The organism is Mammaliicoccus sp. C-M13 (assembly GCF_022386845.1).
Classification (GTDB): domain Bacteria; phylum Bacillota; class Bacilli; order Staphylococcales; family Staphylococcaceae; genus Mammaliicoccus; species Mammaliicoccus lentus.
This window is the reverse complement of record NZ_JAJNHQ010000009.1, coordinates 1-57,671: the sequence shown is the minus strand read 5'-3', so window position 1 is coordinate 57,671 and position 57,671 is coordinate 1. Positions and strand designations below refer to the sequence as shown.

The window sequence follows — 57,671 nt, the reverse complement described above, 5'->3', positions numbered from 1 at the left end:
GAGAATGAATAGCCTGTTATTAAATAATTACGCGTTTTCATCTTTTGAACAGTTGGTGAATCGCTTATGAAAATTATATTTAATAATGTAAGTTATGACTATGGTTTAAAAACGCCATTTCAATATAGAGCGTTAAATCATATTTCAACCACATTTAACGAATCGAAATTTTATGCAGTTGTAGGTCAAACTGGGTCGGGGAAATCTACGCTAATCCAACATTTAAACGCAATATTAAAGCCAACTGAAGGGCAGTTAACTATTGATGAAATAGAAATCAATAGAAAGACAAAATCTAAGAAATTATCTCCTGTTCGTAAAAAGGTTGGTATCGTTTTTCAATTTGCAGAACATCAATTATTCGAAGATACAGTCGAAAAAGATATTATATTCGGTCCACTTAATTATGGTATGGATAAAGATAAAGCAGTTAAAAGAGCAGAAGAATTAATGGATTTATTAGGTATGGAACATGCTTTATTAAAGAAGTCGCCATTCGAGCTCTCAGGTGGCCAAAAACGACGTATAGCTATCGCGGGTGTATTAGCTATGGAACCTGAAATATTAGTCCTTGATGAGCCTACAGTGGGCTTAGACCCTAAAGGACAACAAGACATGATGGATTTGTTCAGAAAAATACAAATGGACTTAGGTATTACAGTAATACTTATTTCTCATCAAATGGACATCGTTTTGAAATACGCAGATGAAGTGAAAGTGATTAAAGCAGGAGAATTAATAGCTGAAGATAAACCTATTAATATTTTTACTAATGAAGAATTAGTGAGACAAGCACATTTAGATATTCCAAAAATCATCCAATTACAACAAGCAGTTGAGCGCAAATACAATATGCAATTTGATCAACTTGCAACTTCTGAAGAAATGTTTAAAGATATGTATGATAAGTGGGTGATGAAACATGACAGATAAACTGATAATTGGTCGTTATATTCCTGGTAATACAATTATTCACCAACTTGATTCTCGAATGAAAATGATTTTTGTACTACTTTTTATGGTGTTAATATTCTTTTGTAATTCGTGGTTGAGTTATTGTTTCATGATTTTATCCGTTTTATTCATTATGTATTTATCAAAAATAAAACTTTGGTTTTTAATTAAAGGTCTTACTCCAGTGATGATTCTATTTATCTTTACATTCGTCATGCACTTAATCGTAACAAAAGGTGGTCCTGTACTCATTGATTTTAAAATATTTACAGTTGAACAAAATGGTGTAGTACAAGGAACATTTATTGTATTAAGACTTGTGTTACTTGTTATGATTTCAACTATTATGACCCTTACTACAAGCCCAATTAGTTTAACAGATGCAATAGAATCAATGCTAAGACCCTTAAAAAAAATAAAGTTTCCAGTTCACGAAATGGCTATGATGATGTCTATATCTTTAAGGTTTATCCCAACTTTAATGGATGAATTGGAAAGAATAATAAAGGCTCAAACATCAAGAGGTTCAGATGTTACGTCTGGAAGTATTATGAATAGATTTAAAGCTATTATACCTTTATTAATTCCTATGTTTATTTCGGCTTTTAAGAGAGCAGACGACTTAGCAGTAGCAATGGAAGCAAGAGGATATAATGCATCAAATGTTAGAACAACATATCGTAAGTTAAATTGGCGTATGAGAGATACGTTAGCATTATCAACAATTATTATCATAGCAATTGTTATATATTTATTAAGAAATTGAGGTGCCTATTTTGAGGATGTTAGTGAAAATTTCATATCATGGAGGACAATTCATGGGATTTCAAATACAACACCATGAAAGAACAGTCCAATATGAATTTGAAAGAATTCTAAAAAGAATGCACCGTACATTTGTTAGAATTCATCCTTCTAGTAGAACGGATAAAGGCGTTCACGCTATAGAACAATATTTTCATTTTGATACAGATTTGAATATCGCCCCAGATAAATGGCAGTATGCATTTAATTCTGCTTTACCAAAAGATATATATGTTCAAAGCGTAGAACAAATCAGTGATACATTTCATTGTCGATATCATTGTGTAGGTAAAAAATATCGTTACAAAGTTTATATAGACGAAGCTAGAAAAGTATTTGAACACGATACAAAAGTACAACAAAAGAAACCGGTCGATATAAACGCAATGAACGAAGCAGCTAAATCATTTTTAGGGACACATGATTTTACAAGTTTTTGTTCACAAAAGACAGAAGTAAAAAACAAAGAAAGAACAATTTATCAAAGTGAAGTTGTAGAAACGGAAGAAGGCTTTGAATTTATCGTGACAGGTTCTGGTTTCCTATATAATATGGTACGCGTTATGGTAGCTTATTTAATTCTTGTAGGTGAAGGGAAAAGAAGCGGTCAGGAAATTCATAAATTACTTGAAGAAAGAGATCGTAATAAAGTGCCACATACAGCACCTGCACATGGATTATACTTAGAAAGAATTTATCTTAGCGAAGAAGAACTCAAAGAAGAGTTTGGAGAACACATTCACATTCATAAGAAAAACTCTATATAAATTGTTTGAAATCAATTGACAAAAAGCGAAATAAATTATATTATAGTTAACGGTATTGTTTTATATCACCACCACGATAAGCCCCGGAATCTTATTGTGTTTTAAGATATAGAAGCAGGAATCAGATAACGGAATATAAGATGTATGTATTTTCTTTGGTACAGGCGAATTCATACATCTTGACCAGAACTTTTTTAAAATTTAGGAGGACACTATAATGCGTCAAACATTTATGGCTAATGAAGCAAACATCGATCGCAAATGGTTTGTTGTTGATGCTGAAGGAGAAACGTTAGGTCGTTTATCATCAGAAATCGCATCAATCTTACGCGGTAAACATAAAGCAACTTATACACCACACGTTGATACAGGAGATAATGTTATAATTATCAATGCTGACAAAATCTACTTATCAGGTAACAAAGAACAAGATAAAATTTACTACCGTCACTCAAATCACCCAGGCGGAATCAAATCAATTTCAGCTGGTGAATTAAAAGAGAAAAACCCAGTTCGTTTATTAGAAACATCTATCAAAGGTATGTTACCAAATAATAAACTTGGTGAAAAACAAGGTAAAAAATTATTCGTATATGCTGGTGCAGAGCATCCACATGCTGCACAACAACCTGAAAACTACGAGTTACGTGGTTAATTAAGAGGAGGATACTACATTGGCACAAGTTGAATATCAAGGCACAGGCCGTCGTAAACATTCAGTAGCACGTGTACGTTTAGTACCTGGTGAAGGTAACATAACAATTAACAAACGTGACGTACGTGACTACTTACCATTTGAATCATTAATTTTAGATTTAAACCAACCATTTGAAGTAACTGAAACTAAAGGAAACTATGATGTTTTAGTAAACGTTCAAGGTGGCGGTTTAACAGGACAAGCACAAGCTATCCGTCACGGAATTGCACGTGCATTGTTAGAAGCTGACCCAGAATACCGTGCTTCATTAAAACGCGCAGGATTACTTACTCGTGATCCACGTATGAAAGAACGTATGAAACCTGGTCTTAAAGGCGCTCGTCGTTCACCACAATTCTCAAAACGTTAATATTATTTACCAATATTATTTTGAATCCCATAAGCAAATGCTTATGGGATTTTTTTATACTTAACTAATAAATATTTTTATCATTATATAAAATATATTAAAATCTCTAAACCTCCAAGTTGACTTGTATTATATCTGGTGTTAATATGATTCAATCAAAGATATAAAAAGTCTTTAATATCTTTGAAAGGTGAATTACTGCATTAAATTTAAATTTTGATAAAGTTTTAGTATTTTATTAAAGCACGATATAAGCAAAGAAGCATAATTAAATTTATATATAAATTCTGTTTTATCTATTTGAGGAGGTATTTTAATGAATCAAAAATTAACAAAGAAAATCAATAACTTAGAGACGATACAAAGAATTCCAGTAGAAGATATACTATCATTTATTTCTCTAAATAAAGTGGATAAAGTATTAGATCTTGGAGCTGGAGTAGGGTATATAAGTCTTCCAATATCTAAGTACGTAGATGAAGTAACTGCAATTGATTTTGATGAAGACATTTTAAATTATTTAGATAAAAAATCTAAGGAAAAAGAAATTACGAATATTGAAACACTGGTATCAGATTTTAAAGATATTCAATTAAGTAGCGAAACATTCGATAGAGCAATTGCATCAATATCACTGCATGAAGTAAGTCCACTTTCGCAGGCTTTAAATGAAATATATAGAGTCTTAAAAAATAAAGGCGTATTTCTATGTATTGAATTAGAAAAGCTAGATTTAACAAAAGCTCCAAGAGTCTCGTCAGAAGATATGGTAGAACAAGTTCGAGATGCAGGATTTGATAAAGTAGATGTATTTTATCCAGAAGGTAAAATTGCTAATCAGCCTTTTTATATAGTTGTAGCAGAAAAGAATATATAAGCTAAAAGTTTTCTAGATATATTAGATTGACTATTGGTTAAATAATATACGATAAAATTATACTCACTATACAGTCATGGAATAAAGCCTGTTTCTTGATACATATGCTATAACAAGTTATGTTGTATATAGGATATTAAGATAAAGTAGAAAGTCACTTGATTAACTTCCAAATCATGAGGAGATATTTCATATTAATGAAATAATAATAGGGGGAAGATTTATATGCTAAAAGAACAGTTTGAAATTTCTTATAATATGTTATCAAATATTATAAAAGATATTGATGAGAAAGAGGCAGACTTTCAGTTAGAGTTGGCTAATAATAATATTAAGTGGCAGCTAGGTCATATCATAGTTGCGAATGAAACATTTGTTTTTGGTACGACTGAGGAAGAGAATACTTTAGGGGCTGAATTAGGAAAGTCATTTGCACCTGGTACTTCACCTCAAAGCTTTACTGGCGCTGAACCAACATTTAAAGAACTAAAAGGTATTTTAAATACACAATTAGACAGAATATTAAATATTGTAGATGACCAATTAGATCGTAAACGAAATGAGCCATTAGCTAATATGACAACTTTTGCTGAAACAATACCTTTTGGTGTTACGCATACTAATTACCATACTGGACAAATAAAATTGATGAAAACTATGATGGATAAACTCGATCAAGGTGTATAATTAATTAGGCTGAGACATTTAATTATGTCTCAGCCTGTTTTTTTGTACATTTAAAACAAATTAATGTCTTATCTTCTAAAACAATACCTTCTATAAAACCACTGTTACAATAAATATTCTTTTGACAAATCTTACATTTACCGACAAGTTCTTTTTCCAATATAATCACCTTCATATTAATATTAAATACTAAAAAATGATATGATAATTATAATCAATATTAACATACAATAATGGAGTGATAGAGATGGTATTGGAAATGAAAACAAAATGCGACAATTGCGATTATGTTTTCCATGAAAAAAGTAATGCTTTTATTTGTGTTAAAGAACATACTTTTTGCCGTGATTGTGCAGAAAATCTATATTATGTTTGCCCAGAATGTAGTGGCGAACTTGTAGTAAGACCGAAACTTAAAGCTGATGAAAACACAATTATGAGTGATAGATAAATTTTTATAGATAAACAGGGGGATATACAATTGAATATCGTAAAAATTAACGAAGATGACATTTCACGAATTGTACCAATTTTTAATGCATATCGTGTTCATGCGGGGAAAAAATCTAATAAAGAACAGGCTAATACATTTCTGTATAATAATTTAAAAAATAAAAATGCTACTATATTTATAGCTGAAGAAGAAAATGATGTTATTGGATTTATACAATTATATACGATGCTTTCTTCGATGAAAATGTCACAACTACTTATTATTAATGATTTGTTTGTTACTGAGCAAGCACGTGGTAAACACGTTGGTGAGAAACTCATGAACCAAGCATTTCAATATGGTAAAGAAAATGGGTATGAGATAATGTATTTGGAGACTGAGAAAACAAATGTAGCTGGAAACAAACTATATCAAAAATTAGGTATGGTTTTAGATGAAAATCATAACTATTATAGTAAGCCTTTATAAAATAAAACAAGAGGTGGGGATTAAATGAAAGCAATTGGATTTAAAAATGGCTTTGATTTAAATGAAGAAAACGGTTTTGAAGAATTAGACTTACCTACGCCTAAAGCTGAAGGTAAAGATATACTTGTAAATGTAAAAGCAGCAAGTATTAACCCAGTAGATACAAAGTTACGAACGGCAAACTACGATGATTACAAAGTATTAGGCTATGATGCAGTAGGTGTTGTAGAAGCGGTTGGAAATGATGTTGAATTATTCCATGTTGGAGATGAAGTATACTACTCAGGATCTAACATAAGACAAGGTTCTAATGCAGAATATCAACTCGTTGATGAAAGACTAGTAAGTATTAAACCAGAACATTTATCCAATGTAGAAGCTGCTGCATTACCTTTAACTTCACTTACAGCGTTTGAAGCGCTATGCGAAGGGTTAAATATATCAACAAACCCTGAAGATAATGAAGGGAAGAAATTACTGATTATTAATGGAGCTGGTGGTGTTGGTTCAATAGCAACTCAAATTGGAAAACATCTAGGTTTAACTGTAATCACTACAGCTTCTAGAAAAGAAACAAGAAGATGGTCTGAAAAAATGGGCGCTGATATTGTATTAAATCATAAACACCATTTACCAGATGAATTAAAAGCTCACCGTATCAATGAAGTAGATTATATTTTTGATACGCATAATAGTGATGAATACTTTGCAGTAATGGCAGAAATGATAAAGCCTAGAGGTAAAATTGTAGCGTTAGTTAATTTTATGGATAAAGTAGATTTAAATTTATTAAAAGATAAAAGTGTTTCATTTTCATTTGAATTTATGTTTACAAGACCTAAATATGAAACTGAAGATATGAAACAACATCATAAATATTTAAGTGAATTGATGAAATTAATAGATAGAGGCTCTATTAAAACAACACATTATCAAACATTAAAAGGCTTAACTGTAGAAACAATTACAAAAGCTCATGAAATGATAGAAAAAGGAAATAGTATAGGTAAAATTGTAATAGACTATGAAGAAAAATAAATATAGTTAAGAAATATATTAAAAAAAGAGCTTGAGATATAAATCTCTGGCTCTTTTTTGGATAGAATATATTGTTATTGGATTAATTAAGTCGAAAATCCAAGTAAAGCCCATTTTGTTGGATTAATAAAGTCGAAAATCCAAATAGAGGGCATGTTATTGGATTAATTACGCCGAAAATCCAATAAGAGCCATTTTGTTGGATTAACTAAGCCGAAAATCCAAATAGATCCTCTCTTGTTGGATTTACGATTAAATAGACTCACGAATTTACTTTTTCTAACCTAAAATCAAAAAAGCTGGAACATTTATAATGTTCCAGCTTCTTTTTAAATAGGGATACGTAGCTATATTAATAATCGTTTTCGTTTGCTTTACGTCTAAAGTTTGGATATTTAGAACGTATTGTATAAACAAGCATTGATAGTAATGCAAAAACAATTGCAATACTTCCAATAATCAACATAGATTGTAAGTACGTTACGTCGCTTGTAAAGTTAAATATATTTTCTCTTAATGCTTTAATGACATAGCTCATTGGAGAAAATGGATGTAAGTCTTGGAAGAACTTGCCTGATAATTGAATAGGGAAAGTACCTTCACTTGAACCTAACTGTAAAATTAATAATATGATTGCTAAGAATTTACCGATATTACCTAATACTACAGTTAAGAAAGTAACAATCATATAAGCTGCTAAACTCCATAATAGAAGTGTCAGTGTGAAATATCCATGGTTGGCGATATCCATATCAAATATATATAGACATAGTACTGCTAGTGCGAGTGCTGAACCTACAGATTGTAAGAAATAAATAACAAATTTACTTAACCACCATTTGATTCCTGTTGAATCTCCCATACGTTTATCTATTGGATAAACTGCAGCAAAGGCTACTGCTCCGACATATAAGCTTAATGCAAGAATATATGGTGCGAAACTTTGACCATAATTATCTACTTCAGTTAAGTCGTTTTCACTTGATTTAACTGGTTTATTGATGGAATCTGTATTTTTCTTATTAAAATATTGGCCTTCAGACTGTTTAATAGCTTTATCAATATTATCTTTCAATTTATTATTATTAGCTTGTAGTTCGTTTAGACCTTGTGATACTTGCTTACTACCTTGTAGAAGTTGCTCTCCTTGAGCTCCGGCCATAGGTGCCATTTGTTCTAACCCAGATTCAACTTGTTGATTACCATCTATAAGTTGGGACTCTGCATCAGACATTTGTCCTAAAGCTTTAGAAGTATCTTTATAACCATCTGTAAGTTTATTCATGCCATTAAATACTTCTGTAATGTATTTGTCTCGAATAGAACTACTTAGGTTATCTTCAACTGCTGTTACTGCTTTAGTTGCAATTTGAGAACCAGTATAACTATATCCAGGGTTTGTTTTAATATTTAAATCAATTTTTTCTGGAGATTTATCTAACATGGACCCAGCGTTTTTAGTTGTATTTTCAGGTATTGTTATAACTGCATAAGATTCACCACGTTCTAAATGTTTATCTGCAGTAGATTGTTCTACAAACTCCCATTTGAATTTATCATTATCCTTTAATTTATCAACGACGTCATTACCTATATTCGTCTTCTCACCATTAATTTCGCCGCCTTTATCATAATTGACTATTGATATTTTTAATTCGTCAGTTTTACCATAAGGATCCCACAAAGACCCCACGAATACAGAACTATAAATAAGCGGTAAAAGCATGATTGCTATTAAAGAAATGAGCATAAATTTATGTGTCCATAAGTTTTTTATATCATCAAACATGTTTAGCATTATCCTTTCCAGTTATAAGATTATTTGCTTTTTGGAGCTGTTTAACGAATGTGATGATTTCTTGATCAGAGAAATGAGAAGATAATTTACGACTAAAAGTTTCATAGATTATATCTTCAGTACGACTAACAAGAGATAATCCTTTTTCAGTTAGCAATACAGATTTTTCTCTTTTATCTTCACCTTGTTGGATTGAAATAAGATCTAAATGCTTTAGTTTATTAATTCTGTTCGATATTGCTGTTTTAAAAACACCTTGTCTTTGAGCTATAAAGCTAAATGTACATTTAGGAGATTCTTTAATAATTTTTAGAGTTTGAAATTGTTCTTTAGAGATTACTTCATCTAACCCAGACTTATTTAAAATTTTTGCTACTTCGCTATGAATGTTAACAATAGATTCTTGAAATAGGTTAAATGCTTTTTTTAATTCATTATTTTCCATTAGTACACCTCCTGTACTTATTACTTTTCATATAGTACACCCTATGAACTAAAATTGCAACAATAAAATACATTATTAAAACAAACGTTTGCGCTAGATTATAGATAAGTATTTATAAAGCTAATATATGCATATAAATATAAATGCAAACGTTTGCGTAAAATTCATTGACAAATTGTTAAATTACACATATGATAAGTTTATATTTAAAGATGAAAGCGATTTCAATTAACGGAGGGAATCATATGACCGATTTAAAATTAGAAAATATTAAGAAAACCTATGATAAAGGAAATACGGTGGTTAATGATTTTAATTTACATATTAAAGACAAAGAATTTATAGTGTTTGTCGGTCCGTCAGGGTGTGGCAAATCAACAACATTAAGGATGATAGCAGGGCTAGAAGATATAACGGATGGAGAATTTTCTATTGATGGTTCAAGAATGAACGATGTAGCACCTAAAGATAGAGATATAGCGATGGTATTTCAAAATTATGCTTTATATCCACATATGACAGTATACGATAATATGGCTTTTGGCTTAAAACTTAGAAAAATGAATAAAAAAGAAATAGACAAAAGGGTACAATATGCTGCAGAAATTTTAGGTTTAAAAGAATTTTTACCGAGAAAGCCTAAAGCTTTATCTGGTGGACAAAGACAAAGAGTAGCTTTAGGTAGAGCGATTGTTAGAGATGCTAAAGTATTTTTAATGGATGAACCTTTATCTAATTTAGATGCAAAATTACGTGTTCAAATGAGGACTGAAATTTTGAAATTACATGAACGTCTACAAACGACAACAATTTACGTAACACATGACCAAACTGAAGCATTAACAATGGCAAGTCGCATCGTTGTATTGAAAGATGGAGATATCATGCAAATAGGTACACCAAGAGAAGTGTATGATTCGCCAGAAAATGAGTTTGTTGCTCAATTTATTGGCTCACCTGCAATGAACATTTTCGATGCAAAAATAAATCAAGATAACTTAGAAATAGGCGATCAAGTGATTAAGTTGAATGAGAGACAGACAAGATTATTAACAAATGCTGGTTATGATGGGAAAGACATAAGATTTGGTATAAGACCAGAAGATATTCACGATGAACCAATATTTATATCAGCACATCGGGATACAACATTCAAAACAAAAGTATTAGTAAGTGAATTATTAGGTTCAGAAATAATGATACATGGTTTGTTTAGTGACATTGAATTTTCAGCGAAATTAGATGCAAGAACAGTAGTAAATCCTAATGAAGAAATTGAATTAGCCATCGATTTAAATAAATGTCATTTCTTTGATAAAGAAACCGGAGAAAAAATAAAAAATTAAATCAGTGTCAAATTAACACTTGAAAGAAGGAGAGCATATGAAGCGAATAATAAAATTTTGCTCAGTGATACTAGTTGTTACGTTATTAGTAAGTTGTGGTCCAAAACGTACACAAGAAGATATTGATAAAGCTTTAAATGATGATGAAAAGACTTCAAAACCTGAATCGTTAACAATGTGGGTTGATGGAGATAGGCAAATGTCTTTCTATAAAGAAGTAACGAAAGAATACACTAAAAAAACAGGAATAGAAATTATTCTAAAAAACACTGCACAAGATGACCAAGTTGACAATTTATCTTTAGACGGCCCCTCTGGAAAAGGACCTGATTTATTCTTTCAACCTCAGGATAGAGCAGGAGATGCATACTTACAAGGATTGGCAGCAGAAATTGATTTTACAGAAGAAGAACTTGAAGGATATTCAAAAGATGCATTAGATGCATTAAACTACGAAGGTAAACAATTAGCATTACCAGTAATAGTTGAATCAACGGCTGTTGTTTATAATAAAAAGCTTGTAAAAACACCACCAAAGACTATGGAAGATGTAGAAAAAATTGCTGAAAACATAACTGATAAAGATAAAAAACAATATGGTTTCATGTTTGATGCTAAAAACTTTTACTTTAATTACCCATTTTTATTTTCACAAGGCGGATACATTTTTAAAGAAAAAGATAACGGGTTTGATACTACAGATGTAGCAGTAAATGATAAAGCTGTAGTAGAAAGTGGCAAAAGACTGCAATCATGGTATGAAAAAGGTTATATCACAAAGTCAGCAGATCAAGATGTCATTGTTGGTTTATTTAAAGAAGGAAAAGTTGGCATGTTTGTGACTGGTCCATGGCAAACTTCAGAGTTTAAAGAAGAATTAGGTGACGATTTTGGTACAGCGATTTTACCTAAAGATAATGGCAAACAAATGAAACCATTTTTAGGTGTTCGTGGTTGGTTTATATCAGAGTACAGTAAGGAGAAATATTGGGCTAAAGATTTATTATTATTTCTAACAAATCAAAAGAACATGCAGAAATATACTGACGATATGCAAGAAATTACAGGACGTACAGATGTTTCATCTAAAAATGAACTTCTAAGACCATATGAGCAACAAGCACAAAATGCTGTTCCAATGCCTAATATTCCAGAAATGAGTCAGGTCTGGGATCCTATGGGAAATGCAGCGATATTTATGTCAAATGGGAAAGATTCAAAAGAAGCATTAGATGAAGCAAAAAGTAATATAGACGAACAGGTGAAAATTATGAATGCATCTAAAAAATAAAAGAAGGTGTCAAATATGAAGAATAGAAATCCTAAATTAGCTGGGATATTGTCCGTTATTCCAGGTGTTGGACAATTTTATAATAAAAGATACATAAAAGGCAGTATTTTTATTATATTTTTTATTAGTTTTATAAGTGTTTTTTATCAGTTTATGAACATTGGATTTTGGGGGTTATTTACGCTTGGTACAGTGCCAAAACTAGATGATTCAAGAGTATTGTTAGCGCAAGGGATTATATCCCTCATACTTATAGCATTTGCTATCACACTTTACGTTGTAAATATAATCGATGCATATAGAAACGCCGAACAATATAACCGAGGTCACGAAATTAAAGATAGTAAAGGACGTATGGTTGCAACATGGGATAAAACATTCCCTTATTTATTGATTTCACCAGGTATTTTTTTATTAATTTTTGTTGTAGTATTTCCATTACTATTTATGTGTTTTTTAGCTTTCACGAATTATAATTTATATAATGCACCTCCTAGAAATTTATTAGAATGGGTTGGCTTTGATAATTTTAAATCGTTATTAACTGTTCCTATTTGGAAGACAACTTTTTTTAATGTATTAACTTGGACAATTGTATGGACACTAGTAGCTACAACTTTACAAATTGTGTTGGCATTATTGTTGGCTATAATTGTAAATCACCCGTTGGTAAAGTTTAAAAAATTAATTAGAACAGTATTGATTCTTCCATGGGCAGTACCATCATTTGTTACTATTTTAATATTTGCAGCAATATTTAACGATGATTTTGGTTCAATAAATAATGATATATTGCAACCCTTATTAGGTATAGCACCAGCGTGGTTAAACGATCCATTTTGGGCGAAAATAGCTTTGATATTCATTCAAGTTTGGTTAGGTTTTCCTTTTGTATTTGCTTTATTTACTGGTGTATTACAAAGTATTTCATCAGATTGGTATGAAGCGGCTGATATGGATGGCGCTTCAAGTTGGCAGAAATTTAGAAACATAACATTTCCTCATATTTTGTTTGCAACTGCTCCGTTATTGATTATGCAATATGCAGGTAATTTTAATAACTTTAACCTTATATATTTATTTAATAAAGGTGGACCGCCAGTATCAGGCCAAAACGCAGGAAGTACAGATATATTAATATCATGGGTTTATCGCTTAACATTCGATATGCAAAACTATAATATGGCAGCTACTATTTCATTAATTATTGGGATATTTATCGCAATAATTGCATTTATACAATTTAGAAAAACAAGTACGTTTAAAGATGAGGGGGATATTTAATGAATAAGAAAAACAAAAATATATTAAGAGCTATTTTGATGTATAGTATTTTGGCTGTTATGTTTATTATCATTATTTATCCGTTATTATGGACATTAGGATTATCTTTAAACTCGGGTTCAAATTTATATGGATCAAGTATGATACCTAAAGATGCTTCGCTAAAAAACTATATATTTTTATTAACAGATCCTTCTAGTGATTATTTAACTTGGTATAAAAACACATTAATCGTTGCGACTGCAAATGCATTATTTTCAGTTATATTTGTAGGTTTAACGTCTTATGCTTTTTCAAGATATAGATTTGTAGGTAGAAAATATGGGTTAATAGCATTTTTAATACTTCAAATGTTTCCTGTTTTAATGGCGATGGTAGCTATTTATATCTTGTTAAATACTATCGGTCTTTTAGATTCATTATTTGGGCTAACTTTGATCTATATCGGTGGATCAATACCGATGAATGCGTTTTTAGTGAAAGGGTATTTTGATACAATACCAAAAGAATTAGATGAGTCAGCCAAAATGGATGGTGCTGGGCATATGAGAATATTCTTCACAATTATGTTGCCTTTAGCTAAACCGATATTAGCAGTAGTAGCACTGTTTAATTTTATGGGACCATTCATGGACTTTATATTACCTAGAATCTTATTAAGAAGTCCCGAAAAATATACATTGGCAGTTGGATTATTTAATTTTATAAATGACCAGTTCGGTAATAATTTCACAGTTTTTGCTGCAGGTGCTATGATGATAGCAATCCCAATTTCAATCGTATTTTTACTTTTACAAAGATATTTAGTCACTGGATTAACTGCAGGTGCAACTAAAGGATAATAAGGAGTGGTTTTGTGGTTACAATTAAAGATGTCGCAAAAGAGGCTAATGTAGCCCCTTCAACAGTTTCAAGAGTAATAAGCGGTCATAAAAGCATCAGTGAAAATACATCGAAAAAAGTAAAAGCTGTTATGCGAAAATTAGGTTATGAACCTAATGTAGCTGCAAGAACACTTGTAACTCAAAAAACAAAAACAATAGGATTAATTTTAAAGACAGCATCTAAAGAAATGACTCAAAATCCGTTCTTTACCGATGTATTGATGGGCATATCTATCGCATGTAAAAAAAGAGCGTATTCTACGATTATGACCACTGCGATTGAGTCAGAAGAATTAATCGCAGAAGTAGAAAGTTTAATGAAATCTAAATCTATTGATGGATTTATCATGCTGTATTCAAAAGAAAATGATCCAATTATAAAATTACTTAAAAAAAATAAATTCCCGTTTGTTGTTATAGGCAAGCAACTACAAGAACGAGATATTATTCATATTGATAACGATAATATTGAAGCGAGCGAATTAATGACGCAGTTTATGATAGATAAGGGACATAACCATTTAGCTTTTATTGCTGAACCAGATTCGTATGCAGTGGCAATAGATCGAATTGAAGGGTTTAAAAGGGTTTGCTTAAAAAATAATGTTAATGAATTTCATATTTTTAATGCACGACCTGAAAGAAATGAAATTATGGAAGTCGTTAAGAAAATGAAGGAACAAGAAGTATTTCCAAGCGCAATTATTACATCAGATAGCATGTTAAATATAAATTTATTAAGTGTTTTGTATCACTACAACATAAGAATTCCTGATGATGTAATGACTGCAACATTTAATGATTCTTTCATTAATGAATCTGCTTCGCCACCCCAAACAGTTGTAAATATTCATCCTGAATATTTAGGGGAAGAAGCAGGTATAGCCATGATTAAATTAATAGAAGATCCACATATAATTAAGAAAAACACTATTATACCGACTGAGATTATAGAAAGAGCATCTACAAAAAGACAGGAGAATGTTTAAATATGGAAGAGCGTATTTGGTGGAAAGAAGCTGTATGTTATCAAATTTATCCAAGAAGTTTTAAAGATTCTAATGACGATGGGATAGGTGATATTAACGGCATAAGAGAGAAATTAAGTTATTTAAAAGATTTAGGAATTGATGTAATTTGGGTTTCTCCAATTTTTACGTCACCTAATGATGATAATGGCTACGATATAAGTGACTATCAAGATATAATGGAAGAATTCGGTACGATGGAGGACTTTGATTTATTACTAGAAGAAACGCATGATCTCGGTATGAAATTAATTTTAGATTTAGTTATAAATCATACTTCAGATGAACATCCATGGTTTATAGAATCAAAATCCAGTAAAAAAAATTCTAAGAGAGATTGGTATATTTGGAAAGAAGGAAATAATAATAAAGATCCCAATAACTGGGGAAGTATTTTTAATGGTTCTGCATGGGCAAAAACAAATGAAACTGATGAATATTATTTGCATATATTTAGTAAAAAACAGCCAGACCTTAACTGGGAAAATGCAGATGTTAGAAAAGAATTATATAAGATGATTAATTGGTGGTTTGATAAAGGAATTGATGGATTTAGAGTAGATGCCATTACACATATTCAAAAATCATTTGAAGATGGTGATATTGAATATGCTGAAAATGAAACGAATTTTAAACCTGCGTTCGAGCGATATACAAATAGGCCAGGTATTTTAGAACATTTAAGAGAGCTAAGAGACGAAACTTTTAATAAGTATGATATCATGACAGTCGGTGAAGCGAACGGTGTTTCTCCATATGATGCTGAAAATTGGGTCGGGTTTGAAAATGGAATATTTAATATGATATTTCAATTTGAGCACTTAGGATTATGGAATACTGAAGATGCAGGGTTCGACATTCAAAGATATAAAGAAGTTATGACCAAATGGCAAAACCAATTAGAAGGTAAGGGTTGGAATGCTTTATTTATTGAAAACCACGATCAACCAAGACTTGTTTCAACGTGGGGAGACGATCAACATTATTGGTATGAAAGTGCGACAAGTCATGCGACGAATTATTTCTTACAAAAAGGGACGCCATTTATATATCAAGGACAAGAAATAGGTATGACTAACTATCCATTCCAATCATTAGAAGAATTTAATGATGTATCAGTCAAAAATGAAGTTAGATTAAAAAAAGAAAATGGAGAAAACGTAGAGCAATTATTACATGATTTCAGTAAAGTAAATCGAGATAATTCGAGAACAATGATGCAATGGAATCAAACTGATTATGCAGGATTTTCAAAAGAAAGACCTTGGTTCCATGTAAATCCTAATTATAAAAGTATAAATGTTGAACAACAATTAGAAGATGAAGATTCAATTTTAAGTTACTATAAAAAGCTAATTAAACTTAAAAAATCTAATAATGTATTTAATTATGGTGTTTATGAATTAGTAGATGAATATCATCCACAAATTTATACTTATAAGAGAAAGCTTGATAACAATCAAGTTATTATAATGTGTAATTTAACTAGTGAAGAAGCAGATATATCTAAAGCTTTTAAAATTGAATATTATGATTTATTACTGAATAATTATAGAGATATTGAAAAAACACAAAAGTTAAAACCTTTTGAAACAAGAGTGTATCAAATAAAATAAATAACTTAGTATAAAATCCATGCATAACATGACTTTTATAGATTAACGTATTATTAAATGCAGCTAATACGAATTCTTGATAATGTCTCTTGTGTATGGATTTTATATATATCCATATTGTTAACGCTTACTACCTTAAACGTTTTATAATAGTATTGAGGTAATAGAATTCAATCGGGAGGTCATAGTATGAAGAAATTAATGAAAGAAAAAACAAATTTTGTTGCTGATATGTTAAAAGGCATTGAAATAATGGATGATGCGGTTGAAATAATAAGTGAAAATGTAGTAGTAAGAAAAAAACTAAAAACAAAAGGTGTTGCTTTAGTTTCTGGAGGAGGTTCAGGCCACGAACCTGCTCATGCTGGTTATGTGGCAGAGGGTATGTTAGATGCAGCTGTATGTGGTGAAGTGTTTACATCTCCTACTCCTGATAAAATTTTAGAAGCAATCAAACATGTAGCTACAGATGAAGGTGTTCTTTTAATAGTGAAAAATTATGCAGGGGATGTAATGAATTTTGAGATGGCGCAAGAAATGGCTGAGATGGAAGGTATCTCTTGTGAGTCAATCGTGGTGAGAGATGATATATCTATCGAAAACATAGAAGATAGAAGAGGTGTGGCCGGAACAGTCTTAGTCCATAAGTATGCAGGTTTCTTATCTGATAATGGATTCAATCTCGCTGATATAAAGAGTAGAACAGAAACATTTATCGAAAAGATAAGAACAATTGGTATGGCTATTTATCCTTGTTTAGTACCAACTACTGGTCAATACGGTTTTGATTTAAAAGAGAATCAAATGGAAATAGGAATCGGTATTCATGGTGAACGTGGTATATATCAAGAGAATATCGAACCAATCGATGAAATAATTAAAAGGTTAATGCACGAATTAGAGAAAGAAATATCAGATAAAACATTAATCGTAATGATTAATGGCATGGGTGCAACTCCAGATTCTGAATTAGCGATTGTTTCACATTACTTTAATGAATATGCTAAAAAAAATGAATTAAATATCGAAAAATATTTAATCGGTAATTATATGACAGCTTTAGATATGCAAGGTTTTTCTATTACTTTAGTACCTTATGATGATGAATATCGCGATGCTTTTGATGCACCGACAGAAAGTAAATATTTCGTATAGGAGGATTTATCCATGGATGCAGATTTATTAACTAAAAAATTAAAAGATTTAAGAAATACTTTTGAACAAGAAGAACAACTTTTAACAGACTTAGACAGAGCAATTGGTGACGGGGATCATGGCGTTAATATGCTGAGAGGTTTCAAAGCAGTTGACGAGAAAATTTCTGGGGATACGTTAAGTGAAGTTTTGAAATCAACAGGTATGACATTAATGAGTTCTGTAGGAGGGGCGTCTGGTCCACTCTATGGATTTAGTTTTGTAAAAATGGCTTCTCTTAACTATGATGAAATTAATCAAGATAATTTGAAAGAATACATTGATGAATTTAAAAATGCTGTAGCAACACGAGGTAAAGTTTCTGGTGGCGAAAAAACGATGTATGATGTGCTACAAAAAACATCTGAGTACTTAGAAAACAATCAATCTATAAGTAAAGAACAATTACAACAATTTGCAGATGATACGAAAGATTTAGAAGCTACTAAAGGTAGAGCAGCATATTTCAAAAAGGATTCAATTGGACATATCGATCCAGGTGCACAGAGTATGGTATTTGTATTGAATGCTTTAAGTGAGGATGTGTAGAAAATGGCGACAATAGGAATTATTAGTCATAGTAAAGATATAGCACAAGGTGTGAAAGATTTGTTAGCACAAATGTCACCAGATGTAACAGTAATTGCTAAAGGCGGAAATAATGAAGGTGAGATAGGAACAAGTATCGATACAGTTAACGAAATCATCGATGAACTGACAGAAGATGCATTGTTATTTTACGATATTGGGTCAGCAGAAATGAACTTGGAAATGGCTATTGATTTATACGAAGGTGATTATAAATTATATAAAGTTGACGGGCCTATTGTTGAAGGCGCATTTCTAGCGAGCGTATCATTATCAACAGGAGCAACATTAGAAGAAGCAATTTCAAGCATTGAAAGGGAATTTTCTAAAAAATCTTAAAATGTGATCAAGTCAAAAATATAAAATGATATAATTGCTCTACTAATGATTTTACAAGGTGGAGAAATAAAAAATGAAAATATCGAATCAGAAATTATATGAAAAAGTTGCAGATGTCATCATATTTGATATTAACGAAGGTCGTATAAATCCTGGTGATCGATTACCGTCAATCAAAGCATTATCTGAGAGTTTTGGTGTTGGTCAAGCTACTATTAGAGAAGCATTGAATGCTTTACGAGCAATGGGATATGTCGATATTAAACATGGACAAGGAACTTTTGTTATAAATAGAGAAGAAACAAAATTTAATCTTGAAGCAATTAATGCTAATGTGGAAGACATCGAAAATTTATTAGAAGTACGTAATATAGTTGAAGTTGGTGTAGCAAGATTGGCAGCATCTAATCGTGATGAAAATAATCTTAAGGAAATTGAAGCGGCACTTTTTGATATGAAAGTAGCAATTAAAAAAAATGAATTAGGAGAAGCTTCAGATTTAAGATTCCATCTTGCTATTGCTGATGCTTCAAATAATTACATGTTAAAACAGCTATTGCGCAATGTATCAGAATTAATGCAACATACTATGAAAGAAACAAGAAGAATATATTTATATACAAAAAGCAAATCGATTGAGAAGCTCTATAATGAACATAAAGATATATACGAAGCTATAAAAAGTCAAAATAGTAAATTAGCTGAAGAAAAAATGGCATTTCATTTGTCTGAAGTTGAAAACGCAGTATTAAAACACATTAGATGATGATTAATGATATTAAATAAAGCTTGAGGCGAAACACTTGCTCAATAAACCGAAAGAGGCCGAGACATTTGTCTCGGCCTCTATTCGTTATAAACTATTTATAAAAATAAAAAGCGATAAGCTTCAGGATGCTTATCGCTTTGGGTATGTATAACCCATCCGTTCCATTTCATAATCATATATAAAGACTTCTCACAGTAAAATAATAAACTGTAACTTATCATTGCAATAATGAAAAAGCTTATTACAATTTAATATTTGTATCTTAAGTATAAGGTCCCTTCAAGAGTTTAGCAATATTAATTATTAAAAAAATAATATCCAAATTACACCGAATAAATAGATTTTATATAAATAATAAAATCATACATTACAAATCGTCAGAAAATTCAAAATATATAGATATTTTATGATATAATATTTCTAATTTCTTATATTAAGGGGGCTATTATGAATCAGACAAAGAGAAAAGTTTCTATTATTAATAGATTCTTAAACTTCATAGAAAAAGCAGGAAACCGATTGCCAGATCCAAGTATATTATTTTTCCTTTTATGTGTAGGATTAATTGTACTATCTTGGTTTGTATCTTTGTTCAATATAAAAGTAGAAAACCCAGGTACAGGAAAAACAGTAGAAGTAACAAATCTAATTTCTAGAGAAGGTTTTTCTAAAATATTAAGTGAATCTATAACAAACTTTTCCGAATTCCCAGCATTAGGCCTTGTACTTGCAGTTATGCTCGGAATAGGTGTAGCAGAAAAAACAGGATATTTTGATAAATTAATGATAATGATAGTTAATAAAGCGCCTAAGAAAATTATAGTACCCATTATTATATTTGTAGGTATTATTGGGAATGCTGCTGGAGATGCAGCTCCAGTAGTTTTACCACCTTTGACGGCATTAGTTTTTATTAAACTTGGTTATCATCCGATAGCTGGTTTAGCGATGGCATATGCTTCTGCCTTAGGGGCGTTTGCAGCTAATTTAACTTTAGGTATGAGTGATGCGCTTGTTTATGCATTTACCAAACCAGCAGCTGAAATTATTAGCAAAGATATTTCGTTGAACGTAGCTATGAACTGGTATTTTATAGCAGCATCTTCTATCATTTTATTACCAGCAATTTATTTTGTAAGTATGAAAATTGTTATACCACGTCTAGGTACATATAAAGAAGAAACAGATAGTTCAAGTGATGATAATGAAATAACATCTAAAGAAAACAAAGCATTAAAGTTTGCTAATTGGAGTTTCTTTGCGGTTATAGTTATTTTATTAGCTTTATCAATACCTGAAAATGGCTGGCTAAGAAACGCTAAAACTGGAAGCTTAATCGAAGAATCGCCATTAATGGATGGTGTTGGTATAATCATTCTTGTTGTTTTCTTTGTTCCCGGTTTTGTTTATGGAATTATGTCAGGTAAACTTAAAAATACAAAAGATTTAGGGAAAATGTTAACTGATTCAATGGCGACAATGGGAAGTTTTATCGTAATTGTATTTTTTGCTTCACAATTATTAGCGTATTTAAATTGGAGCAACCTAGGTGTTGTTATATCAGTTAAAGGCGCAGAATTATTACAAGGTCAAAATGGTGTAGTGTTAATAATAGGATTAATATTATTAAGTTGTTTAATTAACTTGCTAATAGGTAGCGCATCCGCAAAATGGGCGATATTAGCACCAATATTTATACCTATGTTTATGTTATTAGGATATCATCCCGCGTTTACACAGATGGTTTATCGTATAGGAGATTCAATCACAAATCCAATAACACCGATGATGCCTTACTTACCACTATTACTATCATATGCTCAAAAATATGATAAGAATATGAAACTTGGAACATTAATTTCTAGTTTAATGCCATATTCGATTGTATTGGCGATTGTTTGGCCTATATTTATGATTATATGGTTCTTACTAGGTTTACCATTAGGACCTGGTGGAGATATATATTGGAGTAAATAATAAGTTAAAATGTAGTCTCATTCTTTCTAGGATGAGGCTATGAAGTCTTTTTAGAAAAATGAGATTTCCTTCCCACTGCCATTTCAGTATTTCATAAGTAAAGCACTATATGGTACAATCACGAAGGGTATATATTTAATTTAATTAATTGAACTTACATATATTTTTAACGACAAAAAAGAAAAGGATGATTAAATGTCTCCATTAGTATTGAAACCCGTATTTAAAGAGCGTATTTGGGGAGGACGTAATTTAGAAAAAATGGGCTACGACATTCCTGATGGTAATATTGGGGAATGTTGGGGTATATCAGCGCATCAAAATGGACCTAATGTTATTGCCAATGGAGCTTACGAAGGTCAAACATTGGATAAGGTTTGGAAAGACCATCCTGAATTATTTGGAAATCCTTCAGAAAAGAAATTTCCATTGCTTACGAAAATATTAGATGCAAACCAAAAATTATCTGTACAAGTTCATCCAGATGATGAATATGCACACGAACATGAAAATGGTGAGTTTGGTAAAACTGAGTGCTGGTATGTTCTTGACGCAAAAGAAGACGCAGAAATTATATACGGAACTTATGCAAATTCGAAAGAACAGCTTGAAGAATATATTCAAAATGAAGATTGGGATCATTTATTCAAGCGCGTTAAAGTTGAAAAGGGAGACTTTTTCTATGTGCCAAGTGGTACAGTGCATGCAATCGGAGAAGGTATTATGATACTAGAAACGCAACAAAACTCAGATACTACTTACAGAATTTATGATTACGATAGAATTGAGCAAGATGGTAAGAAACGTGAATTACATCTTGATAAAAGTATTGATGTTATCAATATAGGACCAACAAGCCCAAATGTAGCACCTGTGAGAATAGATTCTGATGAACAAAAAGGTCAAATGCTTGTAGAAAGCGACTTTTTCACTGTTACGAAATGGCAAATAGAAGGTACATTTAACTTCAGAAAACCTAGAGATTATTGCTTAGTGAGTATTATTTCTGGGGAAGGTGAAATCATAACAGACGGAAATGTATATGAAGTGTCAACGGGAAGTCACCTCATATTAACGGCTGATGATTTAGATAATCACATTAACGGGCAACTAGAAGTTATAGTAAGTTACGTCTAGATAGGAGTTATACTAATATGAAAAAATTCTTATATTTATCACTTGTTTGTGCCGTTATAGCTGGTCTAGGAATATTTTTTGAACAGCCAAAATATCCAAATCCAGTGATACCATTTATTATTGCTTTAATTGGGCTAATATTAGCTATTAGTACTTTTAAAGATAAAGAAATAACAATGGGGTTGAAAATCGGAGGCGTTCTAGTTAATTTAATGCCAACATTAGCCGGTTTATCGTTAATACTTCAATAAATAGATTATTAGTTTTGTAATATACATTTAAACTGTCGTAAAGTTAATAACTTTGACGACAGTTTTTTTGTGGGGACTTAAATTGTTATATTGTCATTTATTTCAATTTTACAGTGTATTCTCATCATATAAATAAAAAAATTAATTGTCTTTAAAAGAATTTTTCTATAATTCTATTAATATAAATGAAATAAAACTGTAATATAAAATTGCGCCATAACAGTGTATAATTAGGAAGAATTAATATCTTTATATAAAAATGTAAGATAATGGAGGTAACTAATTTTGAAGAAGAAGACATTAACAGCATTTGTAGGTGCTTCTGTAGCAGTAGCTTTAACATCACAAAGTGCTGAAGCTGCATCATATAAAGTTAAGAGCGGAGACTCACTTTGGTTAATTGCTGAAAAACATAATACAACTATCGCAAAAATTAAAAGCTTAAACAAATTAAGCTCTAATCTAATTTTTCCGAATCAAATCATTCAAGTACCTGGTTCTTCTAGTTCGTCTAATACGAATACAGGATCGACTTCAACGTCATCAACGACGTACTATACGGTTAAATCAGGGGATTCGTTATCAGTAATTGCTGGTAAATATGGCACAACATATCAAAAAATAATGTCTTTAAACGGGTTGAATAATACAATTATTTATCCTGGCCAAAAATTAAAAGTAAAAGGGACTTCTAGTAGTTCAAGTTCAAATAATACGGGTTCATCAAACACATCTACTAGTACAACTACTTATACGGTTAAATCAGGAGATTCATTATCAGTAATTGCTGCTCGATATGGTACAACATATCAAAAAATAATGTCTTTAAATGGTTTATCAAATTTCATTATTTATCCGGGACAAAAATTAAAAGTAAGTGGTTCAGTGTCAACAGGTGGTGGACAATCAAGCTCTAATAACACTGGTAGCTATACACCTCCTATGTTCTACCACCAAAATTTATATGATTGGGGTCAATGTACTTGGCACGTATTTAATCGACGTAAAGCAATCGGTAAACCAATAAGCACTTATTGGTGGAATGCGAACAACTGGGCTAGCGCTGCAGCTAAAGATGGATATAGAGTAAATCATAAACCTGCTGTAGGTTCGATTTTACAATCTTCTGCTGGTTATTACGGTCATGTTTCGTTTGTTGAACGCATTAATAATGACGGTAGTATTCAAGTATCAGAAATGAATTTTACATCTTCACCTGGTGTATTAACATACAGAACTGTACCAGCTTCACTCGTACCAAGTTATAATTTTATACATTAATCTTGAACTGAGGCATATATAATGTCTCAGTTTTTACTTGTGTAAACATAGACACGGATGCTAATGTCTTATACAATGTTAATATTAATGTCATGTAAAAAATATGATTAGTATAATAAACGTCATATTTACATAGTAAATCGTTTAAAATTGATAATTATTTATAACAAGGAGTATACATATGTCTGAAGAAACAAACTACTTTTGGCTAAATTGTGGATATAATAGGTGGAATCATACAGAACCTCTAGAAGGACAAGTTGCAGTATTTGAATCGGGTGCAAGTTTTAATCCTACTCAAGGTTACCATGCCTTTAAGACGGCAAAACCTGGTGATAAAGTAATTTATTATCAAGTCCAAAATCAAGTGGGATTATTAGGATATGGGGAAATTATTGATGTTCAGACAGGCGGCAACCAAAAAGTAAGCATTCATTTTAAATTTGAAACTTCTTTAACAATGCTTTCAGTTGAATACTTAAAGAGAAGTGAACATTTAGAATTGCGTATTAAGCAACTAACGGATCAATTATTCAATCGTATATCTAAAGAAGAATTTGAATTAATTATTGGCCTAGGACAAGGAGAAGTTAAAATACCTAGATATTTCTTACTTTCAGAAGAAATACAGTTTGAAGAAGATGAAACATATACTATTTTCACACATACAGTGAATGGTATTAAAAGAAATGGTTATATTTATTATACACAACTTGAAATCGGGGATCAGCTTGTATTCTTAAATAAAAACGCGAATCATTCAATTATTGGTGTTGGTGAAGTTACAGATAGTATACATAAACTTCCACCACAACCAGGACGAACTGATTCAACTTGCATAACTATTAGATATGAAAAGGATATTAATCCTATAAGTGTAGCAGAACTAAATAGACATCAAACATTAAAAAAATTATATTTCTTACAAGAAAATTCTAAGCAATCTATAGCTAATTTAACAAAAGCTCAATATGATGCAATGATGGATATGAGTAGAGGTGAGTTTTCTCAAAATAATTCACAACAATATCAAGTCTCGATTCCACAAGAACAAGAAGATAAAAAAGATAAGCCAATTATATTAATGTTATGTGATAGTAAAGAAGAAGGTATAAAAAAAGCAAAACATTACGTAGAGCGCGAGCTTGCTAAAGGTATTTATACAACAGGACATCCAGATTTTTCTGAAGAAATGTTATACGGAAGGTATTTACCTAACGAAAGTGGAGCTCTATATTATCGTGAAGGATTTATCACGGGGCATATCACAAATTCAGAAAGAGAATGGCTTGTAATCGATCAATTTGAGCGAATAGACCCTGAAATATTCCAACTATTCCTAAATGTTTTAGATGGTCATGAAATGACACTACCTAGATATAATCATGATGGAAAAATGGTAAAATGGAGTTTAGAAAAAGACTCATTCTACCGCCATAATCCAAAATGGAGAATGATAGGTTTATGTTATGGGACAGTTGAAGATATAAAAAAACAATATTCACATCAATTTTTAAAACATTGTCGTGTAATACACGTTGGATAAATAAAATAAATTTTCATTGAAAAACACTATTTGTTTAATATCAAATGGTGTTTTTAATTTATAAGTGAAAAATTATCTTTTAAATTGATAGAATTTTCTGTAATATGATATATATAATTAAAATTGCTCTTATCAATAAACAACAAAGGGGACGTGTTTATGGACAAAATAGTAGCATTTTCAGATTGGTTATGGGGATATCCACTCGTAACTCTATTATTAGTATCTAGTTTATTTTTAACAATTTATTTAGGGTTTATACAGTTTAGACATTTTGGCTATATGATGAAACAAACATTTGGCAGTATTAATAAAAAACCTAAAGGTGAAGGAACGATTACACCGAGGCAAGCATTAACTTCTGCTTTATCTTCTACTGTTGGTGCAGCAAATATCGTAGGGGTACCTACAGCAATCATGATGGGTGGACCTGGTGCAGTATTTTGGATGATGGTTATTGCATTTTTAGGGATGGCTCTAAAGTATAGTGAAAACGTACTTGGTATACATTATCGAGAAAAGAATAGTAAAGGCGAATTTGTAGGGGGACCTACATACTATATGAAAAAAGGAATGAAAAATAAAAAAGTTGGAATAGTATTCGCTTTTATTTTTGCATTGGCGCTTATGTTGGAACTCATTCCGAGTATTATGGTGCAAGGAAATTCAGCAGCAAGCACGGTAGAAGATACATTCAATATCGATATGGGTTATACAGGAATCATTTTAGCTGTGTTAGCTGCTTTAGTTGTGTTTGGAGGTATTAAAAGAATTGCAACATTCACTGAAATGATTGTGCCGGTTATGGTTGGATTATATTGTATTATGGGTTTTATTATCATTTTAATGAACATTCAACATTTACCGGGAGTCATAGCGTTAGTAGTTGAAAAAGCTTTTAATCCTGATGCAGCATTAGGAGGTAGTTTTGGAGCTGCTTTAGCTACAACGGTTAGATGGGGGTTTGCTCGAGGCATCTATTCAAACGAAGCAGGTTTAGGTACTTCTCCAATTGCTCACGCTGCTGCTAAGACAGATCATCCAGTGAGACAAGCTTTTTGGAGTGTAAGTGAAATAGTTGTTGATACTTTAATTATATGTAGTACAACAGCGTTTGTTGTATTGGTTTCAGACGTTTGGAAAGCAGATGATGCAAAAGAACAATCGGCTGCACTGACAGCTAGAGCTTTTAATGATGCATTTGGTACATTTGGAAGCTGGATTGTTTCTATATCAATGGTATTCTTTGTATTCTCTACTATAATTGTAGTTATTTATTATGGTTCAAGAATGGCAGAATATTTATTTGGATTAACAGCTGGATTTATTATGAAAATAGTATATGTTTTATCTATAGCGCTCGGTGCGTTTGGGGCAGGTACACAATTGTGGAATTTATTAGATATAGCGTTAGCATGCATTCTTATTCCCAATATTATAGCTGTTATTATGTTATCACCTAAAGTTAAAGACTTGACACGAGAATTTTTCACAAGCAAAGAATTTTATTTGAAAGATAAAAATAATAAAAACTGAAATAGTTTATTCCTTTTAGATTATAACGTTATCGTTATAATCTTTTTTTGTATTTAAAAAAATTGTAGATGTCTTCAAAAATAAACCTCTTTTGTATGTAGTCATATAAATTATTCTAATTTACACAAAATGTCAAATATTTTATTAAATTCCATATTGATGTTATTTAATTTTATGGTAAAATTATTTTAAGATAATTTAATTAACTAATTTTTAGGAGGTTACAACAATGAGCACTCAATCTTATTCAGAAGCAATTACTTCATGTTCTGAATTCTTTGATTACCAAAATAAAATTGACAATATCTTTGTAGTAATTGAACAAAAGTATGGCTTAAAGAAACATGAATTTTTCTTCTTAATGAAATTAAATGAAGTGAAAGAAGTACACCTTAAAGATGCAATTGAAAAAGGATACATAAAGCAAAACAAATCTGCTCGTGCCATTAAGAGACTATTCGAAAAGAAATATATATTAAAAAACCGCTTAAAAACAGATGAAAGAGCAGTTATATTACGCTTTAACGATGATTATAAAGATGATTTTGAAGTGATAATGCAAGAAGTATTGGATATGTTAAATGTAGCTTAGATTATAAATCTTTTTAATATTAATGAAATGCATTGTAAAAGTTAGTCAAAGGCTAACTTTTACAATGCATTTTTGTATTTATAATCAAATTATATTTTAAAATTTAATTTGTAAATTATGGTGGAAAGTTATACAATTTTAAATGTAAGCGCTTTATTATAGGGGGATTAGTCATTATGGTAAAAGAATCTACAACAAAGAATATAAGTTTTGTATGGGCTATTGTTCCGTTTCTATTTATGATAGTAAGCATGCTCTATACTGTTGTTGTTTTAGAATTAGCACCTCATATTCCTTTAATGATAGGGACAGCTATAGCAGCCATAGTTGCCTATTATCATGGGCATACGTGGAAAGATATAGAAGAAATGATGTATAAGGGGATAAAATTAGCACTACCTGCGATTGTTATTATTATACTAGTCGGTTTAATCATTGGGGCATGGATAGGTGGCGGTATAGTTGCCACGATGATTTATTACGGTTTAAAGCTTATTACGCCTTCATTATTTTTAGTGACCATTGCTATTATATGCGCCATTGTATCTTTAGCAATTGGTAGTAGTTGGTCTACGATGGCCACAGTAGGCGTAGCCGGAATGGGTATAGGACTGAGTATGGATATTCCAGCGGGAATGATTGCTGGTGCTATCATATCAGGTTCTTATTTTGGTGATAAAATGAGCCCTTTATCTGACACCACAAATTTAGCAGCTGGTTTAACTGGTACAAATCTATTCGATCATATTAAGCATATGTTCTATACAACTGTACCTGCTATTGTAATTTCGTTAATTGCTTTCTTTATACTCGGTAGACAATTTTCCGCAGGTGACATTAATCAAGGTAAAATTGATGCAATTAATAATGAAATGATTGATAAATTTGTCATTTCACCTTGGTTACTATTAGTACCACTGATTGTTATTATTTTAGTAGCCTTAAAAGTACCTGCAATACCTGCATTGGTAGTTGGTATTATTTTAGGATTTTTATCACAAATTTTTGTTCAAGGTGGAAGTATTCATGATAGCGTTCAAGCTTTACAAACAGGATATGTGTTAGAAACAAAGAATGAACTCGTAAAAGAACTATTTAATAGGGGTGGTTTGGAGTCAATGTTTTATACCATTTCTATGACAATTGTTGCGATGACATTTGGTGGAATACTCGAATATTCAGGTATGTTGAAGGCAATTATTACACAAGTTTTGAAAGTAGCTAAAGGTACTGGTGGACTAATCGCTTCTGTTATTATTTCATGTATTGGTACAAACGCTTCATGCTCAGAACAATATATTTCAATTGTTGTACCATCAAGAATGTATATTAATACGTTTTTAGAAAAGAGGTTACACCCTAAAAATTTATCTAGAGCTCTAGAAGATGGTGGAACAGTGACTTCAGTATTTTTCTTATGGAATACTTGTGGTGTGTTTATAGCTCAGACCTTAAATGTAAACGTATTGGAGTATGGGATGTATGCAGTATTTAATTATACGGTCCCAATCATATCTATAATATTTGGATACATAGGATTTAAAATTATAACAATTAACGAACAAGAATATAAACAATTTAAAGAAGCTCAATAACAATAATAACAGTCCAGGACATATATAAATGTCTCGGACTGTTTCATTATATAGGGATGGTATTATGAAGTCTTTTTAGCAAAATGATATTTCTGGTTCACTCCCTTATTAATTTAATGTTTCTTATAATCGTGTTATCTTAAAACTAAAGAAAGGAATAAGGTGATATTTATGGCTATAGTATACTATGACGGTGATTGTGGTTATTGTAATAGAGTAGTAATGTGGTTGATTCATCATAATATTCCAACGAGATTCCAATTTGCACAATTAGAAGGGCAATATGGAGAGAACTTAATTAAAGCTCAACCTGAATTGAAAAATATAGACACAATTGTTGTAGTTGATAAATCACAAGTATTTACTAAAACAGATGCTATTATTCACTTATTGAATCAAATTAAGAAATATAAAATTTTTGCATTCCTATTGAAAATAGTGCCTCGTTTTCTTAGAAATCTAGGTTACGATTCATTTGCAAAAATAAGACATCGCATCCAATTTAAGCAAGCATGTAAACTACCAACTAAAGAAGAACGTCAGTATTTTTTAGATTAGTATTGCAATAGTTTTAGAGTGGTGGTATCCTTTTATGTAAACGGTTACACAAAAGGAAGTTGAACGAATGGCTACGATTAAAGAAGTTGCTAAATACGCTGGTGTCTCAGTGGCGACAGTTTCAAGAGCTCTTAATAGAAGTGGGTATGTCAAAGAAGAAACAAGAAAGAAGATTAATAAAGCGATCAAAGATTTAAATTACAGACCAAATGAAACAGCTCGGACATTGTATAAACGTAAATCTAAAATGATAGGTTTATTATTACCTGATATTAGCAATCCATTTTTCACGGTTGTCGCTAGAGGTGTTGAAGATGAAGCGATGGCTAAGGGTTATCACATCATTTTAGGTAATGGTGATGGAAATGAAGAAAAAGAATTAGCGTATATAAACACATTCAATGTGCATAATTGTAGTGGGATTATTGCATCACAATTATCTACTCAAGAAACATTTGATTCTTTTAAATCATATAATATGCCATTTGTTTTATTAGATAGAGTGTATGCCGACCATGAATTTGTTGAAACAAATCATTATAAAGGTGGACAGTTACAAGCTCAAGCCGTCATTAAAGGTTCGACAAAATCTGTTTTAATTATGCAACAAAACTTACAATATAAATCATTTAACGAAAGACTATCCGGTGCTAAATCTATTTTTGATGAAAAGAACATCCCTTACATTACTGTAGATGAACGTTTTCTCATTGAAGAAGATTTAGTATCGATGATTCATAAGCACAATATTGATAGTATTATTTGTAGTAATGATGTGAGCGCATTTGCTGTTATGCGTACTTTGTTACATCATGAATTTAAAGTTCCTTCTGATGTTCAAGTTGTAGGTTATGATGATATACCATTATCTCGTATGTATACACCAAGTTTAACTACAATTCATCAACCAGCATATTTAATAGGCAAAAAGGCTTGTCAACAGCTTATCAATCAACTAGAAGGTAAAGAAAGAGAACATCATCAAATATTAGACGTTAGTTTAATAGAACGACAATCGACGAGGAGAGAGTAAAATGAAAAAGATTATGGTTATAGGAAGTATGTCTATAGATTTAGTAGTTTCAGCTTCAAAAAGACCTGAAAAAGGTGAAACAATATTAGGAGATAGTTTTTTCACTACACCAGGTGGAAAAGGCGCTAATCAAGCTGTGGCAGCAGCAAGATTAGGGGAAGAAGTATATTTAGTAGGGCGCATAGGAGATGATGATTTCGGTAAAGAAATTTATCAAAATCTACAAAATAACTACGTTTTAGTAGATGGTGTGGAACCCGTTACACAAATGCCGTCAGGTACTGCTCACATAACATTAGCTGAACAAGATAATAGTATCATTTTTGTTCCATCTGCCAATAACGAAGTAACACCTGAATATGTTGAGAAACATTTAGCACATCTTAATAAAGGTGACATCGTTCTTCTTCAACAAGAAATACCTAGTGAAACAGTTGAACATGTAATTGATTACTGTAAGGAAAATGAAATTACATCTATATTAAATCCAGCTCCTTTTAGAGAAGTTAGTGATAATGTTATTGAAAAAGCTGATTACTTAACTCCTAATGAAACAGAAAGTGACGGAATGTTTAAAGGAAATATGGATGAAGCGTTAGCAAAATATCCGAATAAATTGATTGTTACTTTAGGAGATAAAGGGGCAGTTTATCACGATGGTAACAAAAAGGTAGAAGTACCAGGTTATAAACGAGAAGTTAAAGATACTACTGGCGCAGGTGATACATTTAACGGTGCATTTGCAGTAGCGTTACAGAAAGAATTCAATCTAGAAAAAGCGTTAGATTTTGCAAACTTAGCAGCAAGTTATTCAGTAACAGGTATGGGTGCACAAGGTGGTATGCCTAAACTTTCAGAAATAGAGGGAGAATGGCATGTATAAAACAGGGATTTTAAACAGTGAAATATCTAAAGTATTAAGTGATCTTGGTCATACAGACAGAATAGTAATAGCAGATTGTGGTCTACCAATCCCAAAAGAAGTGAAGAAGATTGATTTAGCACTGTCTTTTGGTGTACCAAATTTTGAAAGCGTTTACGAAGAAGTGATGAAGCATATGTCGGTTCAAAAAATGATCGTTGCGGAAGAAATAAAAGAAGATAATGTTTCGCTTTTTGAAAATATTACTCAATCTAATATTGATACAGAATATGTATCACATGAACGATTTAAAGAATTAACAAATGATACAGTCGCGATTATTAGAACTGGAGAAGCAACACCATTTGCAAATGTCATATTGGAAAGTGATGTTTTATTCTAAAGGAGGGTTACCATGTTACAGATGAAGAATATACATAAAGCTTTTGGACAAAATAAAGTATTAACTGGGGTAGATTTTATTTTAAAGGAAGCTTCTGTACATGCATTGATGGGAGAAAACGGGGCAGGTAAATCTACGTTAATGAAAATTTTAGTAGGTATACACGGCAAAGATGAGGGTCAGATAATATACAAAGATGAAAATATTGAATATAAAGATGCACAAATGGCTGAAGAAGCAGGCATAACTTTTATACACCAAGAATTAAATATTTGGTCAGAATTAACAGTGTTAGAAAATTTGTTTATTGGTAAAGAAATTAGAAATAAATTTGGAATCTTAAACGAGAGACAAATGAAGAAAGAAGCAATGAAAGTATTTGAAAAGTTAAATTTTAAAATACCACTTAAAAAAGTTGCAGGAAAATGTTCTATTGGTGAACAACAAATGATAGAAATTGCTAAAGCATTGATGACGAACGCTAAAATAATCGTTATGGATGAACCAACAGCTGCTTTAACGGATAAAGAAATTAATCAATTGTTTAAGCTTATTAAAAGCTTGCAAAAACAAGGCGTTGCATTTGTGTATATTTCACATAGAATGGCAGAAATCTTTGAGATATCTGATGAGATAACTGTAATGAGAGATGGTAAAACAGTGTTATATAAAGAAACGAATGATACTAATTATGATGAGATAGTTAAATCAATGGTAGGTAGAGATTTAACAGAACAATTCCCGAAAAGAACTGTTTCACCTGGTAATATCATCATGGACGTTAAATCGTTAAATAATGATGAACATCAAATTAAAGATATATCATTTTCATTAAGAAAAGGAGAAATTCTTGGTGTTAGTGGACTAATGGGGGCTGGCAGAACTGAAATAATGCGAAGTTTATTCGGCATAGATAAAGGCAGTAAAGACATTACGATTAACGATAAAAAAGTTTCCATTAATTCACCTGAAGACGCTATGAAAAACGGAATTGGGCTTATTACTGAGAACAGAAAGGACGAAGGTCTGATATTAGATTTCTCTATTGAAGATAATATGGTTTTACCTTCTTTAGAAAGCTTTTCCAATAAAGGCTTTACGAAAGAAAAGTCTGTTCATATATTTGCTGATCAAATGAGTAAACGACTAAATATTAAAACAAATAGAAAAGCACTTGTTTCTTCACTTTCCGGTGGTAATCAACAGAAAGTAGTTTTAGCTAAATGGATTGGTACGGGTGCACAAGTTTTAATACTAGATGAACCGACTAGAGGTATTGATGTTGGAGCAAAGAGAGAAATTTACCAATTAATGAACGAATTAACTGAGCGCGGTGTTTCTATTATAATGATTTCTTCAGAATTACCAGAAGTTATCGGTATGAGTGATAGAGTCTTAGTTGTACAAGAAGGAGAAATAAAGGGACAAGTTGAAGCGGAACAAATTACAGAAGAAAATATTATGACATTGGCTACAGGAGGGGAATTAAATGCAACAGTTAACAGCTAAATCATCATTGTTAGAAAAAATTATACCATTTATAGGATTGATTCTTTTAGTGGTTGTTATAAGTGTTTTAAATACTGCATTTTTAGATTTATCGAATTTACTTAACTTATTGAGACAAGTATCTATTAACGGTTTAATTGCTTTTGGTATGACGTTTGTTATTTTGACAGGTGGTATAGATTTATCAGTAGGGTCTATATTAGCTTTATCAAGTGCATTTACAGCAATTTTAATTACGAGTGGTCTTGATCCAATTGTAGCTTTAATTGTTGGTGTATTAGGAGGATTTTTACTAGGAGTATTTAACGGTGTTTTGGTTACTTTCGGTAGCATGGCGCCATTTATTGCAACATTGGCAACTATGACAATTTTTAGAGGATTAACGTTAGTTATTACAGATGGTAATCCTATAACAGACTTAGGTGATAGTTATTTATTCCAATTGTTTGGTAAAGGTTATTTCTTTGGTATACCAGTACCGGCAGTAACGATGATTATCGTATTTATTGTATTGGCAATTATTCTACAGAAGACAACTTTTGGTAGACATACATATGCCATCGGGGGAAATGAAGTAGCTTCTAAAATTTCAGGAATCAAAGTTAATAAAGTAAAAATCTTAATTTATGGTATATCTGGTTTAATGTCAGCTTTAGCTGGAGCAATATTAACATCACGTCTAAATTCAGCTCAACCGACTGCTGGTACTTCATATGAACTAGATGCCATAGCAGCAGTAGTGTTAGGTGGAACGTCTTTAACAGGTGGTAAAGGGCGTATCGTTGGTACACTAATTGGTGTACTTATTATCGGCGTGTTGAATAACGGATTGAACTTATTAGGTGTATCTTCATTCTATCAACAAGTAGTAAAAGGTATTGTTATATTAATTGCTGTTCTTATAGATCGTAAAAAATAATTAACAAAGTGAGGGATAAATGATGAAGAAATTTTTAATACTTTTTCTTTCGTTGGTAGTGTTTTTATCAGCATGTTCGTTAGAATCTCCATTAAAAAAAGACAATGGTAGTAAAACGAATAAAAAGAAATCAGATATTACAATAGGGGTTAGTGTTTCGACTTTAAATAATCCATTTTTTGTTTCAATTAAAGAAGGACTTCAAAAAGAGGCTAAAAAGCAAGGTATGAATGTTAAAGTAGTAGATGCGAGGGATGATTCTGCTAAACAAACAAATGATATAGAAGACTTAGTTCAACAACAGGTTGATTATTTAGTTGTGAATCCAACTGATTCAAGTGCCATTTCTAGTGCAGTTCAATCTGCTAACAATGAAGGTATTCCAGTTATTACTTTAGATAGATCAGTTGATAAAGGTGATGTCGCTACATTTATTGCTTCGGATAATATAGAAGGCGGTAAGATGGGTGGCAAATTTATCTTAGATGAATTAGGTGAAAATGCTAAAGTCGCTGAATTAGAAGGTGTACCTGGCGCAAGTGCTACTAGAGAAAGAGGAAAAGGATTCCATGAAGTAGCAGATAAATCATTAGATGTTATCGCAAAGCAAAGCGCTAAATTTGATCGTGCAGAAGGGCTCAATGTCACTCAAAACATATTACAAGCTCATCCAGGTGTTAAAGCAATATTCTCTCATAACGATGAGATGGCTTTAGGAGCAATAGAAGCGGTAGGCGATAAAGATATACTCGTTGTAGGATTTGACGGAAATGAAGATGCGATGCAATCTATTAAAGAAGGTAAGTTAGATGCAACAATCGCTCAGCAACCTGAAAAAATGGGACAAGAATCAGTAAATTCAGTGTTGAAACTGATGGAAGGTAAAAAAGTAGATAAAGAAATTAAAGTACCACTTAAACTCGAAAAATCTAAATAAATGTTTATTTTATGGTGAATAAGGTAAAAGACTAATGTAGTCTTTTACCTTAATTTATTTGAGAAAAAAACTTTTAGAATTTGCAACTTATTTATAATGATTCTAAATAATTGTGTAAATAGCGTTGACAGATTAGAATGATTATAATATAATAGTTATTGTAATCAAAAGAGACCAAATAACAAACAAATCTTAGAGGAGTGTAATAAATGAATAACAATAAAGAAGTAATTGAAGTATTAAACAAACAAGTAGCAGAATGGACAGTACTTTTCACTAAACTACACAATTATCATTGGTATGTAAAAGGACCAAACTTCTTCTCACTACACGAAAAATTTGAAGAATTATACAATGAAGCAAGTGTATATATCGACGACATTGCTGAACGTATTTTAGCAATCGATGGTAACCCAATCGCTACTTTACAAGAAGCTTTAGAATGGTCAGAAGTTAAAGAAGCAGAGAAAAATCTATCAGCTAACCAAATGGTAGAACAATTATCAAAAGACTTCACAACTGTAATTGGACAATTAGAAGAAGGTATACAATTAGCGGAAAAATTAGATGACGAAATGACAGGAGACATGTTATTAGGTATGGTAACAAGTCTTGAAAAACACAACTGGATGCTTAAATCATTCTTAGGATAATAAAATATAAATGAGGTAGTTTAAATAAATCTATCTCATTATCAAGCACCGGCTTATTGAGAATTCTCAATAAGCCGGTGCTTTTTTATTATTAAAGAATATAGAATATTTGATGTATATAGTTTTGCTTGTTGACACGTTTGGTAAGAAGTGACAATAAGAGCACTGTTGTTGACACGTTTGATGAGAAATGACAATAAGGGACCTGTTGTTGACACGTTTGATGAGAAATGACAATAAAGGTACTGTTATTGACACGTTTGGTAAGAAGTGACAATAAGGGACCTGAATATTGCAAGACGAGGTTCACGTGTAACATAGCGCCCTTGAATGTAACAACGTTATAAAAAAACCTGGGACATAAATAATTGTCCCAGGCTCTCTTTTTGTATTGGCAGTAGCTGACTGGTACGAAAATGCGCTTATATCAAGCTTTTTTCATACCTAGTCATCTTTGCCGGGGTGGGACTACGAAATCTTTTTAATAAAATGAGATTTCTGTCCCACTCCCTACTAATATATTCTCTTTATTATTCAGCGATTTCTAAAGCAATTTCCATCATTTGAGTAAATGAATTTTGTCTTTCTTCTGCTGTTGTTGCTTCGTCTCTTAATAAGTGGTCACTAACTGTAAAGATACCTAGTGCTTTTTTACCGGCAGCAGCAGCATTTACGTATAAACCTGCTGATTCCATTTCAACACCTAAAATACCTAATCTTGCCCATTTACTTGTTACTTCTGTGTCTGCATTATAGAAAATATCACTTGAGAAGATATTACCTACATGAGTAGTTGCTCCAATTTCGTCTGCTTTATTTTTAGCGCTTGATACTAAACCGAAGTCAGCAATTGGTGCGAAGTAACCTGGTACGTTGAATTGGTCAACATAGCGAGAATTAGTAGATGCACCTTGTGCAATAATAATATCATATAAATTGATATTCTCTTGCATAGCACCGCATGATCCAATTCGGATAATCGTTTCTACATCAAAGAAATTATATAGTTCATAAGAATAAATACCGATTGAAGCGATACCCATACCTGAGCCCATAACCGATACTTCTTTTCCTTTATATGTACCTGTGTATCCTAACATATTTCTTACATCGTTGAATTGTTCAACATTTTCTAAAAAGTTTTCAGCAATAAATTTAGCACGTAATGGATCCCCAGGCATTAGTACAGTTTTTGCAATTTTTACACCATTTGGTTGAATATGCGGTGTCCCTTGTGTCATAACTATCTTCTCCTTTAAAAATAAAAGTTTTTTCAATTTAAAGATAACATTTGTTTCAATTTTTTGCGAATTTTTGTACGATTAAGTTGAAAGAAAGTGGTGAATGGAGATGGATTTACAAAAAAATAAAGACAGCATACGCGTAGCAAAACTATATTATGAAGATAGTTTAAGTCAAGAAGCAATAGCTCAAAAGCTTAATATCTCTAGACCAACTGTATCGAGATTATTGAATCACGCGAAAGAACATGGGTTTGTCAAAGTAACAATTGAAGATCCATATCAAGATGCTGAAAGTTTAGCTTCACTATTAAAAGCTAAATACCAATTGAAAGATTGTATTGTTGAACATGCATCGCATAATGATTATTTAAACGTACAAAGTGCTATTGGAAAGCGTACCGCGGAATATTTAAATACTATTGTTAAAGATGGAGATAATATTGGCATTAGTTGGGGTAAAACAATGTATCAAGTGTCTCAATTTTTACAGTCTACACATTTAAAGGATATTGGTGTAATACAACTTAAAGGTGGTATTAGTTTTTCTCATATAGACACAAGAAGCCATCAAATCCTTGAAAGGTTTGCACAAGCTTATAATGCGACACCTAGAGATTTGCCTCTACCAGTTATATTTGATGTGAAAGAAGTTAAGCAAATGGTAGAAAAAGATAGACACATCCAATCTATTTTAGAACAAGGAAGACAAGTTAATATCGCTTTGTTTACAGTAGGAACAGTTAGAGATTCTTCTTTATTATTTAAATTAGGATTTTTTAACGATGAAGAAAAAGAGAGAATTAAACACTCAGCTGTAGGAGATATTTGCTCACGCTTTTATAACGAGCAAGGGGAAGTTGCAGATCAAGCTATAAATGACCGAACGATAGGTATTGAATTAGATGCTCTAAAAGAAATAGAAAATTCTATTTTAGTAGCTGGAGGAGACCACAAAATTTCTGCTATACGTGGTGCTTTAGAAGGTCATTTAAGTAATATATTGATCACTGATCAATATACAGCACAAGCATTACTAGATTTATGAACAAAATTTCTTATATCATTTTACATTTGTTCAAAGCTTGTTTATAATATAGTTAAAGATAGAATATACGAGGAGGATTCACTATGACATTAGCAAAATATATCGATCACACAGCTTTAAAACCAGACACAACACTGGAACAAATTGATGCTTTATTAGAAGAAGCGAAAGAATATGGATTTAAATCTGTATGTATTAATCCAACACATGTTGCACATGCACGAAAAGCATTAGAAGGTACAGATGTATTAGTTTGTACAGTAATTGGGTTCCCTTTAGGGGCAACAACAAGTGAAGTGAAGGCTTTTGAAACAGAAGACGCTATTAAAAAAGGTGCACAAGAAGTAGACATGGTCATCAATATTGGTGCGCTTAAAGACGGTCGTGATGAAGAAGTTAAACGTGATATTGAAAGTGTTGTAGCAGCAGCAAATGGTGTAACAACTAAAGTAATTATTGAAACTTGTTTATTAACAGAAGATGAGAAAGTTAGAGCATGTGAATTAGCGCTTGCTGCAGGTGCAGATTTCGTTAAAACATCAACTGGATTCTCATCAGGTGGCGCAACTGCAGAAGATATCAAATTAATGAGAGAAACAGTTGGTCCTGATTTAGGCGTTAAAGCTTCAGGTGGTATCCGTTCATACGAAGATGTTAAGACGATGATTGATAATGGTGCAACTCGTATTGGTGCTTCAGCAGGTGTAAAAATATTAAAAGGTGAATCATCTGATTCAGATTATTAAAATTAAAGGTACGTTTATGTACCTTTAATCTTTTGAAATGCAAGTAAGCGTATTCATAAACAGGAGGGTTTCATTATGAGAATGGTAGATGTTATAGCTAAGAAACGAGACGGGAAAGAATTAACGAAAGAAGAAATTGAATTTTTCATTAAAGGGTATACCGATGGAGAAATACCTGATTATCAAGCTTCAAGCTTTGCAATGGCGACATATTTCCAAGACATGACTGATAACGAACGTGCATATTTAACGATGGCAATGGTTGAATCAGGTGATCAAATTGATTTATCTGAAATTGAAGGCATTAAAGTGGATAAACATTCAACAGGTGGTGTGGGAGATACAACTACTTTAGTATTGGCTCCTTTAGTAGCCGCATTAGATATACCTGTAGCAAAAATGAGTGGCCGAGGATTAGGCCACACTGGCGGTACAATAGATAAATTAGAAGCGGTTGAAGGTTTTCATGTAGAAATATCAGAACAAGAATTTATTGATTTAGTAAATAGAGATAAAGTAGCTGTTATTGGTCAAACTGGAAACTTAACACCAGCAGATAAAAAGCTTTATGGTCTACGTGATGTTACTGGAACAGTTAACTCTATCCCACTTATTGCGTCATCTATAATGAGTAAGAAAATTGCAGCTGGAGCAGATGCGATTGTTTTAGATGTGAAGACGGGTGCTGGTGCGTTTATGAAAACGCTAGAAGACTCAGAATTATTAGCGCATGCAATGGTGAAAATAGGGAATAATGTAGGGCGAAATACTATGGCTATTATTTCTGATATGAGTCAACCATTAGGAAGAGCAATTGGCAATGGACTTGAAGTGAAAGAAGCAATAGAAACGTTAAGAGGTGAAGGTCCTGAAGATTTAACAGAACTTGTATTAACTTTAGGATCTCAAATGGTTGTATTAGCTAAAAAAGCTGAGAATTTAGATGAGGCACGAGAAAAATTACAAGAAGTTATCCAAAACGGTAAAGCACTTGAGAAGTTTAAAGTATTCCTTGAAAACCAAGGCGGAGATGGTTCGGTAGTTGATGATGTTTCTAAATTACCTCAAGCTCAACATACGTTTGAAGTAAAGGCGAAAAAATCTGGATATGTATCTAACATTGTAGCTGATGAGATTGGTGTTGCTTCAATGCTTTTAGGGGCAGGAAGAGCTACAAAAGATGATATAATTGACTTAGCCGTTGGTTTAGTATTAAATAAAAAAGTTGGAGATAAAGTTGAAGAAGGAGAATCACTTGTAACAATCTATGCAAATCAAGAAGATATTAAAGATGTTGAAGAGAAAATTTTAAATAACATTGATATTTCTGATGAACAAGTGAAGCCGACTTTAATCCATAAAGTGATTACAGATTAGGAGTGTGTCAAATGACAAACCGATTTAAACGTATTCATTTAATTGTAATGGATTCAGTAGGAATAGGCGAAGCACCAGACGCTAAAGATTTTGGTGACGAAGGTTCACATACATTAAAGCATACGCTAGAAGGTTTCAAAGAATCCTTACCAAACCTAGAAAAATTAGGACTTGGAAATATAGAATCTTTACCAGTTATCAATAATGTAGAAAAACCTAAAGCATTTTATACAAAATTAAGTGAAGCGTCTGTAGGAAAAGATACAATGACAGGACATTGGGAAATCATGGGATTAAATATTGATAAACCATTCAAAGTATATCCTGAAGGTTTCCCTGAAGAACTTGTTAAAGAAATAGAAGATTTAACAGGTAGAAAAGTTGTGGCAAATAAACCAGCATCAGGTACTGAAATTATAGAAGAATACGGTAAACATCAAATGGAAACAGGCGATTTAATCGTTTATACGTCAGCAGACCCAGTATTACAGATTGCTGCACACGAAGATATCATTCCATTAGAGGAATTATATGATATTTGTGAAAAAGTTAGAGAACTAACTAAAGACCCTAAATATTTAATCGGGCGTATTATTGCACGACCATATTTAGGAGAACCAGGTAATTTCACAAGAACATCTAATAGACACGATTATGCATTGAAACCATTTGGTAAAACTGTCATGAACACGCTAAAAGATGCAGATTACGATGTAATTGCAATTGGTAAAATTAATGATATTTATGACGGAGAAGGTGTAACAAAAGCAATACGTACGAAAGATAATATGGACGGCATGGACCAACTTCTTAAAGTTGTAGATACAGACTTTACAGGAATTAGTTTCTTAAATTTAGTTGATTTTGATGCGTTATATGGTCATAGAAGAGATAAAGAAGGTTACGCTCAAGCAATTAAAGATTTCGATAATCGTTTAGGTGAATTGTTAGAAAATGTTCGCGAAGATGATTTAGTTATTATTACAGCAGATCACGGTAATGATCCAACAGCTGATGGTACTGACCATACTCGTGAATATGTTCCATTATTAATGTTTAGCCCAAGCATTACGGAATACCACGAACTTTCAGGGGATACAACGTTTAGTTCAATTGGTGCAACAATTGCAGATAACTTTAATGTAGAATTACCGCAGTTCGGTAAGAGCTATTTAAGTGAAATGGGGATTAAATAATGAACGCAGTAAGACGTATTTTTGGTCTTGCATTTAGTTTTGCAGGCCTTATGCATTTTATGAGATCAGAAGGTTTTGAAGCTATCGTACCTAATTTCTTACCCTTTAAAAAAGGAATTGTATGGATTTCAGGCGTGATGGAAATTATTTTCGGTATTTTATTACTCGTTAGAAAACCAAGTAGTATGACTAAGAAATTAATTGAATGGTTCTTAGTTGCTGTATTTCCAGCAAACGTATATATGGCACAAAAAAATATACCGTTAAATGGGAAACAATTACCTACATGGGCTTTATGGGGTAGATTACCATTACAATATGTACTTATTAAAATCGTTAGAAAAATGTAATTAAAAAGGAGTGAAACAGAGATTTTTTGAAAAATTAAATCTCCGTTTCACTCCTTTTTTCTATTTTAAACATAATAGTGTATTTTATTAATCTTCTTTAAATATTACATTCCATCCATCTTTTTTCGATAAGAATTCAGTTGCAAGTCGTTGAGCACCTTCTAATGAGTGGCTCGCTGCCCAACCACATTGTACTTCATTACATGCTGGAACTTCTGTAGCTTGCTCAACATCTTTTAACGTTTTTTCTATAATATTTAAGACATCATCATAATCGTCATGATTTATAAATGAAGCGTAAAAGCCTGTTTGACAACCCATTGGGCTTACATCTACAACATTATCAGTATGGTTTCTAATGTTTTCAGCCATTAAATGTTCTAAAGAGTGTAAAGCGGGCATTTCCATATGTTCTTTATTTGGTTGTTTAAAACGAATATCATATTTGTGAATAACATCTCCATTTAAACCTTCTTTAATTCCCGCAAGTCTTACAAATGGTGCATCTACTTTAGTGTGATCTAAATTAAAACTTTCTACATTCATCTTTGTCATGAAGATTCCTCCTTTGATTTCGGCATCATTATATCAAGTAAATTTTGAAAAAACAATAAATTCAGATTTCAATTACTTTCTTTATGTGTTACTTTATAAGATAATAAAATAAATTATTCTGAAAATGGAGTGATGTGTATGGAGAGATTAAGAGTCGTCCCATACGATAGTATATGGCAACATCTTTTTTTAGAAGAAAAGAAATATTTACAATCGTTATTAAAAGAACATAGCATAAATATAGAACACATTGGATCTACAGCTATCCCAGGGTTATCAGCTAAACCTATCATTGATATTTTAATGGTGGTAAAAGATAGTGAAACGATAGATGATTATACAAAGGAATTATCTGCACTAGGTTACGAGTCTAAAGGTGAACGAGGCGTTATTGGAAATCGTTATTTTAAAAAATATAATCATAACGGTGATGTCTCTCATCATTTACATATCTATGATGAAGACAGCCCACACATATTGAGACTTATTTCTTTTAGAGATTATTTGAGAACATTTAACGGCGAGAGAGAACGATATAGTCGCCTTAAACATGACTTATCTATAGATTTTCCAGCGGATAGTGAAGAGTATTATCAAGGTAAAGATAGTATGATTAAAGAATTTGAGAAAAAGGCTGAAAAATGGTACTTAAACTCAAATGATGCGCTCGCAAAACATTGACATATCCGAGTGTTAAAGTTAGAATTAAAACAATTTCATACGTATTATCAAGAGTGACTGAGGGAAAGGCCCTTTGACGTCCAGCAACCTACCTACATGGAAAGGTGCCAAATCCTGCAGTGTTCAACTGAGAGATAAAATTTCGATTGGCGCATTTCCTAACTAAGGAGTGCGCTTTTATATTGGAAAGGTTGTATAGTGAATGAGCAATTTATCGCAAAATATTTTAAATTATATTGAACAAAATAAACACTTATATTTGTCTATGAGCCATCAAATACACGAACGTCCAGAACTAGGTAATGAAGAAGTTTTTGCTTCAAGATTGTTAAGTGATCAACTGAAAAATCATCATTTTAAGATAGAGAAAAATATAGCAAAGCATCCGACTGGATTTATAGCTACATATGACACGAAAATAGAAGGTCCAACGATATGTTTTTTAGCGGAATATGATGCATTGCCAGGCTTAGGGCATGCATGTGGACACAATATAATCGGTACTTCGAGCGTTTTAGCAGGTATTAGTTTATCAAAAGTTATTGACCAAGTGGGCGGTAAAATAGTCGTGCTTGGTTGTCCAGCAGAAGAAGGCGGGGTTAATGGTAGCGCTAAAGCTAGTTATGTTAAAGCGGGTATTATAGACGATTTAGACATTGCACTTATGGTACACCCTGGCCATGAGACGTATGTCACAGTGCCATCATTAGCAGTAGATGTATTCGACGTAAAGTTTTATGGAAGGAGTGCTCACGCGTCTGAGAATGCTTTTGAAGCGATTAATGCTTTAGACGCTATGTTGTCCTTCTTTAACGGTGTAAGTATGTTGAGACAACAAATTAAGAAAACAGATAAAGTGCATGGTGTAATATTAAATGGAGGTGAAGCGGCAAATATTATTCCTGATTTTACACATGCAAGATTTTATACTAGAGCAACCTCACGTAAACATTTAGATGAACTGACTGATAGAGTTCGAAAAATCGCTGAAGGAGCTGCATTGCAAACTGGTTGTAAGTCAGAAGTAAGACCAATACAAAATGGTGTAAATGAATTTGTTATTAATAGACCTTTAGATGAATTGTTTAGAAAACATGCAGAATCTTTAGGAGAAGATGTTATAGAAGATGATTTTGGTTTTGGATCAACAGATACGGGGAATGTAAGTCATATCATACCTACTATACATCCACATATTAAAATCGGACCATCTAATTTAGTTGGTCATACGAAAGAATTTTGCCAAGCTGCAGCAAGTACAATGGGAGATAAAGCATTGATAAGCGGTGCTAAAATATTAGCATCGATGGGATTAGAATTAATAGAGAACGTACCCCTTAGAAATGAGATTATCGAGCATCATCAAACATTAAGGGAGAACTTATTATGACAAAAGCCTATCATAAACCTTTATTATTAACACTTAAAGATTTATATGAAGATAATATTATCTATAATTCGAGGCCATCCTATGAAGATAATCCTTGGTTAAAAGCCGAAGAAGATCAATCTAATTTTTTAACAGCTAGAGAATTGGTTATTAGTAAAATGCCAATGATTATTCATGAAGCATGTTTAACAAAAAGGATAGAAGATTTGTTAAATCTAGTTGGAGAAAAAGTGCCAGACAATATACATCGTTTTAAAGATAAAGAAAGTTACGAACAATTGATACAGCAATTAACAAATAAACGTAATAAAATATTCTTTCAATATATTCATGGAGAACATTTATGTGATAAGGACGATTATGCTATATATAAACCAAAGTTTATAGACTTAAATAACAAATCGAAATTATCACAGTGGACTAAAGGAAAGTATTTACCTAGACGTGAATGTGTTAGTGTTAAAGAATATGAAGAAGAAATTAAAAATTGGGAACTACCTCTTGTATTAAAGCCGGGAGATGAATTACCGACAGCAGGTGGGTATGGGGTTATGATATGTTATACTGAAGATGATCTAAAGAAAGCAAATCAAAGAATTAAAGAAGCTACTGAAACAGAACATATTATTATAGAACAATTTATCGAAGAGGTAGACAATTATTGTGTACAATATGTATATAGTGAAGATACTGGTATCCAATATATAGGGGCAGTTAAACAATTAACAGATGACTATGGATTTTATAATGGTAATGTTAATTCAGACGAAGTACCACAAAGCGTTATAGATGCAGGATATGAAATTATGCAAAATGGTGTTGATTATGGTTATAAAGGTGTTTCAGGCTTTGATTTACTGATAGATAAAGAAGGAAAAATATATGCCATAGATTTAAACTTTAGACAAAATGGTTCAACGAGTATGCTTTTACTTAAAAATAGATTAAAAGATGGTTTTCATAAATTTTTAAGTTACCATGCAAAAGGAGATAACGAACACTTTTATAAAGTGATTGAAAAATATGTTGAAGATGGCCATCTTTATCCACTCTCATTCTTCGATGGGGATTGGTTTGGAAAGAATAAAGTAAATGCAAGATTTGCTGGCATATGGCATGCTGAAACAGAATCTAAAGCACTTCAATTAGAACAAAAATTCCTTTCTGAACTATACGATGAATAGCGTTTAAAATAATTATGGAAATTAAAGCAAATTTTCATTGACTTATAGCTTTTAAATATACTATATTTTATTGGTATTAAATATAAAGAAGAGGGTGGTATAACAATGGCTATCCAGGATATGTCTATGTTCAAACAAATATTAACGAAAGAAAAATTTTACGTTGTTCTAACAGATAAAAGAATTTTAAGAGATGCAGATACAAATACTCGTTTAATTTGGTCAAAACAAGAATACGCAGAAAAGTATTTAAAAGAAACTAACATTACAACATACGAAAAAGTGATGGAATTAGATCTAGACCGCTTTGTAACTTATGAAATGGACGATATATTAGACGAAGGTGACCGATTCATAGTAGACCGTTATGAAGAATTTTCAGGTACAGAAGTCGAAGCGATAAGATTTATCGAACAAATCATGAGTGAGTTAGATGATATTCGTATTGAAGAATTTGCTGAAGATATTTGCAATGAAGATTACGTATACGGGTTAACAGTAAAAGGGCAAAAACAATTCATTATTGTTTCAGAAGAAGATAGCAGCTTACCAAATATGATGACAGTATGGAGTACAAGAAAACTTGTAGAAAAAGTACATCACAATGACTTTGAAGAATATGACATCATCGAAGTAGAAACTGAAGTATTTGAAGAATGGTTAGAAGATTTAAAACAAGATAATATTGCATTAGGTGTGAACTTAAAACCAGGAATGATTGGTACAGTTACAGATCCTAAAGTAGTATTAAATGCGATGCCTTGTTAAGAGAATAAAATATTAATTTCAGACTTTTGCTAAATAGCAAAAGTCTTTTTTTATGCCTTGAATAAGTTGGTAATAATTAAATTAAATAAATTAAAGCATTGTTGTAAAAGAGCTTTAATTAGATTAAAATGTAAAATAATGTAAAAAAAGTTTAAGATTGAAATAGTAGAAAATTATGCGACTAAAGAGCTTCTACATAAGGTGATAATAATGTTTAAATATATGAAATTACGCATATTAAGGTTACAACTATTTATAGCATTTATCCTTTTAACGATAATTGCTCTATTGCATTTATACAATGCTTATCAAACTTATGGTATCTATGTACTATTAGAAAACACACCATATACACGATCCTTATTATTTGATGGGTTTAGTGCTTTACAAACGGTTTATCTATTGATTATGCCTTTAGCTGTATCCATAGGTGTAAGTGATATTTTTATACAAGATCGTAAGCAACATTTATTACATCATGCTTATATGTATCATGTGAATAAGTCAGTAGATATAAAGGTGATTTTATACTCAAGTATTATTGCTTCGCTTCTTGTAATAATCCCTTTATTAATGAATCTTATAGGTGAATTTTTAATATTACCTAATATATCGCCAGAAAGATATACTAATAATCTAATAGGAATTCATAGCTCAAATACATTAAGTGTACCTTTATACTATACAATGCCATTATTATATATCTTATTATATATTTTATTGGCTGGTATTTGGGGGGCAATAATGAATATATTTGGGATAACTCTTTCTATATATACGAATAATAGAATTTTGGCAATGATTGGTCCATTTATTTTTCAAATTTTATTGATTATATTAACAAATTTATCATATAAACCATATGTAGTTCCTCCAATATATTTCTTAACGGGACGAACGGAATTCATGTATTTCGAATTTTTACCGATTGTCTTGACTTTCATATTGTTTATCAGTTTATCAATTTATTTCTATATAAGAGGTATGCGCAAATATGAACTTGATTAAATATCGATTTACATCATTGATTAATACAAAATTTCTAGCGTGGCATATTTTATTCTTTGGATTAATGATTATCTATCAGAAGGGAAACGTCGGGTATTTTCCTTCTGATGATTTTCAATTTACAAATTTATTATTAAGTAAGTTTACGCTTACTTATGTTGTTCTACCAATATTAACCATTATGACGATTGTGTTTTACCGAAATGAACTTGTTCATAAAGTGTTTATTGGATATAGAAATTATTTAAAGATAGATGTGTTGTTATATGTCGGTTTTATATCTTTGCTAATAAGTATCGAAATGATGTTGGCAAGTATGGTTGCTATGAACTTTCAACTTCAATTTAATATAGTGTTTATTGTAACAGCTTGCTTGATGATAGTAGGGAATTTTACGATTTCATTATTGTCACTTACTTTATATTTAAGGTTTTTTAATCGTGCAATATCATTATTACTTGTAAATGTGCTTGTGCTTTTAGATTTTGTCATAATGCAAAGTGGAAAATGGAATTGGTTAATTCTTGATTCAAAGAAATTATTTTCAATTTCTTGGTCGTGGATGATATATCAATTGTTATTTATAGTGTTTGTCTATTTAATTGTTGAATGGACTATTATGAAAAAGGAAATAATGTGATGAATATTCTAAAATTTACTGTTGGTATTATACAAAGTTTATGGAAAACGTTCATGATTATAAACGGAATATTTATTTTGGTACTAATGCTATTCAGACCATATTTAAGAGATGGTTTATGGAATTTTATTTTTCGTGGTAATAATGAAGCTGAGTTAAGTGTGCATTTATATAGGATACCTGGGTTGTACATAATGATTATGTTTCTTGCCATATTTTTCATTTATCGCTTTATACATGTTCTTTATCAATATTACATTGTAGAGTGGCAAATGCTATTAAATATTAAGGGAAGATGGATGGTTCTTATCATCATATCATTCATTATGAGTTTAATTTATATTCTAGGTATATGGTTTACCATTTCTGCTATTGACGGAGAATTTTCGCATAATGTAACTCACTTATTGAACTTAATAATAAGTGTTTATTTCTTAATGATTGTATTTATTTGGAGTTACATTGCTTATAAATTTTATATAAGCTTTTTAATATCGTTGATGTGGATTATCGCCACAACAAGATTTGATTTAGATTTTAACATTTTAAATACATCTTTATTTTCAAGAATACAAGGCGTTTCTTACATAAATTTTATATGTTGTGTGCTATCTATTGTTGTGGTGAATATGTTATTGGTCTTTGAATTAGGACGTGATCATCACATGAAATTTCAAAGAGGTGATGATGAAGTATGATTAAATTAATAGATGTATCAAAAGAACACCAACGCAATCAATTGCTTAAAAATATTAATTTAGAAATTGAGCGTGGAAAAGTTTATGGATTTAAAGGACGTAACGGGTCTGGCAAGACAATGCTTTTAAGGGCGATATTAGGATTGATTAAAGTTGATGGGCAAGTAATGATTAATAATGAACCGCTTAAATTTGGCTCAAAATACCCTCTTAAAGTCGGTGTATTTATAGAAAAACCAAGCATTATAACTGAATTTACGGCTTTAAAAAATCTTAAATTAGTAGCTGCATTAAAAGGAATAACAGATATCAATGAAATGACTAAATATTTAATAGAACTTGGATTAGATTATAAAGATAAAAGAAAAGTTCGAAAATATTCATTAGGGATGAAACAGAAAGTTGGCATTGCTCAAACTTTAATGGGTGATCCTGAATTAATTGTTTTAGATGAACCTACCAATGCTTTGGATAGAAAGAGTATTGAGAAACTTGTTCAAATCCTTGAAAAATTAAAACAGCAAGGATGTACAATACTGATTGCTTCACATCAATTTGAAGACATAGAAAGTGTTGTAGATGAGGTTGTTCATATAGAAGCAGGTGCATTAGAATGAAAAATAAAGTAATTCTATTATCTTCTTTAATTGTATTTGTAGTTCTCGTTATATTAGGATTCATTCAGTATCGTAAAGTAAACGCAGAATTTCAAGATTATGAATTTAAGGAAGAGAAAATTAAACTTAATCAAACGCATAATATAACTTTTGGAACAATGAAATTTAGTAATTTGAGTTATAAAGTTAAAGATAAAGAGATATTTTTAAGTGCTGATATCAAAGTAGTTAAAAAGGATGACTATCCAGATAAATATTATAATAATATTGATGCAAGTTTATTTTTACGTGTTAATGATGAAATCTTACAACAGTCTGATGAATTTAAAACGAAAAAAGGTAAAAGACTTGTGCCGGATAGACCATACTTTGATAAGCATAATGTTTATGAGGGACACGTTACATTTAGATATACACCAATAGATCCTGATGGAGAAAATGATTTAGAACTAGCTTACCTCGACCGTAATGGTCATAAATTAAAAAAATTATATTTACCAGTAATAATTGACGATGGTAGAATAGTTTGATACATTATTACTAACTACTTAGGTAGTTACTACATCCCAACGTAGTAAAATAATTTTTCCATTAAAATAACCCTTAAGAGAAAAATCTTTTTCTCTTAAGGGTTATTTCGTCTTCTATATTTTCTTCGAACTTGCTTATATATAAATTCACAAGAACGTCGTGCCAAATGTAATCTTTCATCATTTTAATTTGCGTACTATCTCGACTGATATACGCACGCATATCATCATCTGGTGTTTGACCGTAAATCATATATTGATTATCGATGATTACGATAAATGGTTTAAGGGTCAATGAGCTTTGAACATAATTGGTATATCTGTGATTGATTAAATCGTGTCCTGGTTTATCTACTTGAAAAGTCATTCCTTGGATATGAATATCTTTATGCGCATTTTTGTCTATGACTTCATATATATCTGGCCAAATAGAAACAGTTATTTGCTTTTTTGCAGTTTTAACCGCTTCTGAAATATTACTATATATGTTTGATGCGTTTGTTAAAACTTCTATTTGTATTGCGTCATTTTGATTTGCGATATTTAATTTATCCATTTCTTCTTCTAATTGAATCAATGCATTATTTTGTTTCTTCTCAAATAATTCTACTGTTTGTTTAGGTGAAATAGCATAATAAAACTTTTTTTGATTTTGTAAATTATAGTATACAAGTCCTTGTTCTTCTAATTTATTTAATGATTCATAAATTTTTGAATTGGGTACGCTTGATAGTTCGCTTAATTTGTATGCAGTAATACCTGGGTTTTGTACTAAATAAATATAAGCTTTTGATCCATATTCACTTAAACCAAATTGCTTTAATAAATCTATCATTTTATTCATGCTGATCATCCTTTAACTTTAAGTTACCTTGACTCCAAATAAAGGGAGTATGTCATAGGCTTGGTATTCCGAAACAGTAGCGCCTTTTAAATCTGTAGGCTGTATTACAAGTTCTTCTATTTCATTTGATGATAAATCAATGCCATTTAAAGATGTTTCTACTACTTCTAATGAAGTTAAACTACAATCTTTAATTTCAAGAGCTTTTTGCTTACAGAATGATATGTAAGTTTCAGACATTTGATTATCATTAAATAAAACGTGGTCAAATTGGCAATTAACAAATTGGCTCATCTTTAACTGACAATTTGAAAATTGGACATGTTTAAGTGTTAAGTCAGTAAATGTCGCACCAATCATACGGCAATCTTTAAATTGTATTCTATTTAATGAAGCGTCTTCAAACTGGCAATTTGATAAGTCACAGCCATGAAACACAAGGTCAAGCCCATGTATTTTTGTAAAATCAATAGATTCAAACGTACATTGGTTAAAATATAGTGTATCCATTTGCGTTGTGTCTTCATCGAATTCAATATGCGCTTTGTTAAAATATAAATCATAAGAAGATTGTAATAGTGTATAGTGTTCTTCAGGTTCATATTCAAATTCTTTCTTTATTTTTGGTTGAATAATTTTCATGAATGTACTCCTTATTATAATATGCGTTTGTACCTTAATAATATAACGACATAAATTATTATTCATTATACTATAAATATAATGATAAGAAAGTTAAGTATAAATTAAAACACTTTCACATAGAAATTCAAATTTTCTATGTGAAAGTGTATATATATTTTATATTTTATTTTTTATTTTCTTCGTCTTCACGTTCTTCTAATGATTTAGAAAAATCTGTGTCGTCATCGATATAAGTCATTTTGAAATGCTTAGTAGGCTCTCTTCGCAATGCTTTCATGATAGAGAATATCATCATAAAGAGTATGAATGCGAATGGAAGACCGGCGACGATGGAAGCAGTTTGTAAGCTTTCTAAACCACCTGCTAACGTCATAGCGACTGATATAGCACCAATCAGTATACCCCAAACTAATTTGTATTTGAATGGTGGTGTAATTGAGCCTCTGTCCGACATACTTGAAAGAATAAACGTAGTTGAATCAGCGCTCGTAACTAAGAATAAGAATATTAAAATAATCGCTAGTATACTTGTGAACTCGTATAGTGGGAAGTGTGATAACAATGAGAAAAGAGCTACTGTGTAATCACCTTTAACATCTTCTGCTATACTTGCACCTTTATTGATAACAAGATACATTGCTGTTCCACCGAATGTCGCAATCCAACTCATTGAGATAAGTGGTGGTATAATTAGAACACCGATTACAAATTCGCGTATTGTTCTACCACGAGAAACACGAGCTACAAATCCACCTATAAATGGAGACCATGCAATCACCCATGCCCAATAGAACACTGTCCATTGTTGTATCCAAGAATTATCTCCTTCATATGGATTTAATCTTAAACTATATTGAACAAAATTCGTGATATAATCGCCAATTGCAACTGTGAATGTTTCAAATATAAATTGTGTTGGTCCTAAAATTAGAATGAATACTAGTAATGCAAAACATATAAAAATGTTTGAATTACTTAACCATTTTACGCCTTTGTTCAAGCCTGAAGCGGCAGATCCTAGGAATATTAATGTCATAATGATGGTAATAATAATTTTAGTCCAATTATTGTTAGGTATATCAAATACATGATTAAGCCCTCCACCGATTTGCATAATACCTAAACCGATTGAAGTAGCAATACCCATAACAGTAGCTACAATCGCTAACACATCAATGACATTTCTATATGGCTTTTTATAAGCTTCACCAAATACTGGTTCCATAGCAGTAGAAATTAGGCCATTTCTTCTTTTTCTAAATTGGAAGAATGCTACGATTAGCCCAGCCATAGCAAAGATTGACCATTGAGATATACCCCAATGGAAAAATGTATATCCCATTGCTAATCTTGCTGATTCTAATGTACTACCGTCTACTTCATTAGGAAGAGGTGATTTTAAATAATGTGTCATCGGTTCGGCAACGCCCCAAAAGACGATACCTACACCTAAGCCTGCAGAAAACAGCATACCAACCCAGGATATGAATGAGAATTCTGGCTCTTCGTCATCTCTACCTAACTTAAAACGTCCAAATCTAGTTATAGCTAACCCTATTAAAAATATATCTAAAACAAATACAATAATAAGGAATAACCATCCCGTACTATTGGATATCCATCCATATAAAATATTGGCGTACTTTCCAAAGCCTGAAGGAAATACTCCGGCTAATAAAGTGATTAATATGATTATAGACATGGATACCCAGAACACTAACGTTGTTTTGTTACTCTGATTATCTGGTTGTTCATTCGACTGACTCATTGTTTTCCCCCTTTTTAAACTTTAACAGTCTATATTCAAGTACCCTAAAAATTATAGAGATAACATACATATTTTATAAATAAAAGGTTCTTAATTGCGGAAGTAACTTATAATTGGTTATGATATATTTAAATCAACGGGGGGATCGTAAATGATTAAAGAAAAACAGTTCGGTGATATTTTTATTAAACCATTTGAAGAAAGTATGAGAACAGCACTATCTGAATTTCAATTAAATGAGCGTCAACAAATATATTCTTCACTACCTAAAGAAGTTCTAGATGAAGCGATACAAGATTCTGATAGAAGACCAAATGTCGTAGTTAATCGAGACAATGAAATAGTTGGTTTCTTCGTTTTACATAAATATTATCAGCATGAAGGTTATGAAACACCAGAAAATGTTGTGTATATTCGTTCACTTTCAATCAATGAAAAATATCAAGGTAATGGTTATGGCACGACAATCATGATGAATTTGCCTGAATATGTACAATTAGTGTTTCCTGATTTTGATCATTTATTTTTAGTAGTAGATGCTGAAAATGAGGCAGCATGGAACTTGTATGAAAGAGCAGGCTTCATGCATACCGCAACTAAAGAAGAAGGACCACTTGGCAAAGAACGATTGTATTATTTAGATTTAGATTCTAAGTATGTATCTTCGTTAAAACTAGAATTACATGATGATGACTACGATAATGAATTTATAAACATACATTTAATGAAAGATAATAAAAAAGTGGGCATTATTGTTTTAGAACATAAAAGTGATAACTTTGATATTCGAAGTATAGAAGTTGAAGAGAGCGAAAGAAAAGAAGGTATAGCTGAAAGTGCATTAAGACAACTTAGTACTTTCGTAAGAAGGAAGTTCCCAGACAAGAAAGAGTTGCACATATCTCTGTTTGGTTCAAACAATAAATTAAAAGCATTATGTTACAAAGCGAACTTTGTTGAAATACAAAAAGCTGACGATTATATTAAGTTGATGAAATATATTAACTATTAACAAACATTTGCTAAAAATCAGCTTGTCAATTATAATCGTAAACTGTTATGATTATAAATATTAATGCGCGACAATAGTACGATTGTTGAAAGGAAGAGTAAAGCATGAAATTAAAAGATTTTACTAAAGAAATGGTCGATGAACATTCATTTATAGAAATGGCTTATATTTACTTAAGTGAGAATAGCAAAGAAACAAATTTATATGACATGGTTGATGAGTTTAAACGTATCGGTAATTATAAAGATTCTGAAATTGAAAACCGTATCCTACAATTTTATACAGATTTAAATACAGATGGACGCTTTTTAAGTGTAGGCGAGAACATTTGGGGTCTTCGTGACTGGTATTCAGTTGAAGATATCGAAGAGAAGATAGCACCAACTATTCAAAAATTCAACGTGTTAGATGAAGATGATGAAGAAGATACAGGCATCACATTATTAGGTGAAGAAGATAAAACTAAAGATGTTGATATAACAATCGCTCAAGATGATGAAGAAGGATTAAATGATCCTGCAGATCCAGAAGATGAAGAAGTTGAAGATGAATTAGATGAAGCTGGGTTAGTCGTTGACGAAGAAGAGGAAGAAGACGACGACGAGGAAGAAGAGGAAGAAGAAGAATTATAATTGACTTTTCATTAAAAGATGGTAATATTTTATTTGGGCTCCTTTAAATAGGACAAACGTATAAACTATAGCTCCCATCTTACATTTTAATTAATGTAAGTGGGAGCTTTTTTATTTTTTAATTATCAAATGGAGGTAAGGACATGACAAAGTTCATATTTGTTACAGGTGGCGTAGTTTCGTCTCTTGGTAAAGGTATTACAGCAGCATCACTAGGAAGATTACTTAAAAATAGAGGACTTAATGTAACGATACAAAAATTCGATCCATATTTAAATGTCGATCCAGGGACAATGAGTCCTTATCAACATGGTGAAGTTTTCGTAACAGAAGATGGCGCTGAAACAGATTTAGACTTAGGACATTATGAAAGATTTATAGATATTAATCTAAATAAATATTCAAACGTAACAGCTGGGAAAGTATATTCACACGTACTTAAAAAAGAAAGACGTGGGGATTTCTTAGGTGGTACTGTTCAAGTTATACCGCATATTACAAATGAAATTAAATCAAGATTGTTAATGGCGGGTGAGAGTACAAATGCTGATGTTGTTATTACAGAAATTGGTGGTACAACAGGTGACATAGAGTCATTACCATTCTTAGAAGCAATTAGACAAATTAAAAGTGATCTTGGAAGAGAAAACGTTATGTATATTCACTGTACTTTACTTCCATACATTAAAGCTGCTGGTGAAATGAAGACAAAACCAACTCAACATAGTGTTAAAGAACTAAGAGGCTTAGGAATACAGCCAGATCTAATTGTTGTTCGTACTGAGTATGAAATGACGGAAGATTTAAGAGATAAAATTGCATTGTTCTGTGATATTAAGAAACAATCAGTAATAGAATGTAGAGATGCAGATACACTTTATCAAATCCCACTTGCATTACAAGAACAACATATGGATGATATCGTTATTAATCGTTTATCATTAGATGCAGCACCAGAAGCAGAATTAACTGAATGGAATCAATTACTAGAAACAGTACGTAATCTAGATGGTTCTGTAAAAATAGGATTAGTTGGTAAATATGTTAGTTTACAAGACGCTTATTTATCAGTAGCTGAGTCTTTAAAACATGCAGGTTATGACTTCAAAAAAGATATTGAAATTAAATGGATTAACTCTGAAAATTTAGATTCAACTAATTATAAAGAAGAATTAGCAGATGTTGATGGTATTTTAGTACCTGGTGGTTTTGGAGATAGAGGTGTTGAAGGAAAGATTTTAGCAATTCAATATGCTCGTGAAAACAATGTACCTTATTTAGGTATTTGTTTAGGTATGCAATTAGCAACAGTTGAATTTGCAAGGAACGTAGTAGGTTTACAAGATGCACATTCAGCAGAATTAAATCCAAATACACCTTATCCAATCATCGACTTATTACCAGAACAAAAAGACATTGAAGATTTAGGTGGTACTTTAAGATTAGGCATTTATCCATGTAAAATCGAAGAAGGGACAATTGCACATAAAGTATATGGCGAAACAGAAGTAGAAGAGAGACACCGTCATCGTTATGAGTTCAATAACGATTACCGTGAAAAATTAGAAGCAAACGGTATGAGATTCTCTGGTACAAGCCCAGATGGAAGATTAGTAGAAATTGTAGAATTAGAAAATCATCCATGGTTTGTAGCATGTCAATTCCACCCAGAATTTATATCTCGTCCTACACGTCCACAAAAATTATTCCATGGATTTGTAGAAGCAAGTATTAATCATCAACAATAATTATAGGTTTTAAATTAAAGAGAGTCTGGGACAAGTATTTATGTCCCAGACTCTTCTTTTTTAAGGATTCTCAGTTTTAGGTTGTATCGGGCAAGTTATTGTCTTTTCTCACCAAACGTGTCAATAACGAGGGCCTTATTGACTTTTTTCGATAGTTTTGTCAATAAGGAGAATTTATGTTGCACGTGGACCTCGTCTAGCAACATTCTGGTCTTCTATGTTGCACGTGACACTTGTCTAGCAACATTCTGACGCTCTATGTTGCACGTGACACTTGTCTAGCAACATTCTGACGCTCTATGTTGCACGTGACGTTTGTCTAGCAACATTCTGAGGCTCTATGTTGCACGTGACGCTTGTCTAGCAACATTCTGACGCTCTATGTTGCACGTGGACCTCGTCTAGCAACATTCCGAGAATATGTCCATATAATTGTGTAATAAAAAAAGAGCCAAATATAGCTCACTTTAGTACAATGTAATCGACTAAGAAAATATTGTAGAGGT

The 57,671-nt window shown here is 31.6% G+C and carries 61 protein-coding genes and 1 riboswitch (1 of these 62 running past the window's edge); of the genes, 54 read left to right on the top strand and 7 right to left on the bottom strand.

The genetic code is table 11. From position 1 onward, the window contains the following. The 11 genes from LQ615_RS08410 to LQ615_RS08360 all read left to right on the top strand — a co-directional run. A protein-coding gene (locus LQ615_RS08410) for an energy-coupling factor transporter ATPase (protein WP_016998825.1) crosses the window boundary here: on the top strand, nucleotides 1-70 show its 3' end. The gene continues 737 nt to the left of window position 1, outside the view; only the last 70 of its 807 coding nucleotides appear in the window; the start codon falls outside the window, past its left edge; the stop codon is at nucleotides 68-70. After that, on the top strand, nucleotides 67-933 hold the full coding sequence (locus LQ615_RS08405) for an energy-coupling factor transporter ATPase (protein ID WP_016998826.1): 867 nt from the start codon (nucleotides 67-69) through the stop codon (nucleotides 931-933). Before LQ615_RS08410 ends, LQ615_RS08405 begins: the two co-directional genes overlap by 4 nt. Beyond that, a complete protein-coding gene (locus LQ615_RS08400; protein ID WP_064204190.1) occupies nucleotides 923-1,720 on the top strand; it encodes an energy-coupling factor transporter transmembrane component T family protein in 798 nt (265 codons plus the stop codon). The genes LQ615_RS08405 and LQ615_RS08400 overlap by 11 nt, the downstream gene beginning before the upstream one ends. Nucleotides 1,721-1,730: 10 nt before the next feature. Then, entirely contained in the window at nucleotides 1,731-2,525 is a 795-nt protein-coding gene (truA, locus tag LQ615_RS08395; protein ID WP_070044888.1) for a tRNA pseudouridine(38-40) synthase TruA, read from the top strand. A 217-nt stretch (nucleotides 2,526-2,742) separates the two neighbouring features. Continuing rightward, nucleotides 2,743-3,180: a 50S ribosomal protein L13 gene (gene rplM, locus LQ615_RS08390; protein WP_016998829.1), complete on the top strand. Its 438-nt coding sequence runs from the start codon at nucleotides 2,743-2,745 to the stop codon at nucleotides 3,178-3,180. A gap of 19 nt (nucleotides 3,181-3,199) precedes the next feature. Then, the gene (gene rpsI / locus LQ615_RS08385; RefSeq protein WP_016998830.1) at nucleotides 3,200-3,592 is read left to right on the top strand and encodes a 30S ribosomal protein S9; all 393 of its coding nucleotides are present in this window, start codon (nucleotides 3,200-3,202) and stop codon (nucleotides 3,590-3,592) included. A 316-nt stretch (nucleotides 3,593-3,908) separates the two neighbouring features. Next, nucleotides 3,909-4,469 (top strand): class I SAM-dependent methyltransferase, encoded by a 561-nt coding sequence (locus LQ615_RS08380; RefSeq protein WP_239703976.1) that lies wholly within the window; start codon nucleotides 3,909-3,911, stop codon nucleotides 4,467-4,469. Between the two features lie 225 nt (nucleotides 4,470-4,694). Further along, on the top strand, nucleotides 4,695-5,156 hold the full coding sequence (locus tag LQ615_RS08375) for a DinB family protein (RefSeq protein WP_016998832.1): 462 nt from the start codon (nucleotides 4,695-4,697) through the stop codon (nucleotides 5,154-5,156). A gap of 259 nt (nucleotides 5,157-5,415) precedes the next feature. Next, nucleotides 5,416-5,607, top strand: coding sequence for a DUF1272 domain-containing protein (locus LQ615_RS08370; RefSeq protein ID WP_369917425.1), 192 nt, complete (start codon nucleotides 5,416-5,418; stop codon nucleotides 5,605-5,607). Nucleotides 5,608-5,637: 30 nt separating this feature from the next. Then, nucleotides 5,638-6,078 (top strand): GNAT family N-acetyltransferase, encoded by a 441-nt coding sequence (locus tag LQ615_RS08365; RefSeq protein WP_239703975.1) that lies wholly within the window; start codon nucleotides 5,638-5,640, stop codon nucleotides 6,076-6,078. Between the two features lie 24 nt (nucleotides 6,079-6,102). After that, nucleotides 6,103-7,116, top strand: a complete 1,014-nt coding sequence (locus LQ615_RS08360) for a zinc-binding alcohol dehydrogenase family protein (RefSeq protein WP_016998836.1) — start codon at nucleotides 6,103-6,105, stop codon at nucleotides 7,114-7,116. Nucleotides 7,117-7,468: 352 nt separating this feature from the next. Here LQ615_RS08360 and LQ615_RS08355 read toward each other — a convergent pair whose 3' ends face one another. Together LQ615_RS08355 and LQ615_RS08350 are read right to left on the bottom strand one after the other, a co-directional pair. Then, on the bottom strand, nucleotides 7,469-8,905 hold the full coding sequence (locus tag LQ615_RS08355) for a YhgE/Pip domain-containing protein (RefSeq protein ID WP_016998837.1): 1,437 nt from the start codon (nucleotides 8,903-8,905) through the stop codon (nucleotides 7,469-7,471). Further along, nucleotides 8,898-9,359, bottom strand: a complete 462-nt coding sequence (locus LQ615_RS08350; RefSeq protein WP_016998838.1) for a MarR family winged helix-turn-helix transcriptional regulator — start codon at nucleotides 9,357-9,359, stop codon at nucleotides 8,898-8,900. The genes LQ615_RS08355 and LQ615_RS08350 overlap by 8 nt, the downstream gene beginning before the upstream one ends. 245 nt (nucleotides 9,360-9,604) lie before the next feature. Between LQ615_RS08350 and LQ615_RS08345 the strand changes: the two genes are divergently transcribed. The 26 genes from LQ615_RS08345 to LQ615_RS08220 all read left to right on the top strand — a co-directional run bounded on the left by LQ615_RS08345 (nucleotide 9,605) and on the right by LQ615_RS08220 (nucleotide 36,487). Next, on the top strand, nucleotides 9,605-10,705 hold the full coding sequence (locus LQ615_RS08345) for an ABC transporter ATP-binding protein (protein ID WP_016998839.1): 1,101 nt from the start codon (nucleotides 9,605-9,607) through the stop codon (nucleotides 10,703-10,705). 37 nt (nucleotides 10,706-10,742) lie between these two features. Then, entirely contained in the window at nucleotides 10,743-11,996 is a 1,254-nt protein-coding gene (locus tag LQ615_RS08340) for an extracellular solute-binding protein (protein WP_016998840.1), read from the top strand. Nucleotides 11,997-12,011: 15 nt separating this feature from the next. After that, nucleotides 12,012-13,280, top strand: coding sequence for a sugar ABC transporter permease (locus LQ615_RS08335; RefSeq protein ID WP_016998841.1), 1,269 nt, complete (start codon nucleotides 12,012-12,014; stop codon nucleotides 13,278-13,280). Beyond that, on the top strand, nucleotides 13,280-14,122 hold the full coding sequence (locus LQ615_RS08330) for a sugar ABC transporter permease (protein ID WP_064204182.1): 843 nt from the start codon (nucleotides 13,280-13,282) through the stop codon (nucleotides 14,120-14,122). The genes LQ615_RS08335 and LQ615_RS08330 overlap by 1 nt, the downstream gene beginning before the upstream one ends. A 14-nt stretch (nucleotides 14,123-14,136) precedes the next feature. Beyond that, nucleotides 14,137-15,153, top strand: coding sequence for a LacI family DNA-binding transcriptional regulator (locus tag LQ615_RS08325; RefSeq protein ID WP_016998843.1), 1,017 nt, complete (start codon nucleotides 14,137-14,139; stop codon nucleotides 15,151-15,153). A gap of 2 nt (nucleotides 15,154-15,155) precedes the next feature. Further along, the gene (locus tag LQ615_RS08320; RefSeq protein WP_239704107.1) at nucleotides 15,156-16,808 is read left to right on the top strand and encodes a glycoside hydrolase family 13 protein; all 1,653 of its coding nucleotides are present in this window, start codon (nucleotides 15,156-15,158) and stop codon (nucleotides 16,806-16,808) included. 189 nt (nucleotides 16,809-16,997) lie between these two features. After that, nucleotides 16,998-17,963, top strand: a complete 966-nt coding sequence (dhaK, locus tag LQ615_RS08315; protein WP_239704108.1) for a dihydroxyacetone kinase subunit DhaK — start codon at nucleotides 16,998-17,000, stop codon at nucleotides 17,961-17,963. A 12-nt stretch (nucleotides 17,964-17,975) separates the two neighbouring features. Beyond that, nucleotides 17,976-18,551 carry a dihydroxyacetone kinase subunit DhaL gene (gene dhaL, locus LQ615_RS08310; RefSeq protein ID WP_239704109.1) on the top strand — a complete coding sequence of 192 codons (576 nt, stop codon included), beginning with the start codon at nucleotides 17,976-17,978 and terminating at the stop codon, nucleotides 18,549-18,551. A gap of 3 nt (nucleotides 18,552-18,554) precedes the next feature. Beyond that, nucleotides 18,555-18,929 (top strand): dihydroxyacetone kinase phosphoryl donor subunit DhaM, encoded by a 375-nt coding sequence (dhaM, locus tag LQ615_RS08305; RefSeq protein WP_016998848.1) that lies wholly within the window; start codon nucleotides 18,555-18,557, stop codon nucleotides 18,927-18,929. Nucleotides 18,930-19,002: 73 nt separating this feature from the next. Continuing rightward, a complete protein-coding gene (locus tag LQ615_RS08300; RefSeq protein ID WP_064204178.1) occupies nucleotides 19,003-19,695 on the top strand; it encodes a FadR/GntR family transcriptional regulator in 693 nt (230 codons plus the stop codon). A gap of 450 nt (nucleotides 19,696-20,145) precedes the next feature. Beyond that, a complete protein-coding gene (locus LQ615_RS08295; RefSeq protein WP_016998849.1) occupies nucleotides 20,146-21,675 on the top strand; it encodes an AbgT family transporter in 1,530 nt (509 codons plus the stop codon). 195 nt (nucleotides 21,676-21,870) lie between these two features. Further along, on the top strand, nucleotides 21,871-22,812 hold the full coding sequence (gene manA, locus LQ615_RS08290; RefSeq protein ID WP_239704110.1) for a mannose-6-phosphate isomerase, class I: 942 nt from the start codon (nucleotides 21,871-21,873) through the stop codon (nucleotides 22,810-22,812). Between the two features lie 17 nt (nucleotides 22,813-22,829). Then, nucleotides 22,830-23,063 carry a hypothetical protein gene (locus LQ615_RS08285; RefSeq protein WP_016998851.1) on the top strand — a complete coding sequence of 78 codons (234 nt, stop codon included), beginning with the start codon at nucleotides 22,830-22,832 and terminating at the stop codon, nucleotides 23,061-23,063. 285 nt (nucleotides 23,064-23,348) lie between these two features. Next, nucleotides 23,349-24,344 (top strand): LysM peptidoglycan-binding domain-containing protein, encoded by a 996-nt coding sequence (locus LQ615_RS08280; RefSeq protein WP_016998852.1) that lies wholly within the window; start codon nucleotides 23,349-23,351, stop codon nucleotides 24,342-24,344. Between the two features lie 181 nt (nucleotides 24,345-24,525). After that, nucleotides 24,526-25,890, top strand: a complete 1,365-nt coding sequence (locus tag LQ615_RS08275; RefSeq protein WP_218688334.1) for an EVE domain-containing protein — start codon at nucleotides 24,526-24,528, stop codon at nucleotides 25,888-25,890. A gap of 159 nt (nucleotides 25,891-26,049) precedes the next feature. Beyond that, nucleotides 26,050-27,426: an alanine/glycine:cation symporter family protein gene (locus tag LQ615_RS08270; protein ID WP_182094054.1), complete on the top strand. Its 1,377-nt coding sequence runs from the start codon at nucleotides 26,050-26,052 to the stop codon at nucleotides 27,424-27,426. Nucleotides 27,427-27,655: 229 nt separating this feature from the next. Then, nucleotides 27,656-28,018 (top strand): transcriptional regulator, SarA/Rot family, encoded by a 363-nt coding sequence (locus LQ615_RS08265; RefSeq protein ID WP_016998854.1) that lies wholly within the window; start codon nucleotides 27,656-27,658, stop codon nucleotides 28,016-28,018. Nucleotides 28,019-28,194: 176 nt separating this feature from the next. Beyond that, nucleotides 28,195-29,613, top strand: a complete 1,419-nt coding sequence (gene nhaC / locus LQ615_RS08260) for a Na+/H+ antiporter NhaC (RefSeq protein WP_064204173.1) — start codon at nucleotides 28,195-28,197, stop codon at nucleotides 29,611-29,613. A gap of 171 nt (nucleotides 29,614-29,784) precedes the next feature. After that, nucleotides 29,785-30,171 carry a thiol-disulfide oxidoreductase DCC family protein gene (locus LQ615_RS08255; RefSeq protein WP_016998856.1) on the top strand — a complete coding sequence of 129 codons (387 nt, stop codon included), beginning with the start codon at nucleotides 29,785-29,787 and terminating at the stop codon, nucleotides 30,169-30,171. A 67-nt stretch (nucleotides 30,172-30,238) separates the two neighbouring features. Then, nucleotides 30,239-31,204 (top strand): LacI family DNA-binding transcriptional regulator, encoded by a 966-nt coding sequence (locus tag LQ615_RS08250; protein ID WP_070044870.1) that lies wholly within the window; start codon nucleotides 30,239-30,241, stop codon nucleotides 31,202-31,204. A gap of 1 nt (nucleotide 31,205) precedes the next feature. Further along, complete coding sequence (rbsK, locus tag LQ615_RS08245; RefSeq protein WP_016998858.1) at nucleotides 31,206-32,087, top strand: ribokinase; 882 nt, start codon at nucleotides 31,206-31,208, stop codon at nucleotides 32,085-32,087. After that, on the top strand, nucleotides 32,080-32,469 hold the full coding sequence (gene rbsD / locus LQ615_RS08240; RefSeq protein WP_239704111.1) for a D-ribose pyranase: 390 nt from the start codon (nucleotides 32,080-32,082) through the stop codon (nucleotides 32,467-32,469). Before rbsK ends, rbsD begins: the two co-directional genes overlap by 8 nt. A gap of 12 nt (nucleotides 32,470-32,481) precedes the next feature. Beyond that, the gene (locus LQ615_RS08235; protein WP_016998860.1) at nucleotides 32,482-33,978 is read left to right on the top strand and encodes a sugar ABC transporter ATP-binding protein; all 1,497 of its coding nucleotides are present in this window, start codon (nucleotides 32,482-32,484) and stop codon (nucleotides 33,976-33,978) included. Continuing rightward, nucleotides 33,959-34,897: an ABC transporter permease gene (locus LQ615_RS08230; RefSeq protein ID WP_016998861.1), complete on the top strand. Its 939-nt coding sequence runs from the start codon at nucleotides 33,959-33,961 to the stop codon at nucleotides 34,895-34,897. Before LQ615_RS08235 ends, LQ615_RS08230 begins: the two co-directional genes overlap by 20 nt. Before the next feature lie 22 nt (nucleotides 34,898-34,919). Further along, nucleotides 34,920-35,834 (top strand): D-ribose ABC transporter substrate-binding protein, encoded by a 915-nt coding sequence (locus tag LQ615_RS08225; RefSeq protein WP_026023602.1) that lies wholly within the window; start codon nucleotides 34,920-34,922, stop codon nucleotides 35,832-35,834. Between the two features lie 209 nt (nucleotides 35,835-36,043). Next, nucleotides 36,044-36,487, top strand: a complete 444-nt coding sequence (locus LQ615_RS08220) for a Dps family protein (protein ID WP_016998863.1) — start codon at nucleotides 36,044-36,046, stop codon at nucleotides 36,485-36,487. A 530-nt stretch (nucleotides 36,488-37,017) separates the two neighbouring features. Here LQ615_RS08220 and deoD read toward each other — a convergent pair. After that, a complete protein-coding gene (gene deoD / locus LQ615_RS08215; RefSeq protein ID WP_064204172.1) occupies nucleotides 37,018-37,728 on the bottom strand; it encodes a purine-nucleoside phosphorylase in 711 nt (236 codons plus the stop codon). A 109-nt stretch (nucleotides 37,729-37,837) separates the two neighbouring features. Between deoD and LQ615_RS08210 the strand changes: the two genes are divergently transcribed. From LQ615_RS08210 to LQ615_RS08190, 5 genes are all read left to right on the top strand, one after another. Then, the gene (locus LQ615_RS08210; RefSeq protein ID WP_135031114.1) at nucleotides 37,838-38,776 is read left to right on the top strand and encodes a sugar-binding transcriptional regulator; all 939 of its coding nucleotides are present in this window, start codon (nucleotides 37,838-37,840) and stop codon (nucleotides 38,774-38,776) included. 83 nt (nucleotides 38,777-38,859) lie between these two features. After that, on the top strand, nucleotides 38,860-39,522 hold the full coding sequence (gene deoC / locus LQ615_RS08205) for a deoxyribose-phosphate aldolase (protein WP_016998866.1): 663 nt from the start codon (nucleotides 38,860-38,862) through the stop codon (nucleotides 39,520-39,522). Between the two features lie 75 nt (nucleotides 39,523-39,597). Continuing rightward, a complete protein-coding gene (locus LQ615_RS08200) occupies nucleotides 39,598-40,899 on the top strand; it encodes a pyrimidine-nucleoside phosphorylase (protein WP_016998867.1) in 1,302 nt (433 codons plus the stop codon). An 11-nt stretch (nucleotides 40,900-40,910) separates the two neighbouring features. Beyond that, on the top strand, nucleotides 40,911-42,095 hold the full coding sequence (deoB, locus tag LQ615_RS08195; protein WP_218706680.1) for a phosphopentomutase: 1,185 nt from the start codon (nucleotides 40,911-40,913) through the stop codon (nucleotides 42,093-42,095). Next, the gene (locus tag LQ615_RS08190; RefSeq protein ID WP_016998869.1) at nucleotides 42,095-42,445 is read left to right on the top strand and encodes a DoxX family protein; all 351 of its coding nucleotides are present in this window, start codon (nucleotides 42,095-42,097) and stop codon (nucleotides 42,443-42,445) included. The genes deoB and LQ615_RS08190 overlap by 1 nt, the downstream gene beginning before the upstream one ends. A gap of 87 nt (nucleotides 42,446-42,532) precedes the next feature. On the opposite strand, the gene LQ615_RS08185 is transcribed toward LQ615_RS08190, so the two are convergent. After that, entirely contained in the window at nucleotides 42,533-43,000 is a 468-nt protein-coding gene (locus LQ615_RS08185) for an S-ribosylhomocysteine lyase (RefSeq protein ID WP_016998870.1), read from the bottom strand. Between the two features lie 138 nt (nucleotides 43,001-43,138). On the opposite strand from LQ615_RS08185, the gene LQ615_RS08180 reads away from it, so the two are divergent. The 9 genes from LQ615_RS08180 to LQ615_RS08140 all read left to right on the top strand — a co-directional run bounded on the left by LQ615_RS08180 (nucleotide 43,139) and on the right by LQ615_RS08140 (nucleotide 50,516). Beyond that, a complete protein-coding gene (locus tag LQ615_RS08180) occupies nucleotides 43,139-43,681 on the top strand; it encodes a GrpB family protein (RefSeq protein ID WP_239704112.1) in 543 nt (180 codons plus the stop codon). A gap of 41 nt (nucleotides 43,682-43,722) precedes the next feature. Beyond that, a riboswitch (SAM riboswitch) is annotated at nucleotides 43,723-43,822 on the top strand. A gap of 61 nt (nucleotides 43,823-43,883) precedes the next feature. Then, the gene (locus LQ615_RS08175; RefSeq protein WP_135031111.1) at nucleotides 43,884-45,071 is read left to right on the top strand and encodes a M20 family metallopeptidase; all 1,188 of its coding nucleotides are present in this window, start codon (nucleotides 43,884-43,886) and stop codon (nucleotides 45,069-45,071) included. Next, nucleotides 45,068-46,255, top strand: coding sequence for an L-aspartate--L-methionine ligase LdmS (ldmS, locus tag LQ615_RS08170; RefSeq protein ID WP_103268950.1), 1,188 nt, complete (start codon nucleotides 45,068-45,070; stop codon nucleotides 46,253-46,255). Before LQ615_RS08175 ends, ldmS begins: the two co-directional genes overlap by 4 nt. Before the next feature lie 105 nt (nucleotides 46,256-46,360). Beyond that, nucleotides 46,361-47,023, top strand: coding sequence for a DUF2750 domain-containing protein (locus LQ615_RS08165; protein WP_218706684.1), 663 nt, complete (start codon nucleotides 46,361-46,363; stop codon nucleotides 47,021-47,023). Nucleotides 47,024-47,233: 210 nt separating this feature from the next. Beyond that, entirely contained in the window at nucleotides 47,234-48,031 is a 798-nt protein-coding gene (locus tag LQ615_RS08160) for a hypothetical protein (RefSeq protein WP_016998875.1), read from the top strand. Beyond that, on the top strand, nucleotides 48,018-48,671 hold the full coding sequence (locus tag LQ615_RS08155; RefSeq protein ID WP_016998876.1) for a hypothetical protein: 654 nt from the start codon (nucleotides 48,018-48,020) through the stop codon (nucleotides 48,669-48,671). The genes LQ615_RS08160 and LQ615_RS08155 overlap by 14 nt, the downstream gene beginning before the upstream one ends. Continuing rightward, a complete protein-coding gene (locus tag LQ615_RS08150; protein ID WP_239704113.1) occupies nucleotides 48,671-49,369 on the top strand; it encodes a hypothetical protein in 699 nt (232 codons plus the stop codon). The genes LQ615_RS08155 and LQ615_RS08150 overlap by 1 nt, the downstream gene beginning before the upstream one ends. Then, nucleotides 49,366-49,986, top strand: a complete 621-nt coding sequence (locus tag LQ615_RS08145; RefSeq protein WP_239704114.1) for an ABC transporter ATP-binding protein — start codon at nucleotides 49,366-49,368, stop codon at nucleotides 49,984-49,986. Before LQ615_RS08150 ends, LQ615_RS08145 begins: the two co-directional genes overlap by 4 nt. Continuing rightward, nucleotides 49,983-50,516: a hypothetical protein gene (locus LQ615_RS08140; protein WP_239704115.1), complete on the top strand. Its 534-nt coding sequence runs from the start codon at nucleotides 49,983-49,985 to the stop codon at nucleotides 50,514-50,516. Before LQ615_RS08145 ends, LQ615_RS08140 begins: the two co-directional genes overlap by 4 nt. Nucleotides 50,517-50,589: 73 nt before the next feature. Here LQ615_RS08140 and LQ615_RS08135 read toward each other — a convergent pair whose 3' ends face one another. From LQ615_RS08135 to LQ615_RS08125, 3 genes are all read right to left on the bottom strand, one after another. Next, on the bottom strand, nucleotides 50,590-51,360 hold the full coding sequence (locus LQ615_RS08135; protein WP_182094050.1) for a TrmB family transcriptional regulator: 771 nt from the start codon (nucleotides 51,358-51,360) through the stop codon (nucleotides 50,590-50,592). 18 nt (nucleotides 51,361-51,378) lie between these two features. Next, entirely contained in the window at nucleotides 51,379-52,002 is a 624-nt protein-coding gene (locus tag LQ615_RS08130) for a pentapeptide repeat-containing protein (protein ID WP_135031107.1), read from the bottom strand. A 166-nt stretch (nucleotides 52,003-52,168) separates the two neighbouring features. Then, a complete protein-coding gene (locus LQ615_RS08125; RefSeq protein ID WP_103268942.1) occupies nucleotides 52,169-53,773 on the bottom strand; it encodes a BCCT family transporter in 1,605 nt (534 codons plus the stop codon). Between the two features lie 151 nt (nucleotides 53,774-53,924). Here LQ615_RS08125 and LQ615_RS08120 point away from each other — a divergent pair, with 151 nt between their 5' ends. From LQ615_RS08120 to LQ615_RS08110, 3 genes are all read left to right on the top strand, one after another. Beyond that, the gene (locus tag LQ615_RS08120; RefSeq protein WP_064204161.1) at nucleotides 53,925-54,785 is read left to right on the top strand and encodes a GNAT family N-acetyltransferase; all 861 of its coding nucleotides are present in this window, start codon (nucleotides 53,925-53,927) and stop codon (nucleotides 54,783-54,785) included. A gap of 104 nt (nucleotides 54,786-54,889) precedes the next feature. Further along, nucleotides 54,890-55,417: a DNA-directed RNA polymerase subunit delta gene (gene rpoE / locus LQ615_RS08115; protein WP_016998885.1), complete on the top strand. Its 528-nt coding sequence runs from the start codon at nucleotides 54,890-54,892 to the stop codon at nucleotides 55,415-55,417. A 143-nt stretch (nucleotides 55,418-55,560) separates the two neighbouring features. Continuing rightward, nucleotides 55,561-57,165 (top strand): CTP synthase, encoded by a 1,605-nt coding sequence (locus LQ615_RS08110; RefSeq protein WP_016998886.1) that lies wholly within the window; start codon nucleotides 55,561-55,563, stop codon nucleotides 57,163-57,165. The last annotated feature ends 506 nt before the right edge of the window (nucleotides 57,166-57,671 follow it).

What these genes read in the sequence shown, in the direction of transcription:
- LQ615_RS08405 (WP_016998826.1), top strand. Translation starts at nt 67, where the DNA reads ATGAAAATTATATTTAATAATGTAAGTTATGACTATGGTTTAAAAACG.
- LQ615_RS08400 (WP_064204190.1), top strand. Translation starts at nt 923, where the DNA reads ATGACAGATAAACTGATAATTGGTCGTTATATTCCTGGTAATACAATT.
- rplM (WP_016998829.1), top strand. Translation starts at nt 2,743, where the DNA reads ATGCGTCAAACATTTATGGCTAATGAAGCAAACATCGATCGCAAATGG.
- LQ615_RS08380 (WP_239703976.1), top strand. Translation starts at nt 3,909, where the DNA reads ATGAATCAAAAATTAACAAAGAAAATCAATAACTTAGAGACGATACAA.
- LQ615_RS08375 (WP_016998832.1), top strand. Translation starts at nt 4,695, where the DNA reads ATGCTAAAAGAACAGTTTGAAATTTCTTATAATATGTTATCAAATATT.
- LQ615_RS08370 (WP_369917425.1), top strand. Translation starts at nt 5,416, where the DNA reads ATGAAAACAAAATGCGACAATTGCGATTATGTTTTCCATGAAAAAAGT.
- LQ615_RS08360 (WP_016998836.1), top strand. Translation starts at nt 6,103, where the DNA reads ATGAAAGCAATTGGATTTAAAAATGGCTTTGATTTAAATGAAGAAAAC.
- LQ615_RS08355 (WP_016998837.1), bottom strand. Translation starts at nt 8,905, where the DNA reads ATGTTTGATGATATAAAAAACTTATGGACACATAAATTTATGCTCATT.
- LQ615_RS08350 (WP_016998838.1), bottom strand. Translation starts at nt 9,359, where the DNA reads ATGGAAAATAATGAATTAAAAAAAGCATTTAACCTATTTCAAGAATCT.
- LQ615_RS08345 (WP_016998839.1), top strand. Translation starts at nt 9,605, where the DNA reads ATGACCGATTTAAAATTAGAAAATATTAAGAAAACCTATGATAAAGGA.
- LQ615_RS08340 (WP_016998840.1), top strand. Translation starts at nt 10,743, where the DNA reads ATGAAGCGAATAATAAAATTTTGCTCAGTGATACTAGTTGTTACGTTA.
- LQ615_RS08335 (WP_016998841.1), top strand. Translation starts at nt 12,012, where the DNA reads ATGAAGAATAGAAATCCTAAATTAGCTGGGATATTGTCCGTTATTCCA.
- LQ615_RS08330 (WP_064204182.1), top strand. Translation starts at nt 13,280, where the DNA reads ATGAATAAGAAAAACAAAAATATATTAAGAGCTATTTTGATGTATAGT.
- LQ615_RS08320 (WP_239704107.1), top strand. Translation starts at nt 15,156, where the DNA reads ATGGAAGAGCGTATTTGGTGGAAAGAAGCTGTATGTTATCAAATTTAT.
- dhaK (WP_239704108.1), top strand. Translation starts at nt 16,998, where the DNA reads ATGAAGAAATTAATGAAAGAAAAAACAAATTTTGTTGCTGATATGTTA.
- dhaL (WP_239704109.1), top strand. Translation starts at nt 17,976, where the DNA reads ATGGATGCAGATTTATTAACTAAAAAATTAAAAGATTTAAGAAATACT.
- dhaM (WP_016998848.1), top strand. Translation starts at nt 18,555, where the DNA reads ATGGCGACAATAGGAATTATTAGTCATAGTAAAGATATAGCACAAGGT.
- LQ615_RS08300 (WP_064204178.1), top strand. Translation starts at nt 19,003, where the DNA reads ATGAAAATATCGAATCAGAAATTATATGAAAAAGTTGCAGATGTCATC.
- LQ615_RS08295 (WP_016998849.1), top strand. Translation starts at nt 20,146, where the DNA reads ATGAATCAGACAAAGAGAAAAGTTTCTATTATTAATAGATTCTTAAAC.
- manA (WP_239704110.1), top strand. Translation starts at nt 21,871, where the DNA reads ATGTCTCCATTAGTATTGAAACCCGTATTTAAAGAGCGTATTTGGGGA.
- LQ615_RS08285 (WP_016998851.1), top strand. Translation starts at nt 22,830, where the DNA reads ATGAAAAAATTCTTATATTTATCACTTGTTTGTGCCGTTATAGCTGGT.
- LQ615_RS08275 (WP_218688334.1), top strand. Translation starts at nt 24,526, where the DNA reads ATGTCTGAAGAAACAAACTACTTTTGGCTAAATTGTGGATATAATAGG.
- LQ615_RS08270 (WP_182094054.1), top strand. Translation starts at nt 26,050, where the DNA reads ATGGACAAAATAGTAGCATTTTCAGATTGGTTATGGGGATATCCACTC.
- LQ615_RS08265 (WP_016998854.1), top strand. Translation starts at nt 27,656, where the DNA reads ATGAGCACTCAATCTTATTCAGAAGCAATTACTTCATGTTCTGAATTC.
- nhaC (WP_064204173.1), top strand. Translation starts at nt 28,195, where the DNA reads ATGGTAAAAGAATCTACAACAAAGAATATAAGTTTTGTATGGGCTATT.
- LQ615_RS08255 (WP_016998856.1), top strand. Translation starts at nt 29,785, where the DNA reads ATGGCTATAGTATACTATGACGGTGATTGTGGTTATTGTAATAGAGTA.
- LQ615_RS08250 (WP_070044870.1), top strand. Translation starts at nt 30,239, where the DNA reads ATGGCTACGATTAAAGAAGTTGCTAAATACGCTGGTGTCTCAGTGGCG.
- rbsK (WP_016998858.1), top strand. Translation starts at nt 31,206, where the DNA reads ATGAAAAAGATTATGGTTATAGGAAGTATGTCTATAGATTTAGTAGTT.
- rbsD (WP_239704111.1), top strand. Translation starts at nt 32,080, where the DNA reads ATGTATAAAACAGGGATTTTAAACAGTGAAATATCTAAAGTATTAAGT.
- LQ615_RS08235 (WP_016998860.1), top strand. Translation starts at nt 32,482, where the DNA reads ATGTTACAGATGAAGAATATACATAAAGCTTTTGGACAAAATAAAGTA.
- LQ615_RS08230 (WP_016998861.1), top strand. Translation starts at nt 33,959, where the DNA reads ATGCAACAGTTAACAGCTAAATCATCATTGTTAGAAAAAATTATACCA.
- LQ615_RS08225 (WP_026023602.1), top strand. Translation starts at nt 34,920, where the DNA reads ATGAAGAAATTTTTAATACTTTTTCTTTCGTTGGTAGTGTTTTTATCA.
- LQ615_RS08220 (WP_016998863.1), top strand. Translation starts at nt 36,044, where the DNA reads ATGAATAACAATAAAGAAGTAATTGAAGTATTAAACAAACAAGTAGCA.
- deoD (WP_064204172.1), bottom strand. Translation starts at nt 37,728, where the DNA reads ATGACACAAGGGACACCGCATATTCAACCAAATGGTGTAAAAATTGCA.
- LQ615_RS08210 (WP_135031114.1), top strand. Translation starts at nt 37,838, where the DNA reads ATGGATTTACAAAAAAATAAAGACAGCATACGCGTAGCAAAACTATAT.
- deoC (WP_016998866.1), top strand. Translation starts at nt 38,860, where the DNA reads ATGACATTAGCAAAATATATCGATCACACAGCTTTAAAACCAGACACA.
- LQ615_RS08200 (WP_016998867.1), top strand. Translation starts at nt 39,598, where the DNA reads ATGAGAATGGTAGATGTTATAGCTAAGAAACGAGACGGGAAAGAATTA.
- deoB (WP_218706680.1), top strand. Translation starts at nt 40,911, where the DNA reads ATGACAAACCGATTTAAACGTATTCATTTAATTGTAATGGATTCAGTA.
- LQ615_RS08190 (WP_016998869.1), top strand. Translation starts at nt 42,095, where the DNA reads ATGAACGCAGTAAGACGTATTTTTGGTCTTGCATTTAGTTTTGCAGGC.
- LQ615_RS08185 (WP_016998870.1), bottom strand. Translation starts at nt 43,000, where the DNA reads ATGACAAAGATGAATGTAGAAAGTTTTAATTTAGATCACACTAAAGTA.
- LQ615_RS08180 (WP_239704112.1), top strand. Translation starts at nt 43,139, where the DNA reads ATGGAGAGATTAAGAGTCGTCCCATACGATAGTATATGGCAACATCTT.
- LQ615_RS08175 (WP_135031111.1), top strand. Translation starts at nt 43,884, where the DNA reads ATGAGCAATTTATCGCAAAATATTTTAAATTATATTGAACAAAATAAA.
- ldmS (WP_103268950.1), top strand. Translation starts at nt 45,068, where the DNA reads ATGACAAAAGCCTATCATAAACCTTTATTATTAACACTTAAAGATTTA.
- LQ615_RS08165 (WP_218706684.1), top strand. Translation starts at nt 46,361, where the DNA reads ATGGCTATCCAGGATATGTCTATGTTCAAACAAATATTAACGAAAGAA.
- LQ615_RS08160 (WP_016998875.1), top strand. Translation starts at nt 47,234, where the DNA reads ATGTTTAAATATATGAAATTACGCATATTAAGGTTACAACTATTTATA.
- LQ615_RS08155 (WP_016998876.1), top strand. Translation starts at nt 48,018, where the DNA reads ATGAACTTGATTAAATATCGATTTACATCATTGATTAATACAAAATTT.
- LQ615_RS08150 (WP_239704113.1), top strand. Translation starts at nt 48,671, where the DNA reads ATGAATATTCTAAAATTTACTGTTGGTATTATACAAAGTTTATGGAAA.
- LQ615_RS08145 (WP_239704114.1), top strand. Translation starts at nt 49,366, where the DNA reads ATGATTAAATTAATAGATGTATCAAAAGAACACCAACGCAATCAATTG.
- LQ615_RS08140 (WP_239704115.1), top strand. Translation starts at nt 49,983, where the DNA reads ATGAAAAATAAAGTAATTCTATTATCTTCTTTAATTGTATTTGTAGTT.
- LQ615_RS08135 (WP_182094050.1), bottom strand. Translation starts at nt 51,360, where the DNA reads ATGAATAAAATGATAGATTTATTAAAGCAATTTGGTTTAAGTGAATAT.
- LQ615_RS08130 (WP_135031107.1), bottom strand. Translation starts at nt 52,002, where the DNA reads ATGAAAATTATTCAACCAAAAATAAAGAAAGAATTTGAATATGAACCT.
- LQ615_RS08125 (WP_103268942.1), bottom strand. Translation starts at nt 53,773, where the DNA reads ATGAGTCAGTCGAATGAACAACCAGATAATCAGAGTAACAAAACAACG.
- LQ615_RS08120 (WP_064204161.1), top strand. Translation starts at nt 53,925, where the DNA reads ATGATTAAAGAAAAACAGTTCGGTGATATTTTTATTAAACCATTTGAA.
- rpoE (WP_016998885.1), top strand. Translation starts at nt 54,890, where the DNA reads ATGAAATTAAAAGATTTTACTAAAGAAATGGTCGATGAACATTCATTT.
- LQ615_RS08110 (WP_016998886.1), top strand. Translation starts at nt 55,561, where the DNA reads ATGACAAAGTTCATATTTGTTACAGGTGGCGTAGTTTCGTCTCTTGGT.